The 57671-nt window shown below is 55.3% G+C and carries 39 protein-coding genes and 1 tRNA gene (2 of these 40 only partly in view); 12 read left to right on the forward strand and 28 right to left on the reverse strand.

The features are described from left to right. The 6 genes from Q9245_RS08690 to Q9245_RS08715 all read right to left on the reverse strand — a co-directional run. On the reverse strand, positions 1–804 hold the 5' portion of the coding sequence (locus Q9245_RS08690; protein ID WP_305896751.1) for a ParB/RepB/Spo0J family partition protein. Its footprint begins 78 nt before the window's first position; 804 of the gene's 882 nt are visible here — the first part of the coding sequence; its start codon is at positions 802–804; its stop codon lies off the left edge, out of view. A 60-nt stretch (positions 805–864) separates the two neighbouring features. Continuing rightward, entirely contained in the window at positions 865–1659 is a 795-nt protein-coding gene (locus tag Q9245_RS08695; protein WP_305896752.1) for a ParA family protein, read from the reverse strand. A gap of 23 nt (positions 1660–1682) precedes the next feature. Further along, positions 1683–2327 carry a 16S rRNA (guanine(527)-N(7))-methyltransferase RsmG gene (rsmG, locus tag Q9245_RS08700; protein WP_305896753.1) on the reverse strand — a complete coding sequence of 215 codons (645 nt, stop codon included), beginning with the start codon at positions 2325–2327 and terminating at the stop codon, positions 1683–1685. Between the two features lie 9 nt (positions 2328–2336). Next, complete coding sequence (gene mnmG, locus Q9245_RS08705; RefSeq protein ID WP_305896754.1) at positions 2337–4223, reverse strand: tRNA uridine-5-carboxymethylaminomethyl(34) synthesis enzyme MnmG; 1887 nt, start codon at positions 4221–4223, stop codon at positions 2337–2339. A 386-nt stretch (positions 4224–4609) separates the two neighbouring features. Next, positions 4610–7735 (reverse strand): efflux RND transporter permease subunit, encoded by a 3126-nt coding sequence (locus Q9245_RS08710; protein WP_305896755.1) that lies wholly within the window; start codon positions 7733–7735, stop codon positions 4610–4612. Positions 7736–7738: 3 nt separating this feature from the next. Further along, the gene (locus tag Q9245_RS08715) at positions 7739–8830 is read right to left on the reverse strand and encodes an efflux RND transporter periplasmic adaptor subunit (RefSeq protein WP_305896756.1); all 1092 of its coding nucleotides are present in this window, start codon (positions 8828–8830) and stop codon (positions 7739–7741) included. Positions 8831–9145: 315 nt separating this feature from the next. On the opposite strand from Q9245_RS08715, the gene Q9245_RS08720 reads away from it, so the two are divergent. Next, positions 9146–10966 carry an acyl-CoA dehydrogenase C-terminal domain-containing protein gene (locus Q9245_RS08720; RefSeq protein WP_305896757.1) on the forward strand — a complete coding sequence of 607 codons (1821 nt, stop codon included), beginning with the start codon at positions 9146–9148 and terminating at the stop codon, positions 10964–10966. A 58-nt stretch (positions 10967–11024) separates the two neighbouring features. Here Q9245_RS08720 and Q9245_RS08725 read toward each other — a convergent pair whose 3' ends face one another. From Q9245_RS08725 to Q9245_RS08740, 4 genes are all read right to left on the reverse strand, one after another. Beyond that, positions 11025–11780 (reverse strand): ABC transporter substrate-binding protein, encoded by a 756-nt coding sequence (locus Q9245_RS08725; protein ID WP_305896758.1) that lies wholly within the window; start codon positions 11778–11780, stop codon positions 11025–11027. Positions 11781–11930: 150 nt separating this feature from the next. Continuing rightward, positions 11931–14045 (reverse strand): TonB-dependent receptor domain-containing protein, encoded by a 2115-nt coding sequence (locus tag Q9245_RS08730; protein ID WP_305896759.1) that lies wholly within the window; start codon positions 14043–14045, stop codon positions 11931–11933. A gap of 152 nt (positions 14046–14197) precedes the next feature. Beyond that, on the reverse strand, positions 14198–15037 hold the full coding sequence (gene fghA / locus Q9245_RS08735; protein ID WP_305896760.1) for an S-formylglutathione hydrolase: 840 nt from the start codon (positions 15035–15037) through the stop codon (positions 14198–14200). Between the two features lie 54 nt (positions 15038–15091). Next, positions 15092–16219 carry an S-(hydroxymethyl)glutathione dehydrogenase/class III alcohol dehydrogenase gene (locus Q9245_RS08740; RefSeq protein ID WP_305896761.1) on the reverse strand — a complete coding sequence of 376 codons (1128 nt, stop codon included), beginning with the start codon at positions 16217–16219 and terminating at the stop codon, positions 15092–15094. Between the two features lie 196 nt (positions 16220–16415). Here Q9245_RS08740 and Q9245_RS08745 point away from each other — a divergent pair, with 196 nt between their 5' ends. After that, on the forward strand, positions 16416–17285 hold the full coding sequence (locus Q9245_RS08745) for a LysR substrate-binding domain-containing protein (protein WP_305896762.1): 870 nt from the start codon (positions 16416–16418) through the stop codon (positions 17283–17285). Positions 17286–17307: 22 nt separating this feature from the next. On the opposite strand, the gene mnmE is transcribed toward Q9245_RS08745, so the two are convergent. The 5 genes from mnmE to rpmH all read right to left on the reverse strand — a co-directional run bounded on the left by mnmE (position 17308) and on the right by rpmH (position 21299). Next, a complete protein-coding gene (gene mnmE, locus Q9245_RS08750; RefSeq protein ID WP_305896763.1) occupies positions 17308–18678 on the reverse strand; it encodes a tRNA uridine-5-carboxymethylaminomethyl(34) synthesis GTPase MnmE in 1371 nt (456 codons plus the stop codon). A 71-nt stretch (positions 18679–18749) separates the two neighbouring features. After that, complete coding sequence (gene yidC, locus Q9245_RS08755) at positions 18750–20453, reverse strand: membrane protein insertase YidC (RefSeq protein ID WP_305896764.1); 1704 nt, start codon at positions 20451–20453, stop codon at positions 18750–18752. 4 nt (positions 20454–20457) lie between these two features. Further along, complete coding sequence (gene yidD, locus Q9245_RS08760) at positions 20458–20751, reverse strand: membrane protein insertion efficiency factor YidD (protein WP_305896765.1); 294 nt, start codon at positions 20749–20751, stop codon at positions 20458–20460. Next, a complete protein-coding gene (gene rnpA / locus Q9245_RS08765) occupies positions 20751–21149 on the reverse strand; it encodes a ribonuclease P protein component (protein WP_305896766.1) in 399 nt (132 codons plus the stop codon). Before rnpA ends, yidD begins: the two co-directional genes overlap by 1 nt. Before the next feature lie 15 nt (positions 21150–21164). Continuing rightward, entirely contained in the window at positions 21165–21299 is a 135-nt protein-coding gene (rpmH, locus tag Q9245_RS08770; protein WP_008172542.1) for a 50S ribosomal protein L34, read from the reverse strand. 655 nt (positions 21300–21954) lie between these two features. Here rpmH and dnaA point away from each other — a divergent pair. The 5 genes from dnaA (at position 21955) to gyrB (ending at position 29591) form a co-directional block, all read left to right on the forward strand. Further along, positions 21955–23415: a chromosomal replication initiator protein DnaA gene (gene dnaA / locus Q9245_RS08775; protein WP_371824808.1), complete on the forward strand. Its 1461-nt coding sequence runs from the start codon at positions 21955–21957 to the stop codon at positions 23413–23415. Positions 23416–23469: 54 nt separating this feature from the next. Next, entirely contained in the window at positions 23470–24573 is a 1104-nt protein-coding gene (gene dnaN / locus Q9245_RS08780; protein WP_305896768.1) for a DNA polymerase III subunit beta, read from the forward strand. Positions 24574–24591: 18 nt separating this feature from the next. Next, on the forward strand, positions 24592–25863 hold the full coding sequence (locus Q9245_RS08785) for an AarF/ABC1/UbiB kinase family protein (RefSeq protein WP_305896769.1): 1272 nt from the start codon (positions 24592–24594) through the stop codon (positions 25861–25863). A 110-nt stretch (positions 25864–25973) separates the two neighbouring features. Further along, a complete protein-coding gene (recF, locus tag Q9245_RS08790; protein WP_305896770.1) occupies positions 25974–27101 on the forward strand; it encodes a DNA replication/repair protein RecF in 1128 nt (375 codons plus the stop codon). A 75-nt stretch (positions 27102–27176) separates the two neighbouring features. After that, on the forward strand, positions 27177–29591 hold the full coding sequence (gene gyrB / locus Q9245_RS08795) for a DNA topoisomerase (ATP-hydrolyzing) subunit B (RefSeq protein ID WP_305896771.1): 2415 nt from the start codon (positions 27177–27179) through the stop codon (positions 29589–29591). Positions 29592–29676: 85 nt separating this feature from the next. On the opposite strand, the gene Q9245_RS08800 is transcribed toward gyrB, so the two are convergent. Continuing rightward, on the reverse strand, positions 29677–30438 hold the full coding sequence (locus tag Q9245_RS08800) for a VC0807 family protein (protein WP_305896772.1): 762 nt from the start codon (positions 30436–30438) through the stop codon (positions 29677–29679). Positions 30439–30620: 182 nt separating this feature from the next. Beyond that, positions 30621–31898 (reverse strand): 4-aminobutyrate--2-oxoglutarate transaminase, encoded by a 1278-nt coding sequence (gabT, locus tag Q9245_RS08805; RefSeq protein ID WP_305896773.1) that lies wholly within the window; start codon positions 31896–31898, stop codon positions 30621–30623. 176 nt (positions 31899–32074) lie between these two features. Between gabT and Q9245_RS08810 the strand changes: the two genes are divergently transcribed. Then, positions 32075–33883 carry an ABC transporter ATP-binding protein/permease gene (locus Q9245_RS08810; protein WP_305896774.1) on the forward strand — a complete coding sequence of 603 codons (1809 nt, stop codon included), beginning with the start codon at positions 32075–32077 and terminating at the stop codon, positions 33881–33883. Positions 33884–33980: 97 nt separating this feature from the next. On the opposite strand, the gene recD is transcribed toward Q9245_RS08810, so the two are convergent. Genes recD through recC form a run of 3 tightly spaced genes read right to left on the reverse strand, consistent with a single transcriptional unit; the run spans position 33981 to position 43572 of the window. After that, positions 33981–36257, reverse strand: coding sequence for an exodeoxyribonuclease V subunit alpha (recD, locus tag Q9245_RS08815; RefSeq protein WP_305896775.1), 2277 nt, complete (start codon positions 36255–36257; stop codon positions 33981–33983). Then, complete coding sequence (gene recB, locus Q9245_RS08820) at positions 36254–39982, reverse strand: exodeoxyribonuclease V subunit beta (RefSeq protein ID WP_305896776.1); 3729 nt, start codon at positions 39980–39982, stop codon at positions 36254–36256. Before recB ends, recD begins: the two co-directional genes overlap by 4 nt. Continuing rightward, positions 39979–43572, reverse strand: coding sequence for an exodeoxyribonuclease V subunit gamma (recC, locus tag Q9245_RS08825; RefSeq protein WP_305896777.1), 3594 nt, complete (start codon positions 43570–43572; stop codon positions 39979–39981). Before recC ends, recB begins: the two co-directional genes overlap by 4 nt. A gap of 88 nt (positions 43573–43660) precedes the next feature. On the opposite strand from recC, the gene Q9245_RS08830 reads away from it, so the two are divergent. From Q9245_RS08830 to Q9245_RS08840, 3 genes are all read left to right on the forward strand, one after another. Further along, on the forward strand, positions 43661–45361 hold the full coding sequence (locus tag Q9245_RS08830; protein ID WP_305896778.1) for a VRR-NUC domain-containing protein: 1701 nt from the start codon (positions 43661–43663) through the stop codon (positions 45359–45361). After that, positions 45358–47613, forward strand: a complete 2256-nt coding sequence (locus tag Q9245_RS08835; RefSeq protein WP_305896779.1) for an ATP-dependent DNA helicase — start codon at positions 45358–45360, stop codon at positions 47611–47613. Before Q9245_RS08830 ends, Q9245_RS08835 begins: the two co-directional genes overlap by 4 nt. A 133-nt stretch (positions 47614–47746) precedes the next feature. Further along, complete coding sequence (locus tag Q9245_RS08840; protein ID WP_305896780.1) at positions 47747–48139, forward strand: globin domain-containing protein; 393 nt, start codon at positions 47747–47749, stop codon at positions 48137–48139. A gap of 65 nt (positions 48140–48204) precedes the next feature. Here the strand turns inward: Q9245_RS08840 and Q9245_RS08845 are convergent, their stop codons facing one another. Then, positions 48205–48576 (reverse strand): VOC family protein, encoded by a 372-nt coding sequence (locus Q9245_RS08845; RefSeq protein WP_305896781.1) that lies wholly within the window; start codon positions 48574–48576, stop codon positions 48205–48207. A 245-nt stretch (positions 48577–48821) separates the two neighbouring features. On the opposite strand from Q9245_RS08845, the gene Q9245_RS08850 reads away from it, so the two are divergent. After that, positions 48822–49868 carry a phospholipase D-like domain-containing protein gene (locus tag Q9245_RS08850; RefSeq protein WP_305896782.1) on the forward strand — a complete coding sequence of 349 codons (1047 nt, stop codon included), beginning with the start codon at positions 48822–48824 and terminating at the stop codon, positions 49866–49868. 24 nt (positions 49869–49892) lie between these two features. Here Q9245_RS08850 and Q9245_RS08855 read toward each other — a convergent pair whose 3' ends face one another. From Q9245_RS08855 to rsmB, 7 genes are all read right to left on the reverse strand, one after another. Next, positions 49893–52082, reverse strand: a complete 2190-nt coding sequence (locus tag Q9245_RS08855) for a DNA/RNA helicase domain-containing protein (protein WP_305896783.1) — start codon at positions 52080–52082, stop codon at positions 49893–49895. Beyond that, complete coding sequence (locus Q9245_RS08860; protein ID WP_305896784.1) at positions 52079–52399, reverse strand: nucleotide pyrophosphohydrolase; 321 nt, start codon at positions 52397–52399, stop codon at positions 52079–52081. Before Q9245_RS08860 ends, Q9245_RS08855 begins: the two co-directional genes overlap by 4 nt. A gap of 137 nt (positions 52400–52536) precedes the next feature. Next, positions 52537–52613, reverse strand: a tRNA-Pro gene (locus Q9245_RS08865). Positions 52614–52701: 88 nt separating this feature from the next. Continuing rightward, positions 52702–54783 carry a glycine--tRNA ligase subunit beta gene (gene glyS / locus Q9245_RS08870; protein ID WP_305896785.1) on the reverse strand — a complete coding sequence of 694 codons (2082 nt, stop codon included), beginning with the start codon at positions 54781–54783 and terminating at the stop codon, positions 52702–52704. Next, positions 54783–55808, reverse strand: coding sequence for a glycine--tRNA ligase subunit alpha (gene glyQ, locus Q9245_RS08875; RefSeq protein ID WP_305896786.1), 1026 nt, complete (start codon positions 55806–55808; stop codon positions 54783–54785). The genes glyS and glyQ overlap by 1 nt, the downstream gene beginning before the upstream one ends. Positions 55809–55944: 136 nt before the next feature. Further along, a complete protein-coding gene (gene trkA, locus Q9245_RS08880; protein ID WP_305896787.1) occupies positions 55945–57348 on the reverse strand; it encodes a Trk system potassium transporter TrkA in 1404 nt (467 codons plus the stop codon). After that, positions 57345–57671, reverse strand: partial view of a 16S rRNA (cytosine(967)-C(5))-methyltransferase RsmB gene (gene rsmB / locus Q9245_RS08885; RefSeq protein ID WP_305896788.1) — the 3' end only. It continues 975 nt past the right edge of the window; only the last 327 of its 1302 coding nucleotides appear in the window; its start codon lies beyond the right edge, outside the window; the stop codon is at positions 57345–57347. The genes trkA and rsmB overlap by 4 nt, the downstream gene beginning before the upstream one ends.

A 57671-nucleotide genomic window follows, 5' to 3' on the forward strand; every position in this document is an offset into this window, starting at 1 on the left:
GCCATGAGCGATCGATACGCGGGCGCCCAAACGCTCGGAAAGATCGTCTTGCAGGGCGCGAATGTTCGGATCAAGCGCTTGCTTCTCTTCCCCCTTTTCTTCCGGGGATTCCTGCTGCAACCGACGAACCAGTGCTTCGGTCTGACGCACAGAAAGGGATTTGGCAACAACCTGCCGCGCCACTTGCATTTGTTGCTCCGGCGGCAACGTCAGCATGGCCCGACCATGCCCCATTTCCAGATCACCATGCTCCAGCATGGTCCGCACGTCTTCGGTCAGACCAATCAAACGCAAGAGGTTGGTAATGGTGGTACGGGACTTACCCACAGCCTCGGCAACCTGTGCCTGGGTCAAACCAAACTCGTCTTGCAAGCGCTGCAGAGCGAAGGCTTCTTCGATCGGGTTGAGGTTTTCACGCTGGATATTTTCAATCAGCGCCATGGCGATGGCGGCTTCATCCGGTACTTCACGGATGATGGCGGGGATGCTGTCCAGCTCGGCCAGCTGAGTGGCGCGCCAACGCCGTTCGCCGGCAATCAATTCATAGCGACCATCCTCGATGGCTCGAACCACGACCGGCTGCATGACACCTTGTTGGCGAATAGAGTCCGCTAGTTCCTGCAACGCGGCCGGATCCATATCGCGGCGCGGTTGGTAACGGCCACGCTGGATAAGGTCAACAGGTATGTCCTGCATCTCGCCGTCGCGCTTTGTGCTTTCGCTGCTCTGATTGAGGTTCACTTTGGAACCCTGCAACAGAGCCCCTAAACCACGTTCGCCCAAGCCTCGCTTCTTCGCCGCCATGGTAGTAGTCATTCTTCCTAGTGAAATAATGGATGCATGGTTGCCTGACGGCGAACTATGTTACACCGCAACGGCGCTGGATGTCTTTTTTGTCCCGTGCCGACGGACCATCTCACCGGCCATCGCCAGGTAGGCAATGGCGCCCTTTGATGCTTTGTCATAGTTCAGCGCCGGCATGCCGTAGCTCGGTGCCTCTGCCAATCGCACGTTTCGGGGAATCACCGCCCGATACACCTTATCGCCGAAATACTCGCGTAACTGACCGGATACATCCAGTGTCAGGCTGTTGCGCGGATCGTACATGGTGCGCAAGATGCCTTCCATCTCTAACTGGGGATTCACCGTTTCCTTGATTTGCTCCACGGTGTTCATCAATGCCGCCAGTCCTTCCAGGGCATAGTATTCACACTGCATGGGGATCAGCACGGAATCGGCTGCCGAGAGTGAGTTCACGGTTAACAGGTTTAGTGAAGGCGGACAGTCGATCAGAATGTAATCGTAATTGTCCCGCACGTCACTCAAGGCCAGGCGCAACCGGTGTTCACGGCCAATCTCGTTCATCAGCTCAACTTCGGCGGCGGTCAGGTCGCCGTTACCCGGTAACAAGTCGAAACCGGCCGGATCGGTTTTTACCAACACTTCGTCTGCCGTCGCGCGCTTGGTCAGCAGATCATAGCCGGACAGCTCAAGCGTGTTTTTATCCACACCACTGCCCATGGTGGCATTGCCCTGTGGATCCATATCTACCAATAATACCCGGCGTTTGATAGCAACCAACGACGCAGCAAGATTGACGCAGGTGGTGGTTTTACCCACACCGCCTTTTTGATTGGTCACTGCAATCACGCGCGTCATGCTTTGCCTCCTGCTATTGCGGTTTACCGGGATGATGGGTGTCGGGTGACGATCAACAGGTGTCGTTCACCATCGGCACCGGGCACTTTCAGAGAATGGTTGGATTCTACCTGCCAACGGCTTGGAAGGGCAGCTACTTCATCATCCGGATACTGACCTTTCATCGCAAGAAACTCACCGTCTTGCGCCAAAAGTTGTCCACACCAGGACACCAGATTCTCTAAAGCGGTAAACGCCCGGCTGCTGATCTGACGAAACGGCTGCTCAGGCTGGCAATCTTCGGCGCGGCCGTGGATAACCTCGACATTCTTCAAACCCAATTCCAATACACACTGATTCAAAAACCGGGTTTTCTTGCCATTGCTGTCCAGAAGCGTGAAGCGCTTGTCCGGGAACACGATGGCCAGAGGAATACCGGGCATACCACCACCGGCACCTACATCGAGCAAGTGATCGGTGGTTACCCAAGACATGATGCTCAGGCTATCCAATAGCTGCCGCGACACCATCACTCGTTCATCGCGGACGGCGGTGAGGTTGTAGGCCTTGTTCCATTTATTCAGCAGAGCGAGAAAAGCCAGCAACTGTTGTTGCTGGCCATCACTCAAGGAAAGCTGCATTTCAGCCAGCCCATCTCGGAGCTGGCTCTGCCACTGTGGATAAGTCATAGAGTTGGATCAGGCGCTTTGTTTGCGGAGAAGATCCCGCTTTTTCAGGTGAACGAGGATTTGGCTGATCGCGGCCGGGGTCACGCCCTGAATGCGAGAAGCCTGAGCGACGGTTTCCGGGCGCACTTCCTGCAACTTCTGTTTGATCTCGTTGGACAAACCGCCGATCACTTCGTAATCCAGGTCTACAGGCAACCGGGTGTTCTCGTTCTTGCGCAGACGCTCGATTTCATCGGCCTGGCGGGAAATGTAGCCTTCGTACTTCACTTCGATTTCCACTTGCTCGGCCACAACCGGATCTTCCGCACGATCACCGCCAATGTCGGCAATGTGCTGGTACACGATTTCCGGGCGGCGCAGCAGTTCGGCCAGAGACTGGTCACGGGTCATCGGTTGCTTGAGGAATCCGTTGGCGCGCTCGCCAGCTTCCGTGTTCGGGTGAATGCGGGTTTCTTCCAAACGGCGGCGCTCGCTGATGATGGCTTCGCTCTTTTCGCAGAACTTCTGCCAGCGGTCATCATCAACCAGACCCAGCTTGCGACCGGTTTCGGTCAAACGCAGGTCGGCGTTGTCTTCGCGCAGAATCAAACGGTATTCGGCACGGCTGGTGAACATACGGTAAGGCTCACTGGTGCCCATGGTGATCAGATCGTCAACCAATACACCCAGATACGCTTCGTCCCGGCGCGGATACCACTCGTCTTTATCTTGCGCACGCAGCGCCGCGTTGATACCCGCCAGCAAGCCTTGCGCACCGGCTTCTTCGTACCCGGTGGTACCGTTGATCTGGCCGGCGAAATACAGGCCCTGGATAAACTTGGTTTCCAGCGTGTGACGCAGATCCTGCGGGTTCAGGTAATCGTACTCGATGGCATAACCCGGGCGCAGTATGTGAGCGTTTTCAAAACCGGGAATGGATTGCACGGCTTTGAGCTGAATATCGAACGGCAAGCTGGTGGAAATACCATTCGGGTATAGCTCGTTGGTGGTCAAACCTTCCGGCTCTACAAAGATCTGGTGTGAATCCTTATCGGCAAAACGATTCACCTTGTCTTCAATCGACGGGCAGTAGCGCGGCCCAACACCTTCAATGTTGCCGCCGAACATAGGCGAGCGGTCGAAGCCACTGCGAATAATGTCGTGGGTTTCCTCGGTGGTCCGGGTAACGTAGCAGCAGACCTGCTCCGGGTGCTCATCTCTACTGCCAATGAATGACATTACCGGTGCTGGGGTATCACCCCACTGCTCCTGCATGACCGAGAAATCCACCGTGCGGGCATCAATCCGCGGCGGGGTACCGGTTTTCAGCCGGCCCACATTAAAAGGCAGCTCCCGCAGGCGCTTGGCCAAGGCATTGGCTGGGGCATCGCCCGCGCGGCCGCCAGCATGGTTCTGCATACCAATGTGGATAACTCCGCCAAGGAAGGTGCCGGTGGTGAGTACCACGGTTTTCGCGTTAAAACGGATGCCGGTCTGGGTCACCACACCCACCACCTGATCGTTTTCCACAATCAAATCATCGGCGGCTTGCTGGAACAGCGTTAGATTGGGCTGATTTTCCAGCGTGTGGCGAATCGCCGCTTTGTACAGCACCCGGTCTGCCTGAGCGCGTGTTGCGCGAACAGCCGGGCCCTTGCGAGCATTCAATACTCTAAACTGGATACCGGACTGGTCGGTGGCTCGGGCCATGGCGCCGCCCAAGGCATCGATTTCTTTCACCAGATGGCTCTTACCGATACCACCAATGGCGGGGTTACAGGACATCTGCCCCAAGGTTTCAATGTTGTGGGTCAGCAACAGGGTTGCTGAACCCATGCGCGCGGCCGCCAAAGCGGCTTCAGTACCGGCATGGCCACCACCAATGACTATGACATCGAAACGGGTTGGAAAATCCACACTACACCTCGGGAATCGGGGGATAAAATCAGGTGCGGGAGTATACCGCTTCATTGAAGAGATTGCAGTCAGAATGTGCAATTTTTAACCAGATTACGGGTAATCCCAAATCGCTGAGCCATCATCAATCGCGAAACACGACAAAAAGGTCGTTTTATACTCACCCGAGGTTAACGGAAATCGACGGTTTTTCAGTGGCTTGTGAGCAGCTTCTTACAAGTTTTCAAAGGTTTTATCCACAGAAAAAACAGACCAAATTACCCGCTAATAATCACCTCAAACAACTGATAAATAACACATTTTAAATTCTAATCCAGATCTCTTACAGAACTTATCAAACAAGTTATCCACAAAACAATCAAGGCAAATTAGGCCATTGGCGACAATCAAGGCACACGAATCTGTTCCGGACCATCCACAGAGCCTTCGGCAAGGCGTTCCAGCTCTTTTTCCACAGCATTGGAGGATTTCGCAAATCGGGCCAACAAGTTATACAGCACGGGAATAATGAACAGCGTCAGCGTGGTCGCAAAAATCAGCCCACCCAGGATAACCACGCCAATGGCTGCACGGCTTTCCGCCCCGGCGCCGGTGGCAATCACCAAGGGCACCGCGCCAAAAACTGTGGATATCGTGGTCATCAACACCGGCCGGAAACGGAGAATGGCACCTTCCAGAATGGCATCCCGGACTTCATACCCCTGGTCCCGAAGCTGGTTGGCAAACTCAACGATGAGTATTCCGTTCTTCGCCATCAGCCCCAATAGCATGATGATGCCAATCTGACTGTAGATGTTCAGACTGATGCCCGACCAAGCCAACGCTAGCAAAGCACCGGTGACCGCCAAGGGCACAGACAACATGATAATCAACGGATGAATCCAACTTTCGAATTGTGCCGCTAGGACCAGAAAAACAATCACGAACGCCAAGGCGAAGGTGACCAAGATGACCGATGACGATTCCTCGAATTCCCGGGACAAGCCCCGGAACGACACCCGCGCTTCCGGCGGTAAGTTATCCACAGCCAGATTGTTCAAATAATTGAGCGCCGTACCCAGATCGTAACCCTCGGCCAGCGAAGCACTGATCACCACTGCCGGTAACCGGTCAATGCGCTTGAGATCAGGGTTGGCACCAATTTCATCCACAGACACCAGAGCTTTCAACGGGATCAGCTCTCCCCCTGCCCTCGGCCGCATGAATATTTGCGCCAGATCGTTCGGGGTTGCGCGCTGGGCATCTTCAGCCTGAACAATCACATCGTATTCCTGGCCGCGGTCCATGTAGGTAGTAACTTGACGAGAAGCCAGCATGGTTTGCAGCGTCAGGCCGACGTCTTCAACGGTAATGTCGAGGTCGGCCGCCCGATCCCGGTCGATGTTGACCCGTAATTCCGGGCGGGTGAGCTCAAAATCGCTGTCGACGTTCAACAGATTCGGATTTTCTTTCGCCCGCTCAACGATTTCATCACTCCAGGCTTGTACCGATTCGTAGTCCGGGCCTGCCACCACAAATTCCACGGGCTGACTAAACCCTCGTTGGCCCAGTCCTGGAGGATTAATCACGTTGATGCGAACGCCAGAAATGTCTGCAAGCTTTTCACGAATTTCCGAAGTTACCTTCTGCTGCTTTATAGCACGCTCATCCCAGGGCACCAGCCCCATGATCATAAAGGCGCTGTCTTCTTCGTTTCGAAAGCCCACGATGGACAAAAATCGCTCTGCTATACCCTCATCCAGATATTCAAGCAGCTCCTCTTCAGCCTGTTGGACAAAATGATCGGTAAACTCCACGGTGGAACCCCGTGGCGCACCAACCGGCATAATGATCACGCCGCGGTCTTCAGTCGGTGCCAATTCCTGTGGAAGATTCGGATAGATCGCCGCAGCCATAACCAGCCCGGCCACGCCCAACCCGAGCAACAAACCGGATTGGCTTAAGGAAAACCGCAATGCTTTCTCGTAGCCACGGGTCAGACCATTCAATACCCTTTCACTGAACGCCCACAGACGATGCCCTTCTTCCGTTTCGGGGCTGTGTCTGAGCCATTTGGAACACAACATGGGCGCCAGCGTCAGGGCCACCAGGCTGGAAACAATCACCGCTGCGGCCAACGTAAAGCCGAACTCCGCAAACAGCCGCCCGATGTTGCCGCCCATAAACGAAATCGGCACGAAAACAGCCACCAAGGTCAACGTGGTGGCAATCACCGCAAAGGCGACCTGCTTGGCACCGTGATAGGCCGCCAGCAATGGCGGTTCGCCCTCATCAATACGACGCTGAATGTTCTCCAGCATCACAATGGCATCGTCCACCACCAGGCCAATTGCCAGAATCACCGCCAGCAATGTCAGTACGTTGATGGAGAAGCCCAGAAAACCTAAACCGATAAAGGCCCCGATCACCGCAACCGGTATGGTCACCGCAGGTATCAAAGTGGCGCGCCAGGAGCGCAGAAACAGGAAAATCACCAATATCACCAGCGACACAGAGATCGCCAAGGTGATCAGCACTTCTTTGATGGAGGCGCGGATAAAGATGGATTCGTCATAGCTTTCGGAAATCGACACTTCGGGAGGCAAGGTTTCACGAATCGATTCCAGCTCGGCTTTCACGGCGTCGGAAACAGCAACCGTATTCGCTTTCGACTGGCGGATGATGCCCATCCCGATGGCCGTCCGCCCACTGGCCCGAAGTCGACCAACATCGGATTCCACCCCCATGTTTACGTTGGCGACTTCGCCCAGACGCAAAAGATCATTGCCATCCCGGCGCACCACCAGATTACGGAACTCGTCCACTGTGGATAAACGGCCTTCAGCCCGGACCGTGAAATTGCGGGTAGCTGAATCCACCGACCCAGCCGGGAGTTCCACGTTATTGGCGCGAAGCGCCTGCTCTACTTCGGCGACGGTAATGTTTCGTGCCGCCAGCTTTTCCCGATCCAGCCAAACCCGTATGGCGTAACGGCGTTCGCCGCCAATACGAACATCGGCCACTCCATCCAGCACTGAAAAGCGATCACTCAGTACCCGGTCGGCAAAATCACTGAGTTCGGCTGCGTCCCAAACCTCGCTGGTCAGAGTGACCCACATCATGGGGCGCGCGTCGGAGTCGGCCTTCCTGACGACAGGGGGATCGGCTTCATCTGGCAACCGGTTCAGGATGCGCGATACCGCGTCCCGCACATCGTTCGCGGCAACATCGATGTCTCGGGAGGTGTTGAATTCGATGTTGGTTCGGGACTCACCCTGCTCGGTGGAGGATTCAATCGATCGAATGCCTTCAATCCCGCTGATACTGCCTTCAATCACTTGCGTGATCTGGCTGTCCACCACCTCGGCGGCGGCACCGGTGTATTCGGTTGAAACCGACACCACAGGTGGATCTATGTCCGGGTACTCCCGCACCGGCAGGCCGAACAGCGCCGACAAACCAAACACAACGATGAGCAAGCTGAGAACGGTGGCGAAGACCGGGCGCTTGATGGAAATATCGGACAGCACCATGAATCAGGACTCCTGCACAGATTCAAAACGGTTGTCCGGAATCGACCGGTCAGATTCAACCACGCGAATGCGGTTCCCTGAACTCAGCCGGTCTTGCCCGGTGACTACCACAGCATCCTCAAGACTCAGGCCTTCCGTAATCTCCACCCATCCCGGCATGCGATTACCAATCTGGACCGATACCCGGCGGGCAAGGCCATCTTCCGCGACAAACACGTACTTCTCATCACCCCGCACCATCACCGCCTGTTCCGGTAACACCAATGCTTCTCGCTCCTGCAACGTCAGAGAGGCCGACATAAACTGTCCGGGCCGTAACTTGCCGTCGGGGTTGTCGATCAGTGCTCGCACCGCCAAGGTGCGGCTGAGCTCACTGATGCGGGTGGCCAGCTCCACCAATTGGCCGTCAAAATTCTCACCCGGAAACGCTGGTGACACCGCAGATACTGGTTGACCAACCCTGACCTGGCCAACAAAGCGCTCGGGTACTGAAAAGTTCAACTCCAACTGGCCGCTGGAATCCAGCGTGGCAATGCTGGTTCCGGCTTGCAAAAACGCGCCGGGGCTGATGTCCGAAAGCCCAATCATTCCCGCAAAGGGTGCTTCGATGCGATGGTTTTCCAGCCGGACTTGAGCGGCTTCCAATTCCGCCGCCGCTACGGCCACAGCTGTTTTCAGTTCATCCACCTGGGCTTGGGACACGCTGTTGTTGGCCCGTAAACTTCGGGTTCTGTCATACTGCCGTCGGGCATCCGAAAGCCGCGCCTTCAAAACCGCCACATCAGCGCGGGCCTGCCGGTCGTCGAGGCGAAGTAGAACATCCCCTTGTTGAACCGGCTGACCGGGTTTCAGATTCAGCTCTACCACCCGGCCGCTGACTTCCGCCGTCAAATCAACGGAATCGACCGGCCGCAGGTTGGCAACCGCGGAAATCTCATCTTTGATCTGGCGCAGTTGCGGTTTACTGATGTTGACTGTGGTCAGCTTCACTCGCCGATTTTGCCCTTCCGCTACCGGTTGCTGGTTCAGATAAATACCCGCTCCCACCAGCACCATGACGATAACCGCCAGCCCGACCAACCACTGCTTCCACATGCGCTTCTACTACCTGTTAATAAAGTACGTTGGGAGTTATCCACACCCCGGATCCAGAGTGACCTGCCCTGGCCGATTCAGTTCCACTTACCTTATAAGACTCTTCTAGACCACGCTATGTGCGTCATTCAAAACCACTGAGTTTTGCATAATATTTACACACTTAGGATCTACTGCCATCTCCGTCATTTCAGCCAATTGTCCAATCTGACGGTGCGCAAGCGGCTTTTCGTCAATGGCAGCTTTCGCTGAATGCCGTACAACTAAAGGCATCAGGGCCATTGAGCCCTCTAATGCACACGGGAAGGATTGGATATGCCTCAGTACAAAGCCCCCCTGCGGGATATGAAATTTCTGATGAACGACGTGTTCGATTATCCACGTCATTACGCGGGTCTGAGTTCTGGCGAGAACGCCACTCCGGATATTGTGGAAGCGATCCTGAATGAGTGCGGCCGATTCTGTGAAGAAGAGCTGAGCCCGTTGTACCAGATTGGCGACGAAGAAGGCTGTAAGCTGGAAAACGGCGAAGTATCAACGCCGAAAGGTTTCAAAGAAGCGTACAACCAGTATGTGATGGGCGGCTGGCAGGGTCTGTCGGCCCCGGAAGAATTCGGTGGTCAGGGGCTGCCGGCTTCCATGGGCTTGTTCAAGCAAGAAATGATGGGTACCGCCAACTGGTCATTCGCCATGTACCCTGGCCTGTCGCTGGGTGCGATGAACACCATTTACCTGCACGGCAGTGACGAGCAGAAGCAAACGTACCTGGTTCCGCTCACGGAAGGCCGTTGGGGCGGCACCATGTGTTTGACTGAACCCCAGTGCGGAACCGACCTTGGCCAGGTGAAAACCAAAGCCGAGCCTCAGAAAGACGGTACCTACAAACTGACCGGCACCAAGATCTTTATTTCGTCCGGTGATCACGACCTGACCGAAAACATTGTCCACATCGTACTGGCCCGCCTGCCCGGCGCTCCGGCCGGTACCCGCGGCATCAGCCTGTTCATCGTTCCGAAATTCCTACCCACCGAAGACGGCGGCGTGGGTGAACGCAACGGCGTGAACTGTGGCAGCCTCGAAAAGAAAATGGGCATCAAAGCTTCCGCCACCTGCGTGATGAACTTTGATGATGCAACCGGCTACCTGATCGGCCCTGAGAACGAAGGCCTCGAGTGCATGTTCACCTTCATGAACACGGCTCGTATCGGTACTGCCATTCAGGGCGTTGGCCCGGCGGAACTGTCTTACCAGTGGGCGCTTGAGTACGCCAAAGACCGTCGTTCCATGCGCGCGCTGTCCGGCAAGAAAGAACCGGACCAGGTGGCCGATAGCCTGATTCACCATGCTGATGTTCGCCGCATGCTGCTGACTCAGAAAGCCATCGCCGAAGGCGGCCGCGCCATGCTGTATTACGCTGCGAAAACCGCAGACCATATGGTGGAAGCGCATACTGCCAACGATGAAAAAGCGGTGAAAAAGCACGACGACAAGTTGGGCTTCCTGACTCCGATCCTGAAAGGGTTTCTGACCGAACTGGGCAACGAAGCGGCAAACTTAGGGATGCAGGTGTTTGGTGGCCACGGTTACATCCGTGAGCACGGTATGGAACAGATCGCCCGGGATACCCGCATTGCCACACTGTATGAAGGCACCACCGGTATTCAGGCACTGGACCTGCTGGGCCGTAAGGTATTGCTGATGACACAGGGTGGCGCGGTACGTGAGTTCACTCTGAAGGTTGCGAACTTTGCTCGTAAGCATCTGACCAACAGCACGCTGCGTCCGATGGCCGTTGAGCTGCTGAAGCTGACTGCCCAGTGGAACCTGCTGACGGTACGCGTGATGCTGTCTGCTCGCAAAGACCGCGATGTGGTCAGCGCAGCGGCTTACGACTTCCTGATGTACAGCGGCTATGTGTCGATGGCTTACATGTGGTTGCGTCAGGCCGCGGTGGCTTCTGACAAACTGGAGAACGGCGGCGAAGAATCCGAAGCCTTCTACCAGACCAAAATCAACACGGCAGAATTCTACTACGAGCGTTTGCTGCCCCGCGCTCAAAGCCATGCCACCAGCATGCTGAGCCCGACCCGTAATCTGATGCAGATCGAAGCAGATAATTTGGCCTTTACCGGGTAACTCCACCGGTAACCTCTCTCCCGGGTAGGTCTTCTACCCGGGATTTTTTTGCAGAAGCTTATAGCCCGTATTTAGTCTCGATAGCCTGATACATACCACTTTCTTTGATGGCTTCCAGGCTTTCTTGCAACTTCTGAATAACCTCATCCGGGGTGTTCGGGTTCATCGCGAGATACAGTTCAGACTCGTTAAACGAATAAACCGGTTCCAAGCCTTCCACATCTTGCTGTGACGCAAAGTAAGGTCCCGCCAGTCGATCCGAGATCCACAAATCTACCTGGCCCAGTTCCAAACGCTTGGGGTTGATGTCATCACTTTCCATTTGCGAGACTTTATAGCCACGATCCAATAGGTAGTTGGTCATCACATCGTTGCGAAAGCCTCCGTATAACATACCTTTGGTATCTTCCAACTTGTCGATGTCCAGGTTGGTGCCGGCGGCTGCAAAAATTGTCCACAGGTTCTTCGTCAGCGGCCCTACCCATTTAAAATTAGGCGCCCGTTCTTCGGTGTAGGTTGTGCAAAAAATGCCGTGGTTGCGTTTGCTCAGAGCGCGCTTGTAACCGTAATCCCAATTGCGCAGCTTGATGACATGGTCCAGGCCCGATTTATCCAGAATCGCTTTGACCATCTCGGAACAGATACCGTCCACTTCGTTACCGTTATGCTCAAAAGCACGGCCGGTGGCACTCATGTTGTATGGAGGGAAATTCTCGGTATAGATGTAAAGCTTGTCGGAAGCTGACACCGGCGCGGCTCCGCCGCCCAATGCCAGAACGCTCACCAACGCTATGAATTGACCCAATTTACGCACGGATACTCTCCTTAATCATTTATAACCTATTGCCGATCAGTAAAATTCTGAGCGAATATAGGATGTTAGAGGCTAGAGAGTACCCGATTGCCCGTCATTCTTTGAGCACTAAACTGTTAGTTTTCGTAATAGTGCCAGGTTGAGCACGTGCTAGAACGTGACGTTCGCGGATAACCATAGGCGGCGGCCTTCTTCCGCATTCGCGTATCGGTTTCCGTAGCTGCTGCCGTTGTCATATGCTTGATAATCAAGAAAGTCTTCATCCAGAAGATTGTAGATTGTGGCGCTTAACGCAAGATTCTCGGTTGCCTGAAACTTCCCGCCCAGATGCACCAGAGTGACGGACTTGAAGTCCCCCAAATCCGCATAGGAAGGCGCGCCGCGAACCCGCTCTCTGGCACGATAACGCTCGCTTTCGTACTGTGCTTTTACGAACGTTGACCAACGCACTGACGGAGCCCAACGCAACTCGAGATTGGCCATATGCTCCGGCGTGTCGGTAAGCGGCTCGCCTTTATCCTCTCCGGATTTCTGCTCGCTGTCGGTATAGGTGTAGTTCGCTGCCAAGCGCCAGTCCTGTGCGAAAGGCACCGAACCGTGCAACTCCACCCCTTGGGTGATGGCTTCATCAATATTTTTGTCCTGACCAAACACGTCGGCCAAGGGCCAGTTACCTTTATCCACACACCCGGGGCGATTCGGATCCTGTGCATAACTGCAATTCAACAGATCCGGGCCGTCTGCGATCTTGTCTGTAAATTCGTTGTAGAAGACCGTAGCACCAACACGATATCCGGCCGGCTTTTCATACACCACCGCAAGTTCGGTTGACGTGGACGTTTCAGGTTGCAGATCCGGGTTGCCGAACAGGGGAATCGTACCTTGGCCGGTAAATCCGACGACGCCAGGATCCAGCTGTTCCAGGCCGGGTGTTTTATAACCTCGACTGACACCACCCTTGATGGTCAATTCCGGCGTAGAGCTCCAGACCAAATAAGCTCGAGGGCTAAATTGGCCACCAAAAGAGTCGTGGTGGTCGTACCGGCCACCCAAGGTCAGCGCCAGATCATCCGCAAGGAACCACTCATCCTCTACAAACAACGCTTTGGTTTTTTGTTTGAACTCCTGCTCGGCCACACCATCGGTCATCCGGGCATCAAACCATTGGCCACCCACTGTCAGAACATGGTTTTCGATGGGCATGACCAGCTTACTGTCTATGACCCGATTCTCTGCCTCCAATTCACGAGGCGAGCCGGGTGCTTTTCCGGGAACGCCCTTTGGAATAACCCGGCCACCGGTTTCAGTGACGTTTCTCATAATGCTTGTTTCAAGCGTCCCGATCGCAAACCGCCCTGTATGGCCGACGGCAAACTGATCACGGTCGAACTCCAGTTCCGGGCCGTAGCCCCGCGGACCCAGTGTGCCCAGTTGACCTTCCGAGTTGTCGTAGTCCTGCTTACTGGTTTCTATATCAAGCCACAAATCGTGCGAATCGCTCGGGGTAACCGTGAGCCTTCCACCCACCGTATATTGCTCAGACTCGACCGGGCTAGGCCCCCGGGTGCTGACTTCAATGGGGTCACCATTTAGGTCCAGAAACTCCAATTCCGATTCATCCCGCTCAAACCAACGGCCACGCAGTTGCAGGCCAATCAAGTTATCCACAAGGGGGCCGGTGGTGTAGGCACTGTAAGCTCGGCTATCGCCAAAATCCCGGTCTTGGTTCAGGGTGGTTTCCGCGGTCAGAGAGGTGGTCCACTCCGGGCTCACTTTACGGGTAATGATGTTAATCACCCCACCCATGGCATCCGAGCCGTAGAGTGTGGACATAGGGCCTCGAACAACCTCAATGCGCTCGATGGCTGCTGGCGGGGGGAGAAAGCTGGTGGCCGTTTGCCCGAAACCATTAGGCGTTACATTGCCCGCGGTGTTTTGGCGGCGACCGTCAATCAGGATCAGCGTGTATTCGGCAGGCATGCCCCTCATACGGATATCAAAGCCACCGGTTTTACCCGCCGAACCGCTAACATCCACACCTTCTACATCGGCAAGAATATCGGTGAGGCTATAGGCTTGTTTGTTCTGAATCTCTTCATGGCCAATGACAGTAATGCTGGCCGGAGCCGCGGACTGACTCTGCTCAAAACCCGAGGCTGACACCACGATTTCATCCAGCTCGACGGGTTGCGCAAACACTTGCAGCGCAAAACCGGAAGACAAGACTGCAACCGCAGTCGAGAGAATGGAAGTCCTGAACTGCATGAGCCACTCCTTAAGTTGAAAACAAATATCGGGAGCAAATGATAATCTTTTGCATTTAATAATTGCAATAACTTAATTTAAGGAAAATAGTTCAGAAAATCATATATCTATGAAAAAGCCCCGCAGGCGGCCGCTTGCGGGGCGAAAGGCTGTTACGAATTCAGATACTTCGCGTGGAAGCGAAGGTGTTCTTCAATGAAACTGGCAATGAAGTAATAGCTGTGGTCGTACCCTTCATGCCGGTTCAGTTCCAGCGGATAGCCACTTTGTTTGGCCGCGGCTTCCAGCATTTCCGGCTTCAACTGCTCGGCCAGGAAGTTATCCGCTTCGCCCTGATCCACCAACGCCGGCACAAATGTGCTTGCCTTTTGCATCAGCAAGCTGGCGTCGTACTCGGCCCAGCTGGCGGTGTCTTTACCCAGGTAAGCGCCAAAGGCCTTCTTACCCCAAGGGCAATTGATCGGGTTACTGATCGGGCTAAACGCCGAGACGGACTGGAAACGCTCAGGGTTTCGCAGCGCCAACACCAGTGCACCATGCCCGCCCATGGAATGACCCGAGATGGAACGCTGATCACTCACCGGGAACATGTCTTCAATCAGTGCCGGTAATTCGTTGAGCACGTAATCGTACATGCGGTAATGCTTGTTCCAGGGTGCCTCGGTGGCGTTCACGTAGAACCCGGCGCCCTTACCCAGATCGTAGCCTTCGTCATCGGCCACATCGTCACCGCGCGGGCTGGTGTCCGGGGCAATGATGGCCAAGCCCAGCTCGGCCGCCATGCGATGCGCGCCGGCTTTCTGCATGAAGTTTTCATCGGTGCAGGTCAGGCCGGACAACCAGTACAACGCGGGTACCTTTTTGCCATTGGAGGCCTGCGGCGGCAGATAGATAGCAAACCGCATCGAACAGTTCAGGGTCTTGGAGTAATGACTGTACTGCTTGTGCCAACCACCAAAACTTTTATTACTGCTCAAATTTTCAATAGTCATTGCAACCTCTCAATAAAACGGTCGCCGGTGTTATCCACAGGCGACCTGAATTCATTACTTGTCGTAGTGAATAACGGTGCGGATGCTCTTGCCTTCGTGCATCAGGTCAAACGCCTTGTTGATATCTTCCAGCCCCATGGTGTGGGTAATGAAGTCGTTCAGCTTGAACTCACCCTGCATGTAACGCTCAACGATGCCCGGCAGCTCGGAACGACCTTTCACACCACCAAAAGCTGAACCTTTCCAGACTCGGCCGGTAACCAGCTGGAACGGGCGTGTTGAGATTTCCTGGCCGGCACCGGCAACGCCGATAACCACCGATTCACCCCAACCTTTGTGGCAGCATTCCAGTGCAGAACGCATCACATCCACGTTGCCGATACACTCGAAGGAGTAATCCACACCGCCGTCGGTCAGTTCTACGATCACTTCCTGAATCGGCTTGTCGTAGTCTTTCGGGTTGATGCAATCGGTCGCCCCCAACTGACGGGCCAGCTCAAATTTGCTCTCGTTGATATCGATGGCAATGATGCGGCTTGCCTTTGCCATGGTGGCACCAATTACCGCCGACAGGCCGATGCCGCCCATACCGAAGATGGCCACGGTAGCGCCCTCTTCTACTTTGGCGGTGTTCATCACGGCACCCATGCCGGTGGTTACACCGCAACCCAGCAAGCAGACTTCTTCCAACGGCGCTTCTTTGTTCACTTTCGCCAGAGAAATCTCGGGCAGTACGGTGTACTCAGAGAAGGTTGAGCAACCCATGTAGTGATAGATCGGCTCGCCGTTTAAGGAGAAACGGGTGGTGCCGTCTGGCATCAGGCCTTTGCCCTGGGTTTCACGAATCTTCCCGCACAGGTTGGTTTTACCAGAGGTGCAGAATTTACATTCGCCACATTCGGGGGTGTACAGCGGAATGACATGGTCACCCACTGCCACGCTGGTCACGCCTTCGCCGATGGACTCAACAATACCTCCACCCTCATGGCCCAGAATGGTCGGGAAGATGCCTTCGGGATCTTCACCCGACAGGGTAAACGCGTCGGTATGGCACACACCGCTGGCAATCACCCGAATACGAACCTCACCCGCCTGTGGCGGCATTACATCCACTTCTTCAATAGTCAGTGGTTGTTTCGGGCCCCAGGCAATGGCCGCTTTGGATTTGATGGTCTGAGTCATGTTGTGTGCTCCAATTTTTTGTCGGGCTTGGGCAGGTTCTTCTGCCATGTTGATGGGATCATTGTATTATTATTATCACGATAGATAATCCACCATTCAGGCAAATCACCTTTACTGCACAGTAACAATCAGCACATACTTTGCCTGCTGTATCTTGTATCTAAGCTTAGCCAACTCGTAACGCAAGGAACTGAAGATGTTTATCTGGGAAGGGGTCAGTGAATTCGTTGCGGTCGCGGAAGCGGAAAGCTTTACCGCTGCCGCAAAACGATTGGGCATTTCAACCGCGCAGGTGAGCCGGCAGGTCAGCGCACTGGAATCCCGGCTTTCGACCAAACTGCTTTATCGCACCACCCGCAAGGTTTCGGTAACGGAAGCGGGCCAAACCTATTACCAGTATTGCCGCCAGGTACTCGATGGTCTGGAAGAAGCCGAACGGGCCATGACCAACCTGCAACTTATCCCCAAGGGGAAGTTACGGCTAACAGCGCCGGTGACCTACGGCGAAAAGGTGATTGCACCCTTGGTAAACGATTTCGTAGTGCGTTACCCCGAACTGGAGGTGCAACTGAATCTGACAAACCAGAAGCTGGACCTGGTGGGCGGCGGCTACGATCTGGCGATTCGGCTGGGCAAACTGGAAGATTCGACCATGATGGCCAAGCGGTTGTCGTCGCGAACCTTGTACGTGTGCGCTTCGCCGGATTACTTATCCACCTACGGTGTGCCGCATTCGCTTTCGGAACTGGAACGGCACAATTGTTTGCAAGGCAACCTGGATTACTGGCGATTTCAGGATCGGGGCAAGCCCCACAACGTTCGCGTCAAAGGCACTATGAAGTGCGACAGCGGTTGGGCGTTGCTGGATGCCGCCCTGAAAGGTATCGGGATCGTGCAACTCCCCGACTATTACGTTCAGCCATCACTGGCCTGTGGAAAACTCATCAGTTTGCTGGAACATTATCAAGAAGCCGACGACGGCATCTGGGCGATTTATCCACACAACCGACACTTATCCCCAAAAGTCCGCATGCTGCTGGATTTCCTGGACGAATCGTTAAGCTAAAACCTAGTGAGGCGCGCTCGCCTCACTTGCCGATGCAGAACGAGCTGAAGATCTTGCCCAGTAGCTCATCCGGGGTCAGGTGCCCGGTGATTTCGCCGAGCGAATCCTGAGCCGCTTTCAGATCTTCCGCCAACAACTCTCCGGCCCCGTAGCCTTGCAGCTGGGATTGCCCTTGGATCAGTGAGTCCCGGGCACGTTCCAATGCGTCCAGGTGCCGGCGCCGTGCCAAAAATCCGCCTTCAGTGGTGCTGGCAAAACCAATACAGGCTTTCAGATGATCACGAAGGATATCCAGGCCTTCGGCTTCTTTGGCTGCCAGCCGCACAACCGGCGCAACTTGCCCGGATTCGTCACGGATACCCACTTGTTCACCCGACAAATCCACTTTGTTTCGGATCACCGTGACCGGAGCATTCTTGGGTAGCTGGTCGATAAAATCCGGCCAGATTTCGTGGGGTTCGGTTTTATCCGTGGTGGTGGCATCGACCATCAGCAGAATACGGTCGGCCTGACGGATTTCATCCCAGGCCCGCGCAATACCAATCTGCTCGACTTCGTCCGGGCTGTCGCGAAGCCCGGCGGTGTCAATGATGTGCAGCGGCATGCCATCAATGTGGATATGTTCCCTGAGAACATCCCGGGTGGTACCTTCGATGGCGGTCACAATGGCCGCTTCACGCCCAGCCAAGGCATTGAGCAAACTGGATTTTCCGGCGTTCGGCCTACCGGCGATTACCACTTTCATACCGTCGCGCAGAATGGTGCCTTGCTGGGCTTCCGAAAGAATCTTTTCCACACGCTGTAACAGCCCGTCCAGATCGCTGGCGACTTTGCCATCGGCCAGAAAATCGATTTCTTCTTCCGGAAAATCGATGGCCGCTTCCACGTAGATGCGCAGATGGGTGACCGCATCAACCAGGTCATCAATCTGCCGGGAAAACACGCCCTGCATAGAACGCACGGCGCAGCGGGCGGCCTGTTCGGAGCTGCTTTCAATCAGGTCGGCTATGGCTTCGGCCTGAGCCAAGTCGAGCTTGTCGTTCAAAAACGCCCGTTCGGAGAACTCACCGGGGCGAGCCAGTCGTGCGCCCAGATTGCAGACTTCGCGCAGCAACAGATCAAGGATCACCGTACCGCCGTGACCTTGCAGTTCGAACACATCTTCGCCGGTAAACGAGTGCGGATTCGGGAAGTACAGGCCGATTCCCTCGTCGATCAGTTCACCCTGAGTATCCAGAAACGGACCAAAGTGCGCGTACCGAGGTTTAGGGTCAAAGCCCAACATAGCACGGGCAATGGCTGATGCTTTCGGGCCGGAAACCCGGACAATCCCTACCCCGGCCTGTCCCGGCGCGGTAGCAATCGCGGCGATGGTGTCGGTAGCTGGCTGCATAATTTCTTTCCTGACTAGAACTGACAAAGGCTCCACAAGGGAGCCTTTATCGGGTCAGAAATACTAACGGATCAGTATTTCTTGCCTGCGGTTTCCGCTTCAATCTTGCGGGTAATGTACCACTGCTGCGAGATTGAAAGAATGTTGTTCACCAGCCAGTACAGAACCAGACCCGCCGGGAACCAGAGGAAGAACACAGTAAAGATCAGCGGCATCAGCTTCATGATCTTGGCCTGCATCGGATCAGGCGGTGTCGGGTTCAGGCTCATCTGGATGAACATGCTGGCACCCATCAAGATCGGCAGGATGAAGTACGGGTCCATCTGGGACAAATCCTGAATCCACAGCATGAACGGTGCATGACGCAACTGAACACTCTCGAACAGTACCCAGTACAGCGAAATGAATACCGGCATTTGTACCAGAATGGGCAAGCAACCACCCAACGGATTGATTTTTTCCCGCTTGTACAGTGCCATCATTTCCTGAGACATGCGCTGGCGGTCGTCGCCATATAGTTCTTTCAAACGGGTCAGTTGCGGAGCGACAGCACGCATTTTCGCCATTGAGCGGTAGCTGGTGGCAGAGAGGTGGAAAAACACCGCTTTAACCAGCACCGTTAGCAGGATAATGGCGACACCCCAGTTACCCACAAGGCCGTAGAACCATTCCAGAATGATGAACAGTGGTAAGGAGATAAAGAACAACCAACCGAAATCAACGGTGCGGTCCAGATTCGGGGCCAGGGCCTCCAGGCGATCGATGATCTTCGGACCCACGTAGGCAGTTGCGCCCACTTCGGTGGTTTCACCCGCAGCTACGGTGGTTGCCGGGTAAACAAAACCCATTACGTGCAAAGGACCGCGTCTTGTCGTCTGGAACTGGGCCGGTGTTTCAGAATCCGGTACCCACGCAGTAATGAAATAGTGCTGCAGGAACGCCAACCAGCCGTTGGTTACCGATTCGTTGATGCGTGATTCTTTGAGGTCGTCGAAGTCGTATTTTTCATAGGGATCTTCTGGTGTGCTCATCACCATACCCAGATAGGCCTTGATACCCATGCTGGCTTGGGAAGTAGGGTCAGGTGCCTGATCCCGAACAATCTTACCGGTGAAATTACCTTGCCAGGCGCTGTCTGACTGGTTGTCGATCAGGTAACGAACGCCGATTTCGTAGCTATCGCGCTTGAACTCGTAGCGTTTGGTGATTTTGACGCCGGCATCGGTGGTGAAAATCAGATCCAGATTCAGCTCATCGCGGCCTTCTTCGAGCACAAATTCACTTGCTGCCGCTTCGAAGACGGGCGGCTTTGCAGCACTTCGGCCGTCAGGGCCGTCCCGTCCGATCAAACCACTTTCAAGAAAATAGGTACGGTTTGCCGTATTGGACAGCAGTTTTAACGGTTGTTCACTGTTCAGTGATTCATCGTAATCGAGCAGAGAGCTTTCAACGATGTTGCCACCGATACGATCCACTTTCAGGTTATACACATCGGTTTGAACGGAAATGTAGCGATTGCTTACATTTTCATCGGTTGCGGTGGCTTCGGATGCAACGCCGCCCGTTTCCGGAGTGGAAAACTCTTCAGCACCGGTACTGGAAGATCCATTCTCAGGCAACACCATACTGTCAGCAGTCTGGTTACCGTTGGAAAGTGTTTCAGCCTGAACCACCTGTTCGGTTTGCGGCTGATGGTAATCTTCGTTCCAGGCTAGCACCATCAGATAACTGACAATCGCGAGTCCGGCAAACAAAACGATGCGTTGAATATCCATAAACTTAGTGTCTGGTCTGAGTAGTGGATTGGAGCGGTTCAGTTGGGCTAGCTGTCATTTCAGGATGTGTATTCCTGCTTGATTCAGTGCCTGGCACCGGATCATACCCGGCATCCCCCCATGGATGACACCTCAACAAACGTGCACCAGCCAAGTAGCTGCCTTTAAGTGCTCCGTGATGTTGAATAGCCTCGACGGCGTATTGTGAACAGGTAGGAGTGTGTCGGCAATGGCCAGCCATCATGGGACTGATAGCGTATTGGTAGAATCGTATCGGTAACAGCAGAAGTTGGCGCATTACTCGTTGCCTTGAGCGTTAGCATCCGGCTGGGTACTGGCAACTTGGTGATATTTTTTCTTCACCCTGCGCCAAATGTCGTTCAGAGCGGAACGAACATCGGGGTTTTCCAGCTTATTCAGCCCTTGCCTGCCTAGAACGATAATATCGAGGCTGGGTAAGTCCTGCTGCAGTCTGAATGTTTCCCGAACCTGGCGTTTTATCCGGTTTCTTTGAACCGCATGACGCAGGTTTTTCTTAGAGAAAATCAGACCGACCCTGGCATGACCGAGATTATTCGGGGCAGCCAGGATCAGAAAATTCCTGTGCGGAACCTTCAGCTGCACGTCATCAAAGACTTTGCCGTAATCTGCAGGCTTCAACAGCCGAACGGATTTTGGAAACGTCAAAGCCTTCATGAGGCAGAAATCAGCTTACGCAGACAGACGTGCGCGGCCTTTGGCACGACGACGGGAGATCACCTTACGGCCGTTAGCAGTCGCCATACGGGCACGGAAGCCGTGAACACGCTTGCGCTTCAGGACGCTCGGTTGGAATGTTCTTTTCATGATGATGTTCTCACAAATCGTAAATTGAAATTTGTAACTGGCTGCAAAATAGACAGCTGAAACAGGAGCGGCATTCTAGTCAAATCTGAGGGGAAGATCAATCGAAGACTGTCGTGCTGATCAAGTTTTCTGTGTGGGTAGATACCGCAACGATGAATAATAAATGTATTAGGTTCTTTTAAATTTCTTTTAAAGATTAATTATTACTGTTATTACGCACCCTGTTTTCTGTGGAAAAGCCAAAAAAATCCTTTAATGATAGTTTGTTATCGCAATGATAAGGGTTGTGACATCTGTGCCTAAGCCCTGTGTGTAAGATCAAGACGGATTGTGAACAAGTGTCGTTTTGGATTTCGGACCGAGTTATGCCTCGATCGGTGCAGAGCTTTCACACAGGGCTCTACCCCGGCTGTGCACAAGGTTCTGTGTATAACTATTTTTTAAGTCATTTCTGTACACAAGCTTGTAGATATGTCTGTAAGAGCTTGAAAGCATAGTTTAATTGTTTCCACAGGGTGTTCATTACCTAGATGAGCGCTCTTTTACTGAAGGGCCGGGCGGGGTAGAATTCGTGGTCATCTTGAATAGCGGGCGTGAGTTTTCCCCGTTGAGAGCATAGTCGGGTAGTTGGGAGCAGGCGGTCTTGCCTAATAGTATGTGGCATCAATGTCTTGAAGTACTTCGGGATGAATTTCCCGCACAACAGTTTAATACCTGGTTACGACCTCTCCAGTCCGATCACCGTGACGGGTTGTTGATGCTGTTTGCTCCAAACCGTTTTGTGATGGATTGGGTCAACGAGAAATACCTCCGGCGTATAGAAGAAGTATTGAAAGATCTGAACGGGGGACAGGCGCCCCGGGTTCAGATGAAAGTGGGCTCGGCGCCCAAGCCGGACGATACGGTGGCTCGATCGGTTCCTGAAGTGGACGAAACGGGGCAAGCCGTCACCGAAGAAGAAAAGAGTGTTGCGGCCACGGCGGTTCAACGCACCGCCGAACCCAGTGAACCTGTGAATGCTCCTGCGCCGGCGCCTGCTCCGTCGTCATCGGCTAACCAACGCCGATCGGTGCAGGTAGAAGGTGATATCAAACACCAGAGCTTCCTCAATGAAACGTTTACCTTTGATACTTTTGTTGAAGGTAAATCGAACCAGTTAGCCCGTGCCGCATCCATGCAGGTTGCCGAAAATCCGGGGGGCGCATACAACCCGCTGTTTCTTTACGGTGGCGTTGGTTTGGGTAAAACCCACCTTATGCATGCCATCGGCAATGAAATTGTGCGCCGTAATCCGAAAGCCAAGGTCGCCTATCTGCGTTCGGAACGGTTTGTGGCGGATATGGTCAAGGCGCTGCAGTTGAACGCCATTAACGAATTCAAGCGTTATTACCGTTCTGTGGATGCGTTGTTGATTGACGATATTCAGTTTTTCGCCCGCAAAGAGCGTTCGCAAGAAGAGTTTTTCCACACCTTTAACGCGTTGCTGGAAGGCGGGCAACAGGTGATCGTCACCTGTGACCGTTTCCCGAAAGAAATTGTGGATATGGAAGAGCGCCTGAAATCCCGATTCGGTTGGGGATTGACGGTCATGGTCGAGCCGCCCGAGTTGGAAACCCGGGTAGCGATTCTGATGAAAAAGGCCGATCAGGCGAACGTAAAACTGAGTAGCGAAGCCGCCTTTTTTATTGCACAGAAAATACGTTCAAACGTCCGAGAGCTAGAAGGTGCGCTTCGTTTGGTGATAGCGAATGCTCACTTCACGGGTTCCGAGATCACTCCGCCGTTTATCAGGGAGAGTTTGAAAGATCTGCTTGCTCTGCACGAAAAGCAGGTCAGCATGGATAACATCCAAAGAACGGTTGCCGAGTATTACAAGATTAAAGTGTCTGATCTGTTGTCCAAGCGGCGTACCCGAACAGTCACCCGTCCGCGGCAAGTGGCGATGTTGCTCTCTAAAGAATTGACCAACCATAGCTTGCCCGAAATCGGGGATGCCTTCGGGGGGCGCGACCACACAACCGTTCTGCACGCGTGCAAGAAAATCCGAGAACTGCAGGAAACCGACCCGGGCATCCGGGAGGACTACCAAAACTTTATGAGATTACTGACCACCTGATGCGAAGGGTGGCAAGTTAATAACATTCACTTCCGATAACTGAAGCCGAGTGCCATGAAACTGACAATCAGCCGTGAATCCCTGCTTACTCCGCTGCAAAGCATTGCTGGCGTTGTGGAAAAGAAACAAACCATGCCGGTTCTGTCGAACGTGTTGTTGGAAGCCGAAGACAACACTTTGACCCTCACTGGTACTAACATGGAAGTAGAGCTGGTTGGCCGGGTGACACCGGTGCACGTGGACCAACCGGGCAGAATTACGGTTCCGGCACGCAAGCTGGCCGATATTTGCCGGGCTTTGGGGGATGAAGCGCCGATCGATCTGGCTCAGGAAGGCGACCGGCTGCACGTGCGCGCCGGCAACTCGCATTTTACCCTGTCGACCCTGCCGGCTGAGCATTTTCCGAACGTTGAAGACGAGCCGGAAAGCTTCCGTCTGGAACTGCCCCAGAAAGAACTTGGCCGCATGCTGGATGCCACAGCCTTCGCAATGGCGCAGCAAGATGTTCGGTACTACCTGAACGGACTTTTGCTGGAAGTGGATGCTGGTCACGTTCGTACCGTTGCGACCGACGGTCACCGGTTGGCGTTGGCACACTTTGATATGGCGACCGGCTGTCCGGAATCGCGTCAGGTGATTGTGCCGCGCAAAGGTATCTTGGAACTGGCTCGTTTGCTGGACGATGACGAGTCGCCGGTTACTCTGGTGATTGGAGACAACCATTTGCGGGCAACCGTGGGCTCTTACACCTTCACCTCGAAATTGATTGAAGGCAAATTCCCGGACTACAACCGCGTTATTCCGCGTGGCGGCGACAAGGTTGTCATGGCTGACCGTGCCACCCTGAAAAACACGCTGCAGCGTGCAGGCATTCTTTCTCATGAAAACATTCGTGGCGTGCGTTTGAATCTCAAACCCGGGCAACTTGAAGTGTTCGCCAACAACCCTGATCAGGAACAGGCCGAAGATGCACTGCCTGTGGACTATCAGGGCGAATCCCTTCAGATCGGTTTTAATGTAGGCTACCTGATCGATGTGATGAATGCGCTCAGCGATGCTCAGGTGAAGGTAACCTTATCCAACCCGAACAGCAGCGCATTGATCGAAGCCGAAAATGATAACGGCTGTATGTACGTTGTCATGCCGATGCGTTTGTAATTATTGCGGGAGATGTTGATGGGACCTGTAGTGAATGGAATCAAGGGTGCGTTCAGGATTGGCCAAACCTTGAGCGTTCTTGGCCGTACCGGGTTGAACTGGGTTCGGGGTGATCGCCCCCCTACTCCGAAGCTGTTGCGTCAGACCTTTGAAAATCTGGGTTCGACCTACATCAAGCTCGGGCAGTTCATTGCCAGTTCCCCGACTTTCTTCCCGAAAGAGTATGTTGAAGAGTTTCAGTTCTGCCTCGACAGTACTCCGAATCTGCCGTTCAGTGTGATCAAAAAGATCATCCGGGACGAGCTGGGTCGGCCGATCAATGAGGTGTACTCGGAGATTGATCCGGTGGCTTTGGCCTCGGCGTCCATTGCCCAGGTACACGCTGCCAAGCTGATCACCGGTGAAGATGTGGTGATCAAGGTGCAGAAACCGGGTGTGGAAAACATTCTGCTGACCGATCTGAATTTCCTGTACCTGTCCGCCCGTATTCTGGAAACTCTGGCGCCCAAGTTGTCCTGGACTTCTCTGTCCGGGATCGTGGATGAAATCCAGAAAACCATGATGGAAGAATGTGATTTCATCAAGGAAGCCAACAACTTGAAAGTATTCCGGGAATTCCTGGAAAGCACCGGCAACGAAGACGCCACAGTACCCCGTGTGTACGAGCACGGCAGCAGTCGCCGGATTCTGACGATGGAACGTTTTTACGGTGTACCGTTAACGGATCTGGAGAGCATTCGTGGTTATGCCAAAGATCCGGAACGCACCCTGATCACGGCCATGAACACCTGGTTCTCGAGCTTGACCCAGTGTGAGTTTTTCCACGCGGACGTACACGCAGGAAACCTGATGGTGTTGAAAGACGGCCGGGTTGGGTTTATTGATTTCGGTATTGTTGGCCGAATCAAACCAGACACTTGGCAAGCGGTGAGCGATTTTATTTCCGCGATTATGGTGGGTAACTTCGAAGGCATGGCCGATGCCATGATTCGGATTGGTATTACCCATCGGGAAGTACAGGTTCAGGATCTGGCCGCGGACCTTCAGCGTTTGTACAAGCAGATGGACCGTATGGTGCCGGATGAAAGCGCTTATCTGATGGACCAGGCCGAAGACGACGTAAACCACATATTGATGGATATGGTCAAAGTCGGCGAAAATCATGGCTTGCACTTCCCTCGGGAGTTCGCGCTGTTGCTGAAGCAGTTCCTCTATTTCGACCGCTATGTTCACATCATGGCACCGGAAATGGATGTGTTTATGGATGATCGGCTAACCATGCTGCATTAACGAGCGAAGAAGCATAGCTTCTTGTACACTAAGGCAATGCTGGTGATCAGCATTGCCTTTTGTTTTTTTAAGGCTTCAAGTTTCCATCTGATATTGAGATTCCCTCCTCTATGGCGCTTGTGAAACTCCAGACTCAGTGGTTTCGAAATCTGGAGCCTGAACCGATTTGGTTCTCCCCTTCTTTTAATCTGCTCTACGGTGCCAACGGCAGCGGAAAGTCTAGTGTCCTTGAAGCCATCGGGTATTTGGGGCTTGGCCGTTCCTTTCGCATCTCCCGGCATCAGGCTGTGGTTTCTCACGGACAGAACAAACTCACGGTGTTCGGTGCCTTGGACGCAGGACTCGATGAACATGGAGATGAAGGTGCTGGAGCGGTGGAGCATCGTGTTGGTATCTCGCGCGACATTGTCTCGAAAGAAACCTCATTGCGAGTAAATGGCGAAGCGGTTCGTAGCTTATCGTCGTTGGCGAAACGGCTACCGGTTTCGGTTATTGATCCGGGGGTTTTCGATATTGTTGCGGGAGGCCCGGGTAAGCGCCGGCAGTTTCTCGATTGGTTAGTGTTCCACGTGGAACCTTCGTTTTCATCTATATGGCAACAATGTCAGAGAGTGACATCACAGCGGAATCAAACGCTCAGAAATGGTAGAATCGATGAGTCGTTGATGAGGGTATGGGATAATCAGTTTTCCGTGCTTGCTGAATCCCTCAGCGACACCAGAGCCGCGGTTTTCCACAGCTTTAAAAGTGCCTTTGATGAAGTGCTCAAAGAGCTGGATGCAGGATGGACCGAAGGCCTTAAGCTCGAGTTTTATCCGGGCTGGGATCGTAGTCATTCTTTAGTGGATGTACTGAAGAATCATCGCGAACAAGAACGCCGAATGGGGCATACCCTTTATGGCCCAAACCGCGCTGATATTCGCCTGAAAATGGGCGGTCGTCCGGTGGCAGAAACTTTCTCCCGCGGACAACAAAAGACCCTGGTCATTCTGATGAAGATTGCCCAAGGCAAGGTTTTGAGTGACTTGGGTAAACAGGTCACTTTTTTACTGGACGATATTAATGCCGAGCTGGATGTCCGTCATCGGATCATGTTGGCCCGGAAACTCCAGGATTTACGTTGCCAGGTGTTTATTACGTCCATCGAACATCCGGAACCGGACGTGTTGTGGACGGATGGACAAGCGCCAGAATACAGAATGTTCCACGTGGAACATGGAAAATTGACGGAAGAATAAACTGGGTAAGATTGCAGCAGATCCTTTTCGTACTGCTGAATCGATTACCGGGTATCACCTTCAGGAGTCTCGTTAATGAGTGAGTCGAATTACAATTCCTCCAGTATCAAAGTCCTAAAAGGGCTGGATGCGGTGCGTAAACGCCCGGGCATGTACATCGGTGATACTGATGATGGCACCGGTCTGCACCACATGGTCTTTGAATTGGTGGATAACTCCATCGATGAGGCTTTGGCAGGTCACTGTTCTGAAATCGGTGTACTGATTCACCCGGATGAGTCCATCACCGTTCAGGATAACGGTCGTGGTATCCCTGTGGATATTCACGAAGAAGAAGGCGTGTCTGCCGCGGAAGTGATCATGACCGTCCTGCACGCAGGCGGTAAGTTCGATGACAACTCCTACAAGGTATCGGGCGGTCTTCACGGTGTGGGTGTTTCGGTTGTAAACGCCCTCTCCTCCAAGCTGACTTTGACCATTCGCCGTAACGGCATTGTGTACGAGCAGGTTTATACACACGGCGTACCTAACGCACCTTTAGGGGAAGTCGGTGAAACCGATGCCTCTGGTACCAAGGTTCACTTTATTCCATCACCAGAAACCTTCACTCAGATTGAATTCCATTACGACGTCTTGGCCAAGCGCCTGCGCGAATTGGCTTTCCTGAACAGCGGTGTGCGCATCCGTTTGACCGATGAGCGCTCGGGCCGTGAAGAGGTGTTCGAGTACGAAGGTGGTCTTCGTGCCTTTGTTGAGCATTTGAATACCAACAAGACCCCGATTAACCAGGTGTTTCACTTCAACCGCGAACGCGAAGACGGGATTGCAGTCGAAGTGGCGATGCAGTGGAACGATGCGTTTCAGGAAAACCTGTACTGCTTTACCAACAACATTCCACAGCGTGACGGCGGGACGCACTTGGCGGGTTTTCGGGCTGCCCTCACCCGCTCTTTGAACAACTATATTGACCAGGAAGGCCTGGGTAAGAAAGCGAAAGTGGCGACCTCTGGCGATGATGCCCGGGAAGGCCTGACTGCGATCGTCAGTGTGAAAGTACCTGACCCCAAGTTCTCTTCCCAGACCAAAGACAAGCTGGTGTCTTCGGAAGTGAAAACGGCGGTTGAGCAGGAGCTATACCAAAGCTTTGCCGACTATCTGCAAGAGCACCCGAACGAAGCCAAGTTGATCGTCAACAAGATGATCGAAGCGGCCCGGGCGCGTGAAGCGGCACGAAAAGCCCGTGATATGACCCGCCGGAAAGGCGCTTTGGACATTGCCGGGTTGCCCGGCAAGCTGGCCGATTGTCAGGAAAAAGACCCTGCCCTTTCCGAACTGTTCATAGTGGAGGGTGATTCTGCGGGTGGCAGTGCCAAGCAGGGGCGTGACCGGAAGACGCAGGCCATCCTGCCTTTGAAGGGTAAAATCCTGAACGTTGAGAAAGCGCGCTTCGACAAGATGTTGTCTTCCGCTGAGGTTGGCACTCTGATTACGGCACTGGGTTGTGGTATTGGTCGGGAGGAATTTGATCCCGACAAGCTGCGTTACCACTCGATCGTCATCATGACAGACGCCGACGTGGATGGATCCCACATCCGCACTCTGCTGCTCACCTTCCTGTTCCGTCAGATGCGTGAAATCATCGAACGCGGCCACGTGTTTATTGCCATGCCGCCGCTGTACAAGGTCAAGCGTGGTAAGCAGGAGCAATACCTGAAGGATGAGAAAGCCAAAGTGGCTTACCTCACTCAGACCGCTCTGGACGGCGCTCAGTTGTTTGTGAACCCGGATGCTCCGGCGATCAAGGATTCCGCACTGGAAACCATGATCAAGGACTACCAGGCCGTGATGAATATGATCGAGCGCCTGTCCCGCGCGTATCCGGCCAAGGTACTGGAACAGATGGTGTATAACGACACCCTGACCTTTGAGCAGCTGAAAGACGAAGCCGCCGTGGCCGCTTGGGTTGGCCGTTTGGGTGAAGGTTTGGAACTGGATACGCGTACCGGTACCAAGTACACCTTCTCGGTGACCCGTGATGAAGAGCGCAACCTGTTCTTGCCGAAAGTCACCGTATTTATGCACGGTATCCCCTACGAGCACGTGTTCGGCCACGATTTCTTTGAATCCACGTCTTACAAGGCGATTGCCGATCTGGGCGAAACCCTTGAAGGGCTGATCGAAGACGGTGCCTATATCCAGCGTGGTGAGCGCAAGCAACCGGTTCTGTCCTTCGCAGGCGCACTGGCGTGGTTGATGAAGGAAGCGCAGCGCGGGCTGAACATTCAGCGCTACAAGGGATTGGGCGAGATGAACCCGGAGCAGCTTTGGGAAACCACCATGGATCCCGAGAGCCGCCGGATGATGAAGGTCACCATTGAGGATGCCATTGCGGCAGACCAGATCTTCACGACCTTGATGGGGGACGATGTGGAGCCCCGCCGGGAGTTTATCCAGACCAACGCACTGGAAGTGACCAATCTGGATATCTGATTCGTCAGAACCTCCGGTAAAAAAAACGCTGGCCTCCGAGAGGAGCCAGCGTTTTTTTATTGCAGGAGAACATCGAGCCTGGATTTTACTTGGAGGACTGTGCTCTCTTCCGCTCTTTTTCTTTCTCTTTTTCAATCAGGTGCGGAGACATGACCTCTTCCAGCGTATGACCGGTTAGGCGCCGGATGGTGCGCCACAGGTACCAGAAAATCAGCAGCATCATCACCATGGAAGGAATGGCAATCATCGGGTAACTGACCAACGTCATACGCCCCAGCTCTTCGTTGAAGGCTTGTGTCCCGGCCGGGCTCACCACAATCCATTTGGCCAGCACGTAGTTCATGATGGAGGAGAATAGAAAGGTACCGGCGAAGAAGTAGCTGGCTTTCAACAAGCGGTTTTCGAACTCGTCCACACTGCCCCGTTCTTCGAGAGATTGGTGGATCTTATCCACATCCAGAACATTGGGGTTATACAGCAGTGTTCTGACCAACGGGTACTTGGTTCGGGTAGAGATCAACACTGCCAGACCGATTACCGCCGGCACAGCCGCTTCCTTGATGGCCAACCAGCCGGCATCCAGTTCGAGCAACCCGATACCGCCAGTCAGGGCGACACTGATCAGGCCCAGCAGCGCGATAAAGTTCTTCTTGCGATAGCGGATCAGTTCAAACAAGCCCCAACTCAGGGGGAATGCCAAACCGATGATCAGTGCGTTCACGCTGCCCAGATGTTCATCGCCGCTGAACTTCATCAGAATGACTGAAGGGATGACAATACTGACCAGAAGATCAATCCACGGGCGTGGTTGATGATCCGGAATACTCTGGGGATTCGGGGTGGACATGATTACCGCCTGATAAATAAGTCAACGAAAAGATAATGCGTAGCTACAGCCACAAAGGGCTTCGGCAGTATACGACGAATTGAAAGGCCAGGGTAACCGCCCTATTGAGTGGCCCCACCTGGTTCTGCGGGGTATTAAAACGCCGGACAATCGCCCGGCGTAATGAGTTAACAATGATTCGCTCAGGCACCGGTTTCTTTGAGGCATTCCTCAACGATGCTCAAGCCCTCTTCCAATACCTCATCCTCAATCGTGACAGGCATCAGAAAGCGCAAGGTGTTGCCAAACATGCCGCAACTGAGCAGGATCAAGCCTTTCTCTTTGGCTTTCTTGGTAATCGACGCCGCGAGATCCGGAAGTGGTTTGTGTGAATCTTTGCTTTCCACAAGCTCAAAGGCTGCCATCGGGCCGAGGTTGCGGACATTATCAACGTGGGCGAACTGACTTTGCCATTGCTCGAACCGCTTTCTCAAGGTGTCGCCCAGGCGTTGGCTCTTGCCCAGAATGTCCTCTTCCTCGATGACGTCGAACACCGCCAAAGCTGCCGCACACGCCGTTGGGCTGCCGGTGTAGGTACCCCCGAGCGAATTAGGGCCAGAGGCGTCCATTACTTTGTCGGTGCCAACCACCGCGGAAATGGGCATGCCGTCGGCCATGGATTTCGCCATGGTCATGATGTCTGGCTCAACCCCACTGTGTTCAATCGCAAACAGCTTCCCGGTGCGGCCGAAGCCACTTTGAACCTCATCAACAATCAACAGGATGTCGTTGTCATCGCAGAACTGTCGCAGCGCTTTCAGAAAGCTTGCCGGTGCGGCGTAGAAACCGCCCTCCCCCAATACCGGTTCGAGCACAATCGCTGCGGTATCCTGAGCCGGTGAGTCCGTTTTTACGGTCATCATCAGGCCACGCAGAGCGTCTTCTTCGGATACGCCGTGGTACGGAACGGGATACGGCGCACGGTAGACCAGGCCTGGCATCGGGCCGAACGAGGTTTGGTAGGGAGCGGCTTTGCCGTTCATGGCCATGGTGAAGAAGGTGCGCCCGTGATACCCGCCATCGAAACAGATGACGTTGGGTTTGCCCGTGGCCGCGCGGGCAATCTTGACGGCGTTCTCCAGTGCCTCAGCGCCGGAGTTGGCCAGCATGACCTTAGCGTGGCCGCGAACCGGTGTGACTTCGCTTAGCTTTTGAGCCACCTTCACATAGCCCTCGTAAGGCATAACGGTCTGGCACGTGTGCATCAGTTTATCGAGCTGCGCTTTGACGGCATCCACCACTTTCGGATGGCGATGGCCGATATTGAGAACGCCAATGCCCCCGGCGAAATCAATCATTCGTTTGCCATCGGCATCCCACAATTCGGCGTTCAACGCGTGGTCGGCAAATTGCTCATTGGGGCTAGCAGCTCCCGCGGCCACGTAACGCTCTTTCAGTATTTGCAGTTCCTTGTTGCTCACGTGTTCATCCCCCTGGTTCAACGCAATGAATGTCTACCTTCAGTGTAGGAAGTACGCCGCCAGTACACAAACCGACCACGGGCACAGGCCTGCATTCTGAAGTACACTCTGGCGGTACCTGAATAACTTTATCCACAGCCCGAACACTATTTTTCCTATGAGTTTAAGGATGCTCTGTGCGCGCATACGCTGATAACGATTACCCCGCCGACCACAAACCCGACTGGAAGCTCATTGCCGGGCTTTGGCCTTATCTGGCCGAATATCGGGGGCGGGTGGCATTGGCGCTGTGCCTGTTGGTGCTGGCGAAACTGGCCACTGTCGCCACGCCGGTGGCGCTGAAATACATTGTGGATTATCTGGATCAGACCCAGGCAGCAGATGTGCTGCTGTGGATACCGGTGCTTTTGGTGTTGGCCTACGGTGGCCTGCGCTTTGGCAGTACGTTGTTCAGCGAATTACGCGATGCGGTGTTCGCACGGGTGGCCGAACGAGCCATGCGGCGAGTCTCGCTGCGGGTGTTCGAACACTTGCACCAGCGCGAGCTGGGGTTTCATCTCGATCGTAAAACCGGCGGGCTGGCCCGGGACATTGAGCGCGGCACCAACGGCATCAGTTTTTTGCTCCGTTTCACCCTATTCAACATTGTCCCTACCCTGCTGGAAATCGTGATGGTAGCGGCCATCTTGTTGGTGGTGTTTAACGTCAGCTATGTGTTTGCGATTCTGATCGCGGTGGTGGTGTACGTGGTGTATTCCATCAAAATAACCGAATGGCGTACCCGCTTTGTGCGTGAAGCCAACGCCCGGGACAACGAATCCAATTCACGGGCTATCGACAGCCTGCTGAACTACGAGACGGTGAAATACTTCAACAACGAGCGTTATGAGGCGCAGCTCTACGATCAGGATCTGGATAACTGGGAGCAGGCGCGTCTGAAAAACCGGTTGTCGCTGGCAGCGCTGAATACCGGGCAAGCGCTGATTATTGGCGTTGCACTGGTTGTCATCATGACGATGGCGGTTCGGGAAGTCGCCAGCGGCGAGATTACACTGGGCGATTTCACCATGGTGAACGCCTATTTGTTGCAGCTGTTCATTCCTCTGAACGCTCTGGGATTCGTGTATCGGGAAATCCGTCAGGCTCTGGTGAATGTCGAACGCTTATTCAAACTGCTTGGGGATAAACCGGCGATTCAGGATGCGCCCGGCGCGAAGGATCTGGTTGTGGATAACTCCGACGTCCGTTTCGAGCAGATTCACTTTGCCTATCGGCCGGATCGGCCCATCCTTCAGGCCGTAAACTTCTCCATTCCGGCTGGCCATACCGTGGCCGTGGTGGGGGCCAGTGGTGCAGGGAAATCGACCCTCGCCCGTTTATTGTTCCGCTTTTACGATGTGGATAAAGGGCGCATCAGTATCGATGGTCAGGATATCCGGACCGTGACTCAGGCCAGTTTGCGTTCGGTGATTGGCGTGGTGCCGCAGGACACGGTGTTGTTCAACGATACCCTGTACCAGAATCTGGCATACGGCCGCCCCGACGCGAGCGAGGAAGAAGTGCACCAGGCCGCGCGCATGGCGCATCTGGATAACTTTATCCACAGCCTGCCGGAAGGTTACAACACCAAGGTGGGTGAACGGGGCCTGAAGCTGTCCGGTGGGGAGAAACAACGGGTGGCCATAGCTCGGGTGATTCTGAAAAACCCGCCCATTCTGATTCTGGATGAAGCGACGTCATCATTAGACTCATTGTCCGAGCAAGCCATCCTGAGCGCGTTGAAAGAAGTCAGCCAGCAACGCACAACCTTGGTGATTGCCCACAGGCTTTCAACGGTGCGGGACGCCAACACCATTCTGGTGATGGATAGCGGCCAAATTGTCGAGAGCGGCAGCCACAACGAGTTATTAGCACAGGGTGGCTACTACGCTAACTTATGGGAGCAGCAACACAGAAGTGACGATAACGCCGAATCAAGCCAATGAGCGGGAAGCCCCGCCAAAACTGTGCGGAGCCATGGATGGCGGAGCTCAAGCGCCACAGGGAAGTGCCGAAGGAGCGTGTTTTGGAGGGGCTTCCCGCTCATTGGCGTCTCGGAACCCCGTTATCCATAAGCCGAAGCGCCAACCCTGAAGCGCGAACCACCCGCTGGTTAACTGCTTCGCTGAGCACCTGAGCATCGCCGGTGATCAGACTGAACCAATGCCGGGCCCGGGTGATCCCGGTATACACCAACTCTTTCGTCATGACCGGGCTGAGCCGATCGGGCAGCACCAGGCAGGTGTGGATAAACTCCGACCCCTGAGACTTATGCACAGTCATGGCGTACACCGTTTCCAACTGCTGCAAACGGCTGGGAGCAATCCAGCGAATGCCTTGTGTGCCATCGCCGCTCGGGAACGCCACCAGTCTGCTCTCTATGGGCTGGCCGTTGGCGTCTTTATCCCAGGTGACCCTGAAGGTAATCCCGATATCTCCGTTCATCAGGCCGAGGTTGTAGTCATTACCGGTAATCAGCACCGGCCGGCCGTGGTACCAGGGGTGTTGTTCCTTGATCAGATGTTGCGCACGCAAATGCTCTTCCACCCGTTCATTCAAACCTTCCACACCCCAAGGGCCGCGGCGCAAGGCACACAGAATCTGAAAGTCGTTGAAGGCCGCCAGCACCTGCGATGCCAACGCATCCCACTCCTCGCGGGGACTGTCGGCAGTGAGCCTATGGCCATTCATCATCGTCAGATAGTGGTGATAGCCGACCGGAGCCGCGAGTTCTAAGTTATTCACAACCCTACCCTGCCCGGCATTGCGAAACGCCTCCGGTGTCCCGGTGATCGCGTGCTGGCAAATTTGCTGCAGTGTGGTGTCAAGATCGGGCTTTGGCGTGTCGCCGTTGAGCCAGATCACGTCATCGAAGCCGGCTTTCCACATGTTCTGGCGCATCGAGTTATCCACAGCACTGTTGTTAACCGCTTCGGATAACGCGCGAATACCGCTGCCCTCCTCAAAACGGTAACTCTTGCGCAGCATTGCCACGGCCTGGTCCAAGGCGTGCCCCTTGGCGTCGATCAAGGACTCCGGCAATGGTGTACCGGTCATGGCCGCCAGCCAGGCCGACGTGTCGGGTGTGTAATGGCCTTCGTAGGCGCGCTGACACAACTCGCCCAACACAGCACCTGCATCCACCGAGGCTAGCTGGTCTTTGTCGCCTAACAGAATCAGTTGCGCCTGAGCTGGCAGAGCATCGAACACCGAGGCCATGAGATCGACATCCACCATGGACGCTTCGTCGATCACCAAGATATCCACCATTAACGGATTGTCCTGGTGATGGCGGAACTTGCGGGTGTCTGGCCGGCTGCCCAGTAGGCGATGCAAGGTAGTCACCTTGGTTGGAATATCATCTTGATATAGGCCGCCAGGTAGCTCGGTCAGGGGCAAATCGCTGACCGCGCCAGCAATGGATTCGTTCAGGCGCGCAGCGGCTTTACCCGTTGGCGCTGCGAGGCGAATGCGGTATTTGCGCCCGGCTCGTTCCGGCGATTCACCTGCGATGGCTTGCAATGCCGCCAGCAGCTTCACCACGGTGGTGGTTTTGCCGGTGCCGGGACCGCCGGTGATCACCGAAAAGCGGCTGCGAGCAGCCAGCGCACACGCCAGTTTTTGGTAATCAATGTCTTCGCTTGATTTGAACAGCGTGTTCAATGACTGGGAAAGGGTGCGTGCTGCAGGTGAGTCGGGTTCTGCCACCGGTGATGGCAACGCCAATCGCTGTTCAATGCCCTCGGCTATTTTTTGCTCGTAACGCCACAGCCGACGCAGGTAGAGCCGGCCGTCGGTCAGAATCAGCGGAGAGATACGGCTGCCGTCACTGACCGAGAGGGATTTCGACAAGGCTGATACGCAATCCTGCAGTGTGATTCGGGCCAGAAGATCCGCCGGTTTCAGGTGCTGCAATTCTGACTGTTCAGCTGAAATCGAGTTATCCACAAGAGTCGTAGCCGCGGCTGACGGTTCCTCCGGCGGCAATGACAAGGTGGCATCGGCGTCGGCCAGCAACGTGGCCAGATTAATACACACATGGCCGCGGCCCACTTGGTGGGAAATCAGTGCCGCTAGCAGAAACACCAAGGGCGGCAGTGATTCCCCCTGCTCTTCGGACAAATCCCGAAGCAAGCGGGCAAAACCCAGATCCAGCGGCCGAATCCATTCCGCTTGCTGCCAGTGTTCGAGCAAGGCATCGACGTTATCCACATGGGCTAACAGTCGAGAGTTATCCACAAAGGGTTTTATCGGCTCCACGGTGGTGTCGTCGCCCAAGTCCATGGTCATTTGCTGGTCATGGTTACGGGTACGGCTCATGCGGCCACCTCCCCTGAAACGGTGTCGCCATCAAACAAGGCATCCAGTTGCTCGATCAATGCTTTTGGTGGTTTGTCGGTGAAAGCGCCGCCGCTGGCCGAGTTAACGCCGCGCAGGAACAGATACACGGCGCCACCGATGTGCTGGTCGTAGTCGTAACCGGCGATACGGTCTTTCAACAAGCGGTGCAAGGCCAACAGATAGAGCACGTATTGCAGGTCGTAACGCTTATTCAGAATGGCGTCTCCCATGGCTTGGTCGGTATAGGCGCTGTCTTCTTCACCCAAGGTATTGGATTTGTAGTCCAGCACGTAATACTGCCCGTTGTGTTCGAACACCAGATCGATGAAGCCTTTGATCATGCCATTAAAGGTGTTGGCCTGAGCCTGGGGGCGGTCGGCCCCGTTCAGGGTGTGCGCTTTCACCAACCGGTCGAGTTGTTGCACATTGACATTGCGGCTCTCGAACCAGAATTCCAGTTCCGGGCGCAGGCTGCTTAGTTGCGCCAGGCTCACCTGTTCCTCGCCCGAGCGTTGTAGGTTAATGGGGCGGGTGATCAGGGCCAGGATCCAGTTCTGCAGGGGCTCGACCCACTCGCTCCAACCGCGGGTACTGCAGCGTCGTGTCAGTTGCTCGTGCAGTTGTTCTGGGTTATCCACAACCCACTGGAAACCGTGATGGGTGCACCACTCCAGCAGTTCGTGCAGGAAGGTGCCGGGGCCGGCGCCTTTCGGGAAGTGGTGATGGTTGCGGGCGACCGATTCGGATGCGGTCTCTTCACCATCATTATTGTGCGCACTTTCTTCCAACAGGTTCTGGGTTTCGGCATCTTCGACCTCGCCGGTGAACACAACGCCGGTGCCGGCCATGCCGGTGTATTCGATCGACGAGTAACTGGCTATCCACCAGTCTTCTTTGGCCTCCCGTCCCGACACCAGTGCCGGGCCGAGCGCTTCCGGATTCTGTTCGGTGTAGAGCGTGTCGTCCGGTTCCGGCAATGGCATTACGGTGATTTCCGGCCTGCCCTCGGCCAGTGTGTTCAGGTTCTGGCTGAGACTGTCGGCACCGCTGCCGGAAATCAGATAGCCCAGCCCGCTTTGCTGCCAGTTATCCAGGGCGGCGGCGCCCACCCAGGTAGCGAACCTGGCCCGGGTTAGCGCCACGTAGATTTTACGAATGTCTTCGCCCAAGCGTTCCTGATCCGCTTTGGCAACGTCGTCGGCACTCGGGTCGAACACGGTGATCAGTGTGTTGTCGCTGTCGTGATAGCTGACAAAAGACTGCTTTTCACTCTGGGCCCGGAAGGCGGTGCCAAACGGCAGGAACACCAAGGGATATTCCAGACCTTTGGACTTATGCACAGTAATGACTTTCACCAAGGCCGCATCGCTTTCAAGGCGCAGGGTGCGGTGCTCGTCTTCTTCATCGGCGGCGCGCAAAATCTGAGTGAAGTGATGCACCAGAGCATGTTCACCGTCCAGCTGCAGGCTGTCTTGTTGCAGCAATTCGGCGATGTGCAGAATATCGGTCAATCGGCGCTCACCATCGGGCCGTTGCAGCAAGCGCCCGGGCACGTCGAAATCCATCAGGAAGCTGCGCAGCATGGGCAGTACGCCTTGCGTGTGCCACTGCTGTTGATAACCGATAAACCGCTCAATTTCCCGTTCCAGCGCCAGTTCATCGCTGAGCAGCTGGTTCATCGCCTGCCAGGATTGGCCCAGTGTCGGGGTCGCCAGCGCAGCACGGATGTAAGCCAGTTGCCGGGGTTCGGCAAAGGCTCTCAGCCAAGACAACACCTCCTTGGCTTCCGGTGAGGTCAGTACCGAGCCCCGGTCGGACAGATACACACTTTTGATGCGCCGGCGGCCCAAGGCATCTCGTACGGCGGCGGCTTCATTGCGGTTGTTGACCAGAACAGCAATGTCTTGCGGGCTGACCGGTTCCAGATCACTGGAGTTGTCCGGCAATACAAAACCGGCCTTTCCGGCCTGACCCAGTGTGAGTAAACGGGCGATTTCACTGGCACAGGTTTCGGCGATATCGGCGGTGGCGGCGCCTTTTGTGATGGCTTTGGGGCTGTCGTCTTTGTTGGTTTCGTCCGATTCGTGGGTCCAGAACAACAGGCTCGGTTGTAGTTCTTCCTCTACTGACCACACCCGCTTGGTGCCGTTAGCAGCGACACCCTGAAACGGCAGCGGCGAGGTATCGCCTTGGCCAAACAGGAAGGCGCCGTCGCGGCTGTGTTGGTCGCTGTATTCGAACACCCGGTTGACGGCAGACACCATGGTTTCAGCCGAACGGAAGTTTGTCCCTAAGGTGTAGGTGCGCTCTTGTACCCCCAGGCGGGCTTGCAAGTAGGTGTAGATGTCCGCACCCCGGAAGCCGTAAATGGCCTGCTTGGGGTCACCGATCATCAGCAGGCAGGTATCCGGATGGTTCTCTTCAACCCGGTAGATGCGGTCGAAAATCCGGTACTGAACCGGGTCGGTGTCCTGGAATTCGTCAATCAGCGCCACCGGAAACTGGCGACGAATGGTGGCAGCTAACTGATCGCCTCTTGGGCCGTGCAGCGCATCATCGAGCCGGGTCAGCAGGTCGTCGAAGCCCATTTCCGAGCGCTTTTGTTTTTCATCTTCCAGCCGCTGGGCAATCCAATGACTGGCGTGGCGCAGGATGTCGGATTTCGCACTGGGTTGGTTCTGGCCGAATTCGATCAGCTCCTCGATGGCATCGAACGCCGGATGATGAGGAGCCGGGTCATCGCCTTTCAGGATGTTCTCCAGCCCTTCGGGAGTCTGGTTCTTGAAGCCCGCGGCGGAATCCAGCTTCTCCGGCAGCAAGTCGTTGGAGCCGGCCCAGTCCACCAGGGTGTCCCACACTTTCAGCATGGCGTTCTTGCTGCCACCGTGCAGCCGTTTGCTCTTGTTGAGAGCGTTCAGCAGGTCGGTGACTTCGCTTTGCCACTTGGCCCAGTCGTAGTGTTTCAGCGCGTTTGATTGATTCTCTCTGTCGGTGACTGCTTGTTCGATAGCGCTGTGCACATCCGTAGGCGGCGTGCCCAGGCTTTGCGGATCGCCGATCAGGTTACGGACGGCAGCACGCAGATCTGTTGGCGTTTTCCAGTGACTCAGGGCTTCATCCATCAGCGCCGGTGGCAGCGGGTAAACAAACGTGCGCCAGTAATCCCGGGCGACTTCATCCAGGAGTTCGTTCTGGTCGGTTTCCAGGGTGAGCTTGAACAGGCTGCCACTGTCGAAGGCGTGCTCGCTCAGCATGCGGTTGCAGAAGCCGTGGATGGTGGACACCGCGGCTTCGTCCATCCATTCTGCAGCGAGCAGCAGTTTTTTGCGGCAATCGGGCCAGCTGGCCGGGTCCGGGTAGCTGTCGTCCCGCAGCTTGTGGATAAGTGCTGTTTCCGGCGAAGGCTCAAGGTTGGCGGCGTGTTCGGAAAACACCTCGGCGGCCTGGGTGAGCCGGGTTCGGATTCGGTCCCGAAGTTCTTTGGTGGCGGCTTCGGTAAAGGTCACCACCAGCAAGTTCGGTGGCAACAGATCTTGCAACGGGCTTTGCTCTGTCTGACCGTGGCCCAGCACCAAACGCACATACAGAATGGCGATGGTGAAGGTTTTGCCGGTGCCGGCACTGGCTTCAATCAGCGCGCTGCCGTTCAGGGGCAACGCTAACGGGTCGAGATTGGGGTTTCGGTTGCTTGGTTGCTCTGTCATGCCATCTTCTCAATCTGTTCAGCCGCGGACTTGCCCTGCTCGGTTTCCCACAGGGGCACATACAGGTCGTGCAGGAGCGCTTCAAATTCGCCACTGGCCAAGAGGGATTCCGGGGTTTCGAAGGCGCCCCGAAGGTAGCCGGTGTCTCTGCTCAACGCGGTGGTGTAGGCGTTCTCGGCTTCCTCAATGGCGCGCTCGTGATTACCCACGTATTTCTTGCTGCCGTAATAGCTGGTGATCCAGGCGAAGCCGGCGTCACTGTGAATCGGCAAGGCCCGGGTGGTGGCCTCCATCCAACGTTTCAGCACCGTATCAAAGTGCTGTTTGGCCGTGGCGATGGCCATCGGGGCGAAGGTGAACTTGCGGTCTTCCTCCTTGCCCAGGATCAGGGTGGTAAACGGTTGGCCACCGAGCTGCCCGGCCAGATGAATCAGCCAGTCTCGCATCAGGTTGGCGTAGCGCACTTTTTTGCTGTAGCCGGAGCCGGTCAGCAAACCGGAGCTGGCCACCACCAGTCGGCACAGGTCGCCGTTCGCATTTCGGCGCAAGCCGTCAATCAGGTCGGCTACTTCCACTGCTCCGGTGGTGTTGTTAAACGCGTAGTTGAAGGCCAAGGGCTCCGCTACGGCTTCGGGCCATTCTGCCAATGCGCTTTGGTAGCGTCCGAACAGGTTGGGCAAACGCCCGGACAACTCGCTGCGCAGACGATGTTCGGTGACACCCATACCCAGATCGCCGCGCCGAGCCATGCGGTCCAACGTGGTTTCCAGCCGCTCGTGCAGTTCCTCTTCGGTGCCGGCTTTGAGCAGGCCTTGCTGAATCAGTTCGTTATCGAGGCGCCAGCGGTCCAGCCCGTTCAGGTCGAAGTTTTCGTTGTCGGTGTCTTCTTCTTCCACCTCTTCGAAGCGCACTTGCAGGCGGCGCTGGTAGAAGGTTTCGATGGGCTTTTTCAGAAAACCGGCCAGATCGTTCAGGCTGATGGGCTCTTCCGGGGCCTGGTACGGCAACGGGGTATACGCCTGTTCGCCGGTTGCCGCGCCATGGGCACTGCGCCATTCCCGTTCATAAGTGAACAGGTTGCGGCTTTCCAGAACCTCAGCCAATGGCTTGGCGGCCTCTTCCGGAGTGTTCTCTACCCCATTGGATTTGGGGAAATAATCGCGGCTGAATGGCTGTAACGGATGTTGGGTGGTCAGCGCGGTCGTCACCTTTTTATCCGGCTGGCCAGCTACGCTCCACAGACTGTCGAGATGGTCCTGAAGTTGGGCCACCAATACCGAGGGCGGCCGCTCTGAGTCGTCCTTGATGCTGCGCCCTACCCAGCTGATGTACAGCTGCTCACGAGCCGACAGTAAGGCTTCGAGAAACAGGTAGCGATCGTCCTCACGGCGGGAGCGGTCACCGGGGCGGTAATCCTGCGCCATCAGATCGAAATCCACCGGCGGTCGGGAGCGGGGGTAATCGCCGTCGTTCATACCCAGTAGGCACACCTTGCGGAAGGGTATCGCCCGCATCGGCATCAGCGTGGCAAAGTTGACCTTGCCGGCCAGGAAGCGCTGGTTCAGACCGCCTTCGTCCAAACCGGACAGTAGCACGTCTTTGACGATGTTGAGCGGCAGTGGTTGCTCGTTCAACCCGGCCGCCAGCGTATTTTCCAGCCATTGCTCAAGATGTCTTCGGAAGCGGTTAAGCAGCAACAGGTCACTGCCTTCGACCTTGTGGAAAAACTGCTCCAGCATGCCCGAGAACAGGGTTTCCCATTGCTCAGGGGTACGCTGGGTTTGCAGCGCCTGCCACAAGGTTTCCAGTTGATGCACAAAGTCGCTCAGCCGGCCCGCCAGATCCGCTTGCAAGCCGCCGATTTCGCCATAGGGCTCTACGCCCGCCCAAGGGTCGTCATCGCCCATGCCGTAGCCCAGCAGCATCGACCTTAAGCCGGATTGCCAGGTGTTGCGGTCCAGTTCTGCCGGTAAGTCCAGACTTTCCCGGTGCTGGCCGTGCAGGCCCCAGCGGATGTTGGCGCCTTCCACCCAGCGCCGGGCCAGTGGGATGTCGTCTTCGGTGATGCCAAAGCGATCACGGATGCCGGGGACTTCCAGCAGGCTGATGATCTCGCTCACGCCGAACCGGCTGCGGGGCAACGACATCAGGGTTTCCAGGGCAATCAGCACCGGTTCGTGGTGGCGCTGACCCTGGTCGGAAATGGTGAACGGGATGTGGCGTTTGCGACCGGGCTGATAACGGCCGAACACCGCCTGAATATGCGGTGCGTACACGTTGATGTCGGGCACCATCACGATGACGTCGCGGGGCCGGAGGTTCGGGTCGGCATTGAACGCGGCCAGCAATTGGTCGTGCAGTATTTCCACCTCGCGCTGGGGACTGTGCGCTTCGTGGAAGGCGATGGAATAATCCCGGGCCAGGTCCAGCTCCCGCGCCTGCTCACGGATTTCCTGCAGCGGTGTCAGGTTGTAGATGTCATTCTGCAGCTGGTTCAACAGGCTGGGTGTTTCGCCGTTGCCGTGCTCGGAAAAGATGTCGATCTTCTGGTCCGGCGTCTGGAAACTGCTGCGGTACTCGTCCGGGTTGTCGAATTCGTCCAGCAAGCGGATGTAGTCTCGGCCTTGTTTACCCCAAGCGGCCAGTAGCGGGTTGGCGTGCTGGTGTAGCTGATCTTTATCATCAATCTGCGACAGCATCGGGTGCGCCAGACCGCGCTTGCGTTTGGCGCGGAGCAATTCCCGATCGCTGATAATGTCCGCCCAATAGAACTGACTGGGGTTATGCACACACAGCACCACCTGGCTGAAACGGCTGAGCACGTACAAGGCTTCCAAAGCTTGCCGAGGTAATGAAGACACGCCAAACACCACAATGCGTTTGGGTAACCGGCTGGGGTCGGCCGGCGTGGTGATGCGCTGGCCCTGTTCCATAAAACGGGTGTGGATATGTGATCGGCTGGTGCCGGCGGCTTCGCCCACATCGTCAACCAGCTTGCGCCACAGCAACGGTTGCCAGAGGGTTTCCGGAGTCAGCGGCTTTTCTTCGCCTCTGGGCGTGATGAGAACATCCCTGCCCTGCTCCCAGGCGGCCAGCCAATCGGCGCGGAAGACCTGATACTGGTCGAACAAGTCCGCGACTTTTTCCGCCAGTTGGAAATTGCGCAGGTCGGTATCGCTGCCATCCAGAAATCGAGCCAGCGGCGTGAATGCGTCGTCCTGCCCTACCAGCTCGGGCAGCAGCCGGTACAACCGCCAGACCAACCGGCTTTTATCAAAGGGCGATTGCTCCGGCACTTCGCCTGCCGGTAACACCGCCCGGTAGGCTTGCCAGATAAACCGGGCCGGGAACAGAAAATCCATGCCGGCAGCGATGCCCAGCCCGCCTTCTATGCCATCAACGGTGCGTTTTTCTGACAGTGCCAGCTTCAGCCACTGGGCAATACCGTTACTCTGGACCAGAAAGGTTTCGCTCTCCAGAGGCTGGAGCGGGTTTTGCCGGCAGATGTACACGACCGCCCGGCGAAGATCTTCCAGATGGTTGGCGTGAATGGCGTGAAAGCCGGGTTCAATACTGTTGGTGTCAGGCATACCAGTGTTATCTTGATTCCGGAAAATGGGTCAGGGTGACAGGTTACCCCAAACCCGAGTTGGTTTCGTCAGGCAGGATATCCCTTTAATGCGACAAGTGCGGTCGTATCCAAAAACAGCGGATCTCGAGAACCCGCTGTACTACCTGGAAAACATGAACACCTTGGTTGATTGGGTGGCCGAACACCACGGCGACCTGCTGACCGAAGGCGAGCGCGCCCGGCTGGAAAGTTTTCGCCAGCTGCCGTTAGCGGCGCGAGCTTTATTAACCCGAATGGTTATGCGCAGCGGTGAATTGTTTCGTGTGGATAAGTTGAATTACCCGGAACTGCCGCAGCCGGAAACCGAAGCCGTGGCCGAGCTGCTCGATCAGCAATGGCTGGACCCTGCCCCGTTGCTCGGCCTAGACGAAGTGTTCCGGTTGTTTACGCTGGCGGAATTGCGGCTGTTGTACGGGGATTGGCTGGCGCACAACGGTTTGCCCAAAAACCTGCCCAAAGCCCGGTTACGAGAGGCGCTTGCTGACGCGGAGTCTGAACCGAAACCGGTTGATCGATGGTTCGATCAATCTGTGCCGCAGGTGGTGCAAGTACAGGGCATGGCTTTGTTCGATCGTATTCGGCTGATGTTCTTCGGCAACCTGCGCCAAAGCTGGACCGACTTCGTGCTGGTAGAGCTGGGCGTGCAGCAATTTGAAACTGTGCCTTTTACCCCCGAATCCCGGGCCTTTCAGCATCGGGCCGAAGTAGACAGTTACCTGCAAATGCATCAGTGCCGGGAGCGCTTGGATGCCGGCGAGGCGGCTGACGAGGTTTGGGCGGCTATTCCCGACCCTGTGGATAACTCGTGGCTGACCAGCCGCCGGAACCGGCTGTTGTTGGAACTGGGCCGACAGGCCGAGCGGCAGGATAATTCGGAATTAGCCTTGCAGGCTTGGGCCGCCAGTGGGCACCGGGAAGCCAGGCTTAAGCAGTTACGATTGCTGGAGCGTTTGAAGCGGTTTGAGGAGGCGTGGGACATTGCCAGTCAGTGGCAGAACGGTGAACTGAGCGATGCCGAGGCCCAGGGGCTGGAGCGCATTCTGAAACGGCTGGCACCGAAAGTGGGCGAGCCGAAACCTCAGCCGCCGCCTAAACGGTTGATTCGGGAGTTCACGGTTACTCTACCGAAACCTGATACCGGCTCGGTCGAACACGCGGCTGTGGCGTATCTCAGTACCGAAAGTGCTCCGGTGTTCTATGTGGAAAACACCCTGATCAACGCCCTGTTCGGCTTACTGTGTTGGCCGGTGATCTTCAAACCCATCGCCGGCGCCTTCTTCCACCCGTTCCACATCGGCCCGGCGGATCTGACCCGGGACGATTTTGTTGCCCGCCGACAAGCGGATTTCGACCAGTGCTTTGCCTGGCTGGAAACCGGAGCCTATCGACAGCGAATCTTTGAAACCTACAAAGCAAAACAGGGCATTGCGAACCCGTTTGTCGCCTGGCCGGTGATCACCGAAGAGTTGTTGGCCTTGGCGATGGATTGTATACCCGCGCAGCATCTCAGGGTGTTGTTTGATCGATTGCTGACCAACGTAAAAGAACATCGCAGCGGTTTCCCCGATTTGATTCGTTTTATCCCCAACGCGGAAGCGCCCGAGCACCGGTATGAAATGATCGAAGTGAAAGGCCCTGGCGACCGGTTGCAGGATCACCAGCGCCGCTGGCTCGCCTTTTTTGACCAGCACGGTATCCCGGCCAGTGTGTGCTATGTGCGATGGCAAGACACCGGGAATCATTCATGAAAGTAGCCGTGCGAACCCTGTGCGAGTTTGCTGCCCGCCACGGAGATCTGGACTTCCGCTACACCCCGGCGCCCAGCGCGGAGGAAGGCATTGCGGGCCACCAGGCGATTCAGGATAACCGCGGCTACGGCTACAAGAGCGAATACTCACTTACTGGTAACTGCCTGGGATTAGAGCTTTCTGGAAGAGCAGACGGTTATAACCCGCACAACGACCGGCTGGAAGAAATCAAAACCCACCGGGGTGATGTGTCGCGTATTCGCGAGCACCAACGGGCGCTGCATCGAGCGCAATTACGAGCCTATGGAGCACTATTATGCCGACAGGAACAGCGCAAAAAGCTGGAGTTGGCACTGGTCTATTTCGACATTGGCAAGAGCAAAGAAACCACACAAGTGGAAACCGCCGGTGCTGATGAGCTGTGGCAAGAACTGGAAGCTCTTTGTTCGATCTATAAAGCCTGGGCCGAGCAGGAAGAACATCACCGGGAACAGCGCAATGCCCTGCTGGCCGAGTTGACCTTCCCGTTCCCGGACTTTCGCCCGCGCCAGCGGCAACTGGCGGAAACCGTGTATAAGAATGCCGCGAAAGGTGAAACGCTGTTGCTGGAGGCACCCACCGGGTTGGGTAAAACCTTGGGCACCTTGTTCCCGGCCTTGATGGCGATGCCCGCGGCCGGGCAGGATCGGTTGTTCTACCTCACCTGCCGCAACACCGCCCGGCAACTGGCGCTGGACGCTGTGGATAAGTTGCGTTCGGCCCAAGACCCACTGCAGCCATGGCCGCTGCGCACGTTAGAACTGGTGTCGAAAGACGACGCTTGTGAACACCCGGACAAAGCCTGTCACGGCGAGTCTTGCCCCTTGGCAAAAGGCTTTTTCGACCGGCTGCCCGATGCACGAGCTGAAGCTGTTCAAAGCAAAAGCGCGCTGACTCAAGAAGTTTTACAGAAGATCGCGTCAGGTCATGACATTTGCCCGTATTTCCTGGCTCAGGAAATGGCCCGCTGGAGCGATCTGGTGATCGGCGATGTGAACCGGATGTTCGACCAGTCTGCGCTGCTCCACGGCTTGGTTCGCCAAAACAATTGGCGAGCCAGTGTGCTGGTGGACGAAGCCCATAACCTGGTGGACCGTGGCCGGGGCATGTACTCGGTACGTTTGGACCAGCAGCGTTTGTTGAAGGTTAAGAAAACCGCGCCGAAACCGCTGAAGTCGGCTTTGGACCGAACCGCTCGCGCGTGGCAAAGCCTGATTCGCGATCACGGTGAGCAAAGCCAGCCGGTGTTTCTGACTACCCTGCCCTCGCAGTTATTAGGGGCCTTGCAGGCGATGGTATCCACAATCACCGATTACCTCGCCGACAACCCGCCGGACCTGCCGTTACAAGAAGTGATGTTTGACAGCGTGGCTTTTATGAAGCTGGCAGACAGTTTCGGCGACCACTCACTGTGTGAATTTCAGCGCAGCGGCCGGGGAAGAGCCAGCTTAACGCTGCAGAACCTGATTCCGGCCGATTACCTTCGCGAACGCTTTGCCGCTGCCCACTCGGTTCTGCTCTTCTCGGCCACCCTGAGCCCCGGCGTGTACTACCGGGACCTGCTGGGTATGACCGAAGCAACCCGCTTTACCTCTCTAGCCAGCCCGTTCAGTGCCGAACAACTGCAGGTGAACTTCACCCCCGGCATCAGTACCCGACAGGTGCACCGGGAAGCGTCGTTGGAACCCATAGCGGAGGTGATTGCCAGCCAGTTCCGGCAACGCCCGGGCCATTATCTGGCGTTCTTCAGTAGCTTTAAATACGCTAAGGAAGCCAGTGAAACGTTGGCGGCCCAAGCGCCGGATATCCCCCAGCGCAGCCAGCGGCCCGGCATGACCCCGGAGCAGCGGCGTGAGTTTCTGGCTGAATTCCAGCAGCCCAATGGCAGCGTGGCGTTCGCGGTATTAGGCGGGGTCTTCAGCGAAGGCATTGATCTGCCGGGGGACCAGTTGATCGGTGCCTTCGTCGCCACCTTGGGCCTGCCGCCCTTCGATGCCTGGCACGAAATCCTGAAAACCCGGCTACAGCAGCGGTTTGGTAACGGCTACGAATACACCTACCTCTTTCCCGGCTTACAGAAAGTCGCGCAAGCGGCGGGACGGGTTATACGAACACCGGACGACCAAGGGGTGATCTGGCTCATTGATGACCGATTCCTAAAGCCATCGGTCAATCGGTTGCTGCCGGGTTGGTGGTTCCCGGAACCTCGTTAATCTTGTTTTGTTTTGTAACTCTTTGAAATAAATCCGGAGTTTCGCCATCCCGCTATTGAAAGTTTAGGTTGCATGCTTACAATTCGTCAGCTTCTCACGCGTCCTTCACTTATCCCCAAGGCAGACACTGCAGATGAATAACACGGATCTTGTTTTCCAGAGCTATGGCCGTTGTTGTCGAACCGAAGAGTTTTTTGTCGATTTCTACGACTTTTTCATGGCCAGTTCAGAAGCCATTCGCAAACGCTTCGCGGACACCGACATGTCGGCCCAACGGCATCTCCTTCGTCACGGGGTGATGCAAATTATTTTGGTGGCCCGAGGTATGCCCGACCGTAAACTTCGGGATTTGGGTGAAAGCCACAACCGCCATAACTACGATATCTCGCCGGAATGGTACGACTTGTGGGAAGAATCGTTGCTGAAAACCGTGCGCATGCACGATCCGGAGTACAGCCCGGAGCTGCGGCAAGCCTGGAAAGAGGTATTAAAGCCAGGTATTGATTTGATTCGAGGGGCCTACTGAGGCGCTTTGGATTGGCAAACGTTTAAAAACCCTGCAGTTAGCCGCTGCAGGGTTTTTTCTATCAATCAGCCGAACTGGAAGAACGCCAGTTTGTTGCCGTCGGGATCACGCACATAGGCACCGTAGAACTGGTTCGGGATACGCTGCCCCGGCTCACCATCGCAGGTGGCGCCCAGTTCAATCGCTTTCTTGTGGAAACGGTCGACGGCTTCTTTTGAACCCGGCTGAAGGGCCAGCATGTTGCCGTTGCCCGGGTTGTTCGGTTCACCGTTGTGCGGTGTGCACACCGCTAACATGGGTGAGCTCATGTCCTTGCCAATAAATGCAATGCGGCCCATATCCAGTAGTACTTTTGCGCCCATGTCTGCCAGCAGGTCGCTGTAGAACTGCTTGGCTTTGTCCATATCGCTGACGCCCAGAGTAACGTATCCGATCATCTTGAATCTCCGCTTGTTGTTCTGTCGGGTATAGCGCTGTTTCGAACTGCTACACTAACCCATTAATCAGAAGGAGTGTATGCATTGAATAACCGGTTCAGGCGCATGTGTCCGGGTGTCGTCGTTTTTCTTGTTACCCTTTTAACGTTGAGCGGGTGTGCCCTGCCCCCTTTAAGCGATCGCCCTGAAAGCCAATCCCTTCCCGCGCAACAAACCTCACCAGCTTCTCGCGCCTGAATCACCGGATGCACAATAAATCCTTCAATGCCGACAACCAGGCGGCGATTGTCGGCGGGCGCAATATAGCCAATGAATATTTCGGCGCGGGCTCGGGCGCGTTGTTTGCGGATCTGGATGTGCTCGCTATTGGCCCGGTGGTGAATGAATTGTCCCGGGATTTCGACCGTTACTGGGCTAGCGCCTCCGCTTACCCGGCGTCACTGATTTTGCCCAAGGCGAGCGAGGACGATCTGGCACAGGTGGTGGAAACCGCCCGGGAGTGCGGTGCCAGCACCGAAGCCAGTCAGTACGTGTGTGCGGTGGTTGAATCCGAATTTCTGAAGAATCTGTTAGCGGGCGATCTTGAGTTTGTCTGGTGGCCGGTGTCGATGGTGAGCGATGACCCGGCGAAAGTGCTGGGAGAAAACCCCGAAAAAGGCTTGATGAGCCGCCAATTGGCTGAAGCCATGGGTGACCCGAAGCACTCAATTACCTTGGTGTCGCCCTACTTCATCCCCACCAAAGCCGGGGTGGAGATGTTCCAGCAATTGGAGCGCCAGGGCGTACAGGTGCGCGTGCTCACCAATTCGCTGGAAGCCAACGATGTGGCCATGGTGCACGCCGGTTACGCCAAATACCAGAAACCGCTGCTGGAAGCCGGTGTGCAGCTGTTCGAGTTGCGCAAGGTGCCCGGAGAGAAGCCCGTGGAGCGCTCGTTACAGGACAACCTGATGGGCAGCTCGTCTTCCAGCCTGCATGCCAAAACCTTCGCGGTGGACGGAAAACGCCTGTTCGTGGGCTCGTTCAACTTCGACCCTCGCTCAGTTCATATCAACAACGAACTGGGGTTTGTGATTGAAAGCCCGGAACTGACTCAATTGATGGAAGATCACTTTGAGGAACAGGCCCGGGTAACCGCCTACGAGGTAGTGCTAGATGAAGACGGCGATTTGCAGTGGATAGAACGCAATGGCGATGAAGAGGTACGACACAGCCACGATCCGGGCGTTGGGGTGTTTAAGCGGATGATGGTTTCGGTGTTTTCGTTTTTGCCGATTGAGCATTTGCTGTAGGGGCGCGTTTTACACAACGAATGGTTACTCGATTACGCACATAAATTCACCCACTACTCGATATTGATGTGCATTGTCTTCGTTCAGTTCAAGCGTTTCGAAGTTTTGATCGTATGAGTTCGGCTTTAATTGAATCCGCTTATGGAGCCAGCCGTGTGCGTTTTCAGTTTTAAAGCTTTCGTAGACTTTTACTGTGTAGCGCGAACCGAAGTCAGCGTCGATGCTGTCTGTGCATTCCACCAAAACGGTTTTGCCATTTCGGCTACCACCGCGATCGGGGCGGAACAGGCATAAAGTACCATTAGGGATAACCCGATTCATTGATTCGCCGATCACCCGGCAGGCAAACATTCCTTCCCGTACTTGAATGCCGCTGGGTACGGCTACCCAATCTTTGCCCTGTGCGTTCTGTAGGTCGCTGAATGTGCCTGCAGCTGCTTGTAGATCAAACAAGGGCACAGCATTGACGTAGGGCTTGAGGTCCACCACTTCTGAGGCTCTATTTTCTACTTGGTTGGGAGTGCGAAGAGGGATGTGTTGTTTGAGATATTCCCGAAGCGCCTTATCACAGGCATAAACGAAGGTGCCGCGAATTCCCCGAAGCATGATGGTTCGGTAGATATTGATGATGTATTGCTTCAGTTCCTCCGGGTCTTTAATGCCCTGACCACCGGTGCGGTCGAAATAATTGGTCTTATCGATGACGATGGACTGGGTCTCCGTATCGAAACGGATCTCTTCTCCGAATATGATGCCGGCGTAGTTTAGGTCGTAGCCCTGTGTCGTGTGGATGCATCCGACTTCGTTGTGAGAGCCTTCTTTATTAATCCAGTCGGTATTGGTGCTGTTCCAGCGAAGCTGAACGCCATCGACAACAATGTCATACGCTGTGCTGTCCTTTTTCGAGATCCAGGGCCATGAATAGCCGGCGATCAACCGGGATAGACCGACCTTTGTTTCTTTCTCGTTGATGGCCTGCACCATATCGCCGAGAGATTCGAACACCTCGAATTCATAGTTGTTGGCTCGGAAGACTTCCTCTTCTCCAACACGTCCGTTGAGCAGATTATCAACAAACTCAACGTATGGCTGACCGGCCTTTACACGGAACTGAGAGAGTAGCGAGTGCTTCACTGAATCCTTGGCAGCTTTAAGGCGCAGAAAAACTTCCGTATCGGCGTCCGAAGGCTTGATCGATTGCCCTTGGTCATAGAAGAAAATGGCTTTTGCAGATTGCTGGCATACCCAATCAACTTCGCTGCAGCTGTGTTTGTCCATACTCAATGCAGCACAGGTTTTGTCAAAGCTGCCAAAGTAGGCTCCAAGGTTTTTGCGCTTTCGCAAGCGATGGGATTCGTCCACCAACACGATGTCGTAGTGCTGTTTCGCGAGTTCAGATGGGCTGATCACCATGCTGGGACTGAGGCCTGAGACGTGTTTGAAGGCCTTCTTCAGTGTGGTTCGGAAGGATGTCATCGGCACTACCAGGGCCATTTTCGGCTTGGGAGTAGCTTTTCGTAATTTGGCAAGTAAAGACTGAATTTCTGCTTCGTCTTCGGAAAAATCTCGAAGATCAACGTGATGATTTTCTGAGAGAAGCAGTTTGAATAGAAATATCGCCAAGACGGATTTTCCGGTACCTGCACCACCTTCAATAACGATGTTTTTAACACCAGGGTTTAGCAGTTCATGCATGATGGTAAGCAGCCCCTGACGCTGATCGAACGACAGCGATTTATAGGGGGAATATTTGAACACATCGGAATTATCGAGGTGATCCAGAGTACGGGATACCACTCCTTTGGCGATCAAGCGATTCCAAACTTCTCGGAATACTTCGTTGTAGAGCGCGTCACGTTGGTAATAGTTGTGATCGGCGAGCCCGAGATTGCCGTTCAGCAGAGTGTATTTGCCATCTGCTGCCATATACTTAATGAGCAGTGATTCAACGTCCAGCGTAGCCGATTTGTTGAAGTATTCACTGGTGATCAGGTGGACAGCTGTTAGCAGTTGTTTTTCGTCGTGTTTCAGGTGGGTGCTCATGCGGGTGAGCGTGTCTGTGGTTTCGCCGATGTAAGCACGTCGGTGTTTTTCATCACTTAGGACGTAAACCAAGGGCCAGCTATCCGCTGCAAAAGCGTTGCTACGTAACTCGCTGATAGCGTCTTTGTTGAATGGGTAACGCTGTACTTCTACCATCGACGATTGACTCATAGCTCCGTGTATTTTTTGGCCGTTCCTTTAGCCTTGCTAACGGGGTACTTCTGTTCGTTCTTGGTAATCTTGTCGAGGACGATTTGTTCCAGATTAAGGTCGTAGCTGTCGGCCAGCAACAGGGCATAGGCAACAACATCGGCCAGTTCCTCTTTCACTTTCTCTACATTGGCTTGTTCGGGAGATTTCCAGAGAAACAGTTCCAACAACTCTGAAGCCTCAATACTCAGAGCCAGTGATAAATCTTTTGGGTTATGGAATTGTTTCCAATCTCTGTCGTCACGGAATCGACGTAGCCGGGCCAGTGCTTCTTTCATAAACGCCCTCCTTTCTGTTCTGATTAAAGATAATTGCCAGAACATTAGCAGACTTACGAAAGATACAGAAATGCTAACCCGAAAAGGGCTGTGGAGTGATAAAAACGAGGGAGAAGAACAACAGAAAAGCGGGAAAGTGGTCGGCGTGGCAGGATTCGAACCTGCGACCCCTTCGTCCCGAACGAAGTGCGCTACCAAGCTGCGCCACACGCCGATCAACGGCCGGTATTATACGGATTACCGGCCGTTTTGCTAGCCCCTTCCCTGGGGAAATACCTACTTAAAACTGCGCGTTAGCCTGTTTACCCGGCGGTGGGTAGCAGGGAAATATCGGCAACGCGCAGGAACAGGTTGCGAAGACGGTTGAGCAGCGCCAAACGGTTGTTTTTAACCGCTTCATCATCTGCCATCACCATCACTTCGTCGAAGAAGTTATCCACAGGCTCGCGCAGGCTTGCCAAGGAAGTCAGAGCGGTGGCGTAGTCGCCTTGCTCGAACAACGGCAACACTTTCGCGGCTTGCTCTTCGACTTTCTGGGCCAGAACCTTCTCGGGCTCATCCTGTAGCAACGCGTTGTCGACGGTTTCGCCGATGCTGTCGCCGCCTTGCTTGGTCAGGATGTTCGATACCCGCTTATTGGCGCCGGCCAACGCCAATGCTTCGGGCAGCTGGCGGAACGCTTCAACAGCTTTCACCCGGCGATTGAAGTCCAGCGGGCAGGTCGGGCGACGGGCGTGCACGGCCAGATAGACTTCGGCACTGATGCCCTGCTCGTCGTAGAAAGCCCGGAAGCGTTCGAGCATGTAGTTGACCACGGTGCTGGCGGTGTTCTCTTCGGTCAGCACTGAGAAGTTCTCTTCCGCCCATTCACACAGGGTCTGCAGATCCAGCGGCAGTTCGCGCTCGATGATGATGCGCAGCACACCGAGGGAGGCACGGCGCAGGGCGAACGGGTCACGGGTTCCGGACGGCGGCTGGTTGATGCCAAACAGGCCGACCAGTGAATCGATACGGTCTGCAATGGCAACGGTGCAACCGGTCAGCGTAGTGGGCAGGTCGTCACCGGCGAAGCGGGGCATGTACTGCTCGTTCAGGGCCTTGGCCACGTCGGCGTGCTCGCCATCGTCGGTGGCGTAGTAGCTGCCCATGATGCCTTGCAGGTCGGTGAACTCCAGCACCATTTCAGTAACCAGATCGGTCTTGGCTAACATGGCGGCGCGCTCGGCCAGGGCTGGGTCACTGTCGATGGCTTCGGCGATCTTTTTGGCCAGTGCAGCAACACGTACGGACTTGTCGTAAATGCTGCCCAGCTTTTCCTGGAACACGATGGGCTTGAGCGCATCGATACGTTCTTCAAGCTTGGTTTTGCAGTCGGTTTCAAAGAAGAAGGCGGCGTCTGACAGGCGCGGGCGAATGACTTTCTCGTTACCGGCAACGACCTGAGCCGGATCTTTACTTTCCAGGTTGGCGACGGTGATGAACAACGGCAGCATCTGGTCGTTGCTGTCGACCACGTGGAAGTATTTCTGATGCTCCTTCATGGAGGAAATCAGGGCTTCGGCAGGCACTTTCAGGAAGCGCTCGTCGAAACGGCCCATCAACGGCACCGGCCATTCGTTCAGGGCGGTGACTTCGTCCAGCAGATCTTCGTCAATGACGGCAACCCCACCGGCTTCGTTCTTGGCCAGTGCGTTTACGCCAGCCCGAATCTGCTCACGACGCTCGGCGAAATCAGCCAATACGTAACCTTCTTGCTTGAGCACGGTTTCGTAGTCGGCCGGAGTCGGGATGATCAGTTCTTTCGGGCAGTGGAAGCGGTGGCCACGGGTTTTGTTGCCCGGCTTCAGGTTCATGATCGGGGTGTCGATCACGTTGTTGCCGTACAGCATGATCAGCCAATGCACCGGGCGCACGAATTCGGTGCGGTGGGCACCCCAGCGCATGCGCTTGGGAATCGGCAAGGCCGACAGAGACTGGTTGATCAGTTCGGGCAGCAGTTCCACCGTGGGCTTGCCCTTTTCAACGGTACGGAACACCAGCCAGGCACCTTTGTCGGTTTCCAGCGTGTCCAGTTGATCGGGGGTAATGCCCAATGAGGTGGCAAAGCCGGTCAGAGCGCGGGTCGGGTTGCCGGCATCGTCAAAAGCGGCTTTGACCGCGGGACCGCGTTTTTCCACAGACTTGTCGGGCTGGGCATCGGCGAGATCCCGGATGCGCACGGCCAAACGGCGTGGCGCCGCGAAGGCTTCAACGGCGCCAAAGGCAACGCCAGCGTCTTCAAGGCCTTTGGTGATGCCTTGGGTGAAGGCATCAGACAGGCCTTTGAGGGCTTTCGGAGGCAGTTCCTCGGTGCCCAGTTCGACTAGAAAATCCTGTGTAGCCATTATGCTTTCCCCTGTTCCTGCTGTGCCTTTTTCGCTTTTCCGGACTTCTTGCTTTTGGCTTTGGCGTCAGCCGCATCGGCCGCTGCCAAAACCTCTTTGCGGAGGGCTTCCGGGGCCAACGGGAAGCCTTGCTTGCGGCGGCTTTCAAAATAAGCCTGAGCCACGGAGCGAGCCAGGGTACGTACACGCAGGATGAAACGCTGGCGCTCGGTCACAGAAATGGCGTGACGAGCATCCAACAGGTTGAAGGTGTGGGAGGCCTTGAGTACCTGCTCGTAGGCAGGCAGTGGCAGGCCGGCTTCGATCAGGCGGGCACTTTCCCGCTCGTACACGTCGAAGCTGTGGAACAGGAATTCGGTATCGGCCTGCTCGAAGTTGTAGGTGGACTGTTCCACTTCGTTCTGGTGGAACACATCGCCGTAGGTGACTACGCCATCCGGGCCGTTGGTCCACACCAGATCGTAAACGCTGTCGACGCCTTGCAGGTACATGGCAATGCGCTCAAGGCCGTAGGTCAGCTCGCCGGTAACCGGGTAGCATTCCAGACCGCCCACCTGCTGGAAGTAAGTGAACTGGGTGACTTCCATACCGTTTAGCCAGATTTCCCAGCCCAGACCCCAGGCGCCCAGAGTTGGGGATTCCCAGTTGTCTTCCACAAAGCGGATGTCGTGTACCAGAGGGTCCAGGCCCAAAGCACGCAACGAATCCAGGTACAGTTCCTGAATGTTGTCTGGAGACGGCTTCAGAACCACCTGGAACTGGTAGTAATGCTGCAGGCGGTTCGGGTTTTCACCGTAACGACCGTCGGTTGGGCGGCGGCTGGGCTGCACGTAGGCGGCGTTCCAGGTCTCGGGCCCGATGGAACGCAGGAATGTGGCCGAGTGGAATGTGCCGGCGCCGACTTCCATATCGAGAGGCTGAAGTATCACGCAGCCATGCTGCGCCCAGAAATTCTGCAATGCCAGGATCAGACCCTGAAAGGTCTTGATGTCTGGCGCGGAGTTATTGGTTGCCTTGTCTGTCACGACGATTGCCTGCTGGTCAGTCTGTGTGTGGCGCCCCGTTTTAACGGAGCACTCCGAAATTTGAAAACGCGCATTATACGCTGGCTGGCGCCGCTTTTCTAAGTGCCATTCCGCGTATTGATTTGTTCTGGATCCATCAGAAGAACGTGAGCCCCACGTGGAACAGTTTCTCGACGTCCCGGATTCTGGATTTATCGACCAAGAACAAAATAACGTGGTCGTTGGGTTGCACGCGCAAATGGTCGTGTGCGATCAGCACCTCGCCATGGCGCACGATGGCACCGATGGTGGTGCCCGGTGGCAGATGGATTTCATCCAGACGTCTGCCCACCACTTTCGAGGACCGGTGGTCGCCGTGGGCAATGGCCTCGATGGCCTCGGCGGCGCCGCGGCGCAGGGCGTGCACGTTGACCACGTCGCCTCGGCGCACGTGGGTCAGCAAACTGCCGATGGTGGTTTGCTGGGGCGAGATGGCCACGTCGATGACGCCGCCCTGAATCAAGTCCACGTAGTCGGGGTTGTTGATCAGAGTCAGTACTTTGCGGGCGCCGAGACGTTTGGCCAACAGCGAGGCAATAATGTTGGTTTCGTCGTCGTTGGTGACGGCGCAAAAGACATCGGTATTCTCGATGTTTTCTTCCACCAGAATGTCTTTGTTGGCGCCGCTGCCTTCCAGTACCACCGTTTTGCGCAATTTTTCCGACAACATCACGCAGCGTTCGTGGTCCCGCTCGAGAATTTTCACCTGGTAGCGACTATCAAGCGCTCGTGCCAGTCGGTAACCAATGTTGCCGCCGCCACAAATGAAAATGCGCTTGTAGGGCTTCGACAGCGGCTGCAACTCGCTCATCACCGAGCGGATGTGGTCAGTGGCGGCAATGAAGAACACTTCATCGCCGTCTTCGATCACGGTATCGCCTTTCGGAATGATGGCGCGATCTTTCCGGAAAATGGCGGCAACCCGGGTGTCGATTTTAGGCATGTGGGTGCGAAGATAGGAAAGCTCACGGCCGACCAGGGGGCCACCTTCAATGGCTTTGATGGCAACCAGCCGGGTCAGGCCTTTGGAAAACTCCAACACCTGAAGTGTGCCGGGGTACTCGATCAGCCGGGTGATGTGTTTGGTGACCAGCTGTTCCGGGCTGATGATGACGTCGATCGGAAAGCCCCGGAGTTTATCCAGATCTTTCTCGCTATCTTTGTTGTAAAACAGCGCGGGGTTGGCCAAATAGGAGCCCGCGCGAACCCGGCAGATGGTGGTCGGGGTTTTGTGCAGAAGTTTGGCCACCTGGCAGGCCACCATATTGGTTTCATCGCTGTTGGTGACGGCGATCACCATGTCGGCGTCTTCGGCATTGGCCTCGTTCAGAACCGCCGGATAAGAGGCCTTGCCGTGCACCGTGCGAATGTCGAGACGATCTTGCAATTCCCTAAGGCGCACGCTGTCGCTGTCGATGACAGTGATGTCGTTGGCTTCATTGGCGAGGTGTTCGGCCAGTGTACCGCCGACCTGGCCAGCACCGAGAATCAGGATATTCATGCGTCAGGTTTCTCCAGCACGGCGTAGAAAAAGCCGTCATGGCTATTGGGGTCCGGCAGCAAATTGCGGCCGGCATCCATATCCAGGCCCCAGCTCGCTTCGATGGGAATCAGCTGCGCGTGTTCTTGCTGCTTCAGGAAGCGCTGAATGATGCGATGGTTCTCTTGTGGAAACACCGAGCAGGTGGCGTATACCAAACGGCCTCCGGGTTTCAGAATAGACCACATGGCGTTCAGCAGGCCAAGTTGAATGCCGGCCAGCGGCACAATGTCTGATTCCCGACGCAGCAGCTTGATGTCCGGATGCCGGCGGATAACGCCGGT

This window comes from Marinobacter sp. MDS2 (assembly GCF_030718085.1).
In the GTDB taxonomy this organism is placed as follows: domain Bacteria; phylum Pseudomonadota; class Gammaproteobacteria; order Pseudomonadales; family Oleiphilaceae; genus Marinobacter.

Coding starts and splice junctions, on each gene's coding strand:
- Q9245_RS08695 (WP_305896752.1), bottom strand. CDS start 1,659: ATGACGCGCGTGATTGCAGTGACCAATCAAAAAGGCGGTGTGGGTAAA.
- rsmG (WP_305896753.1), bottom strand. CDS start 2,327: ATGACTTATCCACAGTGGCAGAGCCAGCTCCGAGATGGGCTGGCTGAA.
- Q9245_RS08710 (WP_305896755.1), bottom strand. CDS start 7,735: ATGGTGCTGTCCGATATTTCCATCAAGCGCCCGGTCTTCGCCACCGTT.
- Q9245_RS08715 (WP_305896756.1), bottom strand. CDS start 8,830: ATGTGGAAGCAGTGGTTGGTCGGGCTGGCGGTTATCGTCATGGTGCTG.
- Q9245_RS08720 (WP_305896757.1), top strand. CDS start 9,146: ATGCCTCAGTACAAAGCCCCCCTGCGGGATATGAAATTTCTGATGAAC.
- Q9245_RS08730 (WP_305896759.1), bottom strand. CDS start 14,045: ATGCAGTTCAGGACTTCCATTCTCTCGACTGCGGTTGCAGTCTTGTCT.
- fghA (WP_305896760.1), bottom strand. CDS start 15,037: ATGACTATTGAAAATTTGAGCAGTAATAAAAGTTTTGGTGGTTGGCAC.
- Q9245_RS08740 (WP_305896761.1), bottom strand. CDS start 16,219: ATGACTCAGACCATCAAATCCAAAGCGGCCATTGCCTGGGGCCCGAAA.
- Q9245_RS08745 (WP_305896762.1), top strand. CDS start 16,416: ATGTTTATCTGGGAAGGGGTCAGTGAATTCGTTGCGGTCGCGGAAGCG.
- mnmE (WP_305896763.1), bottom strand. CDS start 18,678: ATGCAGCCAGCTACCGACACCATCGCCGCGATTGCTACCGCGCCGGGA.
- yidC (WP_305896764.1), bottom strand. CDS start 20,453: ATGGATATTCAACGCATCGTTTTGTTTGCCGGACTCGCGATTGTCAGT.
- yidD (WP_305896765.1), bottom strand. CDS start 20,751: ATGCGCCAACTTCTGCTGTTACCGATACGATTCTACCAATACGCTATC.
- rnpA (WP_305896766.1), bottom strand. CDS start 21,149: ATGAAGGCTTTGACGTTTCCAAAATCCGTTCGGCTGTTGAAGCCTGCA.
- rpmH (WP_008172542.1), bottom strand. CDS start 21,299: ATGAAAAGAACATTCCAACCGAGCGTCCTGAAGCGCAAGCGTGTTCAC.
- dnaA (WP_371824808.1), top strand. CDS start 21,955: ATGTGGCATCAATGTCTTGAAGTACTTCGGGATGAATTTCCCGCACAA.
- dnaN (WP_305896768.1), top strand. CDS start 23,470: ATGAAACTGACAATCAGCCGTGAATCCCTGCTTACTCCGCTGCAAAGC.
- Q9245_RS08785 (WP_305896769.1), top strand. CDS start 24,592: ATGGGACCTGTAGTGAATGGAATCAAGGGTGCGTTCAGGATTGGCCAA.
- recF (WP_305896770.1), top strand. CDS start 25,974: ATGGCGCTTGTGAAACTCCAGACTCAGTGGTTTCGAAATCTGGAGCCT.
- gyrB (WP_305896771.1), top strand. CDS start 27,177: ATGAGTGAGTCGAATTACAATTCCTCCAGTATCAAAGTCCTAAAAGGG.
- Q9245_RS08800 (WP_305896772.1), bottom strand. CDS start 30,438: ATGTCCACCCCGAATCCCCAGAGTATTCCGGATCATCAACCACGCCCG.
- recD (WP_305896775.1), bottom strand. CDS start 36,257: ATGAGCCGTACCCGTAACCATGACCAGCAAATGACCATGGACTTGGGC.
- recB (WP_305896776.1), bottom strand. CDS start 39,982: ATGACAGAGCAACCAAGCAACCGAAACCCCAATCTCGACCCGTTAGCG.
- recC (WP_305896777.1), bottom strand. CDS start 43,572: ATGCCTGACACCAACAGTATTGAACCCGGCTTTCACGCCATTCACGCC.
- Q9245_RS08830 (WP_305896778.1), top strand. CDS start 43,661: ATGCGACAAGTGCGGTCGTATCCAAAAACAGCGGATCTCGAGAACCCG.
- Q9245_RS08835 (WP_305896779.1), top strand. CDS start 45,358: ATGAAAGTAGCCGTGCGAACCCTGTGCGAGTTTGCTGCCCGCCACGGA.
- Q9245_RS08840 (WP_305896780.1), top strand. CDS start 47,747: ATGAATAACACGGATCTTGTTTTCCAGAGCTATGGCCGTTGTTGTCGA.
- Q9245_RS08845 (WP_305896781.1), bottom strand. CDS start 48,576: ATGATCGGATACGTTACTCTGGGCGTCAGCGATATGGACAAAGCCAAG.
- Q9245_RS08850 (WP_305896782.1), top strand. CDS start 48,822: ATGCACAATAAATCCTTCAATGCCGACAACCAGGCGGCGATTGTCGGC.
- Q9245_RS08855 (WP_305896783.1), bottom strand. CDS start 52,082: ATGAGTCAATCGTCGATGGTAGAAGTACAGCGTTACCCATTCAACAAA.
- Q9245_RS08860 (WP_305896784.1), bottom strand. CDS start 52,399: ATGAAAGAAGCACTGGCCCGGCTACGTCGATTCCGTGACGACAGAGAT.
- glyS (WP_305896785.1), bottom strand. CDS start 54,783: ATGGCTACACAGGATTTTCTAGTCGAACTGGGCACCGAGGAACTGCCT.
- trkA (WP_305896787.1), bottom strand. CDS start 57,348: ATGAATATCCTGATTCTCGGTGCTGGCCAGGTCGGCGGTACACTGGCC.